The organism is Paenibacillus sp. HGF5 (assembly GCF_000204455.1).
Classification (GTDB): domain Bacteria; phylum Bacillota; class Bacilli; order Paenibacillales; family Paenibacillaceae; genus Paenibacillus_AQ; species Paenibacillus_AQ lautus_A.
Window position 1 is genome coordinate 1 of sequence record NZ_AEXS01000152.1, and the last position, 55,114, is coordinate 55,114.

The 55,114-nt window shown below is 48.0% G+C and carries 72 protein-coding genes and 1 pseudogene (1 of these 73 cut by a window edge); 9 read left to right on the plus strand and 64 right to left on the minus strand.

The features are described from left to right. The 9 genes and pseudogenes from HMPREF9412_RS24360 to HMPREF9412_RS24405 all read right to left on the minus strand — a co-directional run. Positions 1-424 (minus strand): manganese efflux pump MntP (locus HMPREF9412_RS24360; RefSeq protein WP_050802853.1); only part of this gene is annotated, 424 nt, incomplete at its 3' end. A gap of 69 nt (positions 425-493) precedes the next feature. After that, positions 494-1,671 (minus strand): annotated as a pseudogene (locus HMPREF9412_RS24365) (L-threonylcarbamoyladenylate synthase). 574 nt (positions 1,672-2,245) lie between these two features. Continuing rightward, positions 2,246-2,941 carry a stage II sporulation protein R gene (gene spoIIR / locus HMPREF9412_RS24375; protein ID WP_009594552.1) on the minus strand — a complete coding sequence of 232 codons (696 nt, stop codon included), beginning with the start codon at positions 2,939-2,941 and terminating at the stop codon, positions 2,246-2,248. Between the two features lie 243 nt (positions 2,942-3,184). Further along, entirely contained in the window at positions 3,185-4,366 is a 1,182-nt protein-coding gene (locus HMPREF9412_RS24380; protein ID WP_009594539.1) for an FtsW/RodA/SpoVE family cell cycle protein, read from the minus strand. Between the two features lie 312 nt (positions 4,367-4,678). Beyond that, a complete protein-coding gene (locus HMPREF9412_RS24385; RefSeq protein WP_009594521.1) occupies positions 4,679-5,866 on the minus strand; it encodes an FtsW/RodA/SpoVE family cell cycle protein in 1,188 nt (395 codons plus the stop codon). A gap of 137 nt (positions 5,867-6,003) precedes the next feature. Continuing rightward, positions 6,004-6,894 (minus strand): peptide chain release factor N(5)-glutamine methyltransferase, encoded by an 891-nt coding sequence (gene prmC / locus HMPREF9412_RS24390; protein ID WP_009594472.1) that lies wholly within the window; start codon positions 6,892-6,894, stop codon positions 6,004-6,006. Positions 6,895-6,898: 4 nt separating this feature from the next. After that, entirely contained in the window at positions 6,899-7,966 is a 1,068-nt protein-coding gene (gene prfA, locus HMPREF9412_RS24395; RefSeq protein WP_009594489.1) for a peptide chain release factor 1, read from the minus strand. A gap of 224 nt (positions 7,967-8,190) precedes the next feature. After that, positions 8,191-9,291 carry a redox-regulated ATPase YchF gene (gene ychF / locus HMPREF9412_RS24400; RefSeq protein ID WP_009594506.1) on the minus strand — a complete coding sequence of 367 codons (1,101 nt, stop codon included), beginning with the start codon at positions 9,289-9,291 and terminating at the stop codon, positions 8,191-8,193. Between the two features lie 97 nt (positions 9,292-9,388). Continuing rightward, positions 9,389-9,631, minus strand: a complete 243-nt coding sequence (locus HMPREF9412_RS24405; RefSeq protein WP_009594516.1) for a hypothetical protein — start codon at positions 9,629-9,631, stop codon at positions 9,389-9,391. Positions 9,632-9,649: 18 nt separating this feature from the next. Between HMPREF9412_RS24405 and HMPREF9412_RS33725 the strand changes: the two genes are divergently transcribed. Then, positions 9,650-9,973 carry a helix-turn-helix domain-containing protein gene (locus tag HMPREF9412_RS33725; protein ID WP_083829998.1) on the plus strand — a complete coding sequence of 108 codons (324 nt, stop codon included), beginning with the start codon at positions 9,650-9,652 and terminating at the stop codon, positions 9,971-9,973. Positions 9,974-10,195: 222 nt separating this feature from the next. Beyond that, complete coding sequence (locus HMPREF9412_RS24415; protein WP_036673458.1) at positions 10,196-10,393, plus strand: YqaE/Pmp3 family membrane protein; 198 nt, start codon at positions 10,196-10,198, stop codon at positions 10,391-10,393. A gap of 74 nt (positions 10,394-10,467) precedes the next feature. Here HMPREF9412_RS24415 and HMPREF9412_RS24420 read toward each other — a convergent pair whose 3' ends face one another. The 53 genes from HMPREF9412_RS24420 to HMPREF9412_RS24670 form a co-directional block, all read right to left on the minus strand. After that, positions 10,468-10,788, minus strand: a complete 321-nt coding sequence (locus HMPREF9412_RS24420; protein ID WP_036673460.1) for a hypothetical protein — start codon at positions 10,786-10,788, stop codon at positions 10,468-10,470. 148 nt (positions 10,789-10,936) lie between these two features. Beyond that, complete coding sequence (locus tag HMPREF9412_RS24425; protein ID WP_036673463.1) at positions 10,937-11,245, minus strand: holin; 309 nt, start codon at positions 11,243-11,245, stop codon at positions 10,937-10,939. 1 nt (position 11,246) lies between these two features. Continuing rightward, complete coding sequence (locus HMPREF9412_RS24430) at positions 11,247-12,044, minus strand: peptidoglycan recognition protein family protein (protein ID WP_036673466.1); 798 nt, start codon at positions 12,042-12,044, stop codon at positions 11,247-11,249. Continuing rightward, complete coding sequence (locus HMPREF9412_RS24435; RefSeq protein WP_009594467.1) at positions 11,989-12,456, minus strand: phage holin family protein; 468 nt, start codon at positions 12,454-12,456, stop codon at positions 11,989-11,991. Before HMPREF9412_RS24435 ends, HMPREF9412_RS24430 begins: the two co-directional genes overlap by 56 nt. Positions 12,457-12,551: 95 nt before the next feature. Further along, positions 12,552-12,683, minus strand: a complete 132-nt coding sequence (locus tag HMPREF9412_RS33610) for a hypothetical protein (protein ID WP_009594470.1) — start codon at positions 12,681-12,683, stop codon at positions 12,552-12,554. A gap of 47 nt (positions 12,684-12,730) precedes the next feature. Next, entirely contained in the window at positions 12,731-13,168 is a 438-nt protein-coding gene (locus HMPREF9412_RS24440) for a hypothetical protein (protein WP_009594549.1), read from the minus strand. Positions 13,169-13,182: 14 nt separating this feature from the next. Beyond that, positions 13,183-14,871 (minus strand): phage tail-collar fiber domain-containing protein, encoded by a 1,689-nt coding sequence (locus tag HMPREF9412_RS33470; protein WP_009594509.1) that lies wholly within the window; start codon positions 14,869-14,871, stop codon positions 13,183-13,185. A 1-nt stretch (position 14,872) separates the two neighbouring features. Continuing rightward, the gene (locus HMPREF9412_RS24455; RefSeq protein ID WP_009594482.1) at positions 14,873-15,433 is read right to left on the minus strand and encodes a phage tail protein I; all 561 of its coding nucleotides are present in this window, start codon (positions 15,431-15,433) and stop codon (positions 14,873-14,875) included. Continuing rightward, positions 15,426-16,538 carry a baseplate assembly protein gene (locus HMPREF9412_RS24460; protein WP_009594474.1) on the minus strand — a complete coding sequence of 371 codons (1,113 nt, stop codon included), beginning with the start codon at positions 16,536-16,538 and terminating at the stop codon, positions 15,426-15,428. Before HMPREF9412_RS24460 ends, HMPREF9412_RS24455 begins: the two co-directional genes overlap by 8 nt. Beyond that, complete coding sequence (locus HMPREF9412_RS24465; RefSeq protein ID WP_009594497.1) at positions 16,535-16,876, minus strand: lysozyme; 342 nt, start codon at positions 16,874-16,876, stop codon at positions 16,535-16,537. The genes HMPREF9412_RS24460 and HMPREF9412_RS24465 overlap by 4 nt, the downstream gene beginning before the upstream one ends. After that, positions 16,873-17,271, minus strand: a complete 399-nt coding sequence (locus HMPREF9412_RS24470; RefSeq protein ID WP_009594536.1) for a phage tail protein — start codon at positions 17,269-17,271, stop codon at positions 16,873-16,875. Before HMPREF9412_RS24470 ends, HMPREF9412_RS24465 begins: the two co-directional genes overlap by 4 nt. Beyond that, complete coding sequence (locus HMPREF9412_RS24475; protein ID WP_009594461.1) at positions 17,268-17,732, minus strand: phage baseplate assembly protein V; 465 nt, start codon at positions 17,730-17,732, stop codon at positions 17,268-17,270. Before HMPREF9412_RS24475 ends, HMPREF9412_RS24470 begins: the two co-directional genes overlap by 4 nt. A gap of 1 nt (position 17,733) precedes the next feature. Then, positions 17,734-18,765, minus strand: a complete 1,032-nt coding sequence (locus HMPREF9412_RS24480) for a phage late control D family protein (RefSeq protein WP_009594510.1) — start codon at positions 18,763-18,765, stop codon at positions 17,734-17,736. Between the two features lie 7 nt (positions 18,766-18,772). Beyond that, a complete protein-coding gene (locus tag HMPREF9412_RS24485) occupies positions 18,773-18,979 on the minus strand; it encodes a tail protein X (RefSeq protein ID WP_009594499.1) in 207 nt (68 codons plus the stop codon). Beyond that, complete coding sequence (locus tag HMPREF9412_RS31825; protein ID WP_009594542.1) at positions 18,976-21,387, minus strand: phage tail tape measure protein; 2,412 nt, start codon at positions 21,385-21,387, stop codon at positions 18,976-18,978. The genes HMPREF9412_RS24485 and HMPREF9412_RS31825 overlap by 4 nt, the downstream gene beginning before the upstream one ends. 208 nt (positions 21,388-21,595) lie before the next feature. After that, positions 21,596-21,925 carry a phage tail assembly protein gene (locus tag HMPREF9412_RS24495; RefSeq protein ID WP_050802854.1) on the minus strand — a complete coding sequence of 110 codons (330 nt, stop codon included), beginning with the start codon at positions 21,923-21,925 and terminating at the stop codon, positions 21,596-21,598. A 22-nt stretch (positions 21,926-21,947) separates the two neighbouring features. Beyond that, on the minus strand, positions 21,948-22,469 hold the full coding sequence (locus HMPREF9412_RS24500) for a phage major tail tube protein (protein ID WP_009594523.1): 522 nt from the start codon (positions 22,467-22,469) through the stop codon (positions 21,948-21,950). Positions 22,470-22,480: 11 nt separating this feature from the next. Continuing rightward, positions 22,481-23,923 carry a phage tail sheath family protein gene (locus tag HMPREF9412_RS24505; RefSeq protein WP_009594535.1) on the minus strand — a complete coding sequence of 481 codons (1,443 nt, stop codon included), beginning with the start codon at positions 23,921-23,923 and terminating at the stop codon, positions 22,481-22,483. 3 nt (positions 23,924-23,926) lie between these two features. Continuing rightward, positions 23,927-24,271, minus strand: a complete 345-nt coding sequence (locus HMPREF9412_RS24510) for a hypothetical protein (RefSeq protein WP_009594487.1) — start codon at positions 24,269-24,271, stop codon at positions 23,927-23,929. Next, a complete protein-coding gene (locus HMPREF9412_RS24515) occupies positions 24,264-24,737 on the minus strand; it encodes a hypothetical protein (protein WP_009594519.1) in 474 nt (157 codons plus the stop codon). Before HMPREF9412_RS24515 ends, HMPREF9412_RS24510 begins: the two co-directional genes overlap by 8 nt. Next, on the minus strand, positions 24,737-25,288 hold the full coding sequence (locus HMPREF9412_RS24520; protein ID WP_009594500.1) for a phage tail protein: 552 nt from the start codon (positions 25,286-25,288) through the stop codon (positions 24,737-24,739). The genes HMPREF9412_RS24515 and HMPREF9412_RS24520 overlap by 1 nt, the downstream gene beginning before the upstream one ends. Next, positions 25,285-25,590 carry a hypothetical protein gene (locus HMPREF9412_RS24525; protein WP_254664111.1) on the minus strand — a complete coding sequence of 102 codons (306 nt, stop codon included), beginning with the start codon at positions 25,588-25,590 and terminating at the stop codon, positions 25,285-25,287. The genes HMPREF9412_RS24520 and HMPREF9412_RS24525 overlap by 4 nt, the downstream gene beginning before the upstream one ends. Before the next feature lie 17 nt (positions 25,591-25,607). After that, positions 25,608-26,000, minus strand: coding sequence for a hypothetical protein (locus HMPREF9412_RS24530; RefSeq protein ID WP_009594538.1), 393 nt, complete (start codon positions 25,998-26,000; stop codon positions 25,608-25,610). A 17-nt stretch (positions 26,001-26,017) separates the two neighbouring features. After that, entirely contained in the window at positions 26,018-28,042 is a 2,025-nt protein-coding gene (locus tag HMPREF9412_RS24535) for a prohead protease/major capsid protein fusion protein (protein ID WP_009594528.1), read from the minus strand. Further along, positions 27,993-29,498 (minus strand): phage portal protein, encoded by a 1,506-nt coding sequence (locus HMPREF9412_RS24540; RefSeq protein WP_036673470.1) that lies wholly within the window; start codon positions 29,496-29,498, stop codon positions 27,993-27,995. The genes HMPREF9412_RS24535 and HMPREF9412_RS24540 overlap by 50 nt, the downstream gene beginning before the upstream one ends. Then, the gene (locus tag HMPREF9412_RS24545; protein WP_036673472.1) at positions 29,498-29,728 is read right to left on the minus strand and encodes a hypothetical protein; all 231 of its coding nucleotides are present in this window, start codon (positions 29,726-29,728) and stop codon (positions 29,498-29,500) included. The genes HMPREF9412_RS24540 and HMPREF9412_RS24545 overlap by 1 nt, the downstream gene beginning before the upstream one ends. Beyond that, positions 29,719-31,542: a phage terminase large subunit family protein gene (locus HMPREF9412_RS24550; protein WP_036673473.1), complete on the minus strand. Its 1,824-nt coding sequence runs from the start codon at positions 31,540-31,542 to the stop codon at positions 29,719-29,721. The genes HMPREF9412_RS24545 and HMPREF9412_RS24550 overlap by 10 nt, the downstream gene beginning before the upstream one ends. After that, positions 31,526-32,053, minus strand: a complete 528-nt coding sequence (locus HMPREF9412_RS33475; protein ID WP_009594468.1) for a hypothetical protein — start codon at positions 32,051-32,053, stop codon at positions 31,526-31,528. Before HMPREF9412_RS33475 ends, HMPREF9412_RS24550 begins: the two co-directional genes overlap by 17 nt. A gap of 316 nt (positions 32,054-32,369) precedes the next feature. Next, entirely contained in the window at positions 32,370-32,915 is a 546-nt protein-coding gene (locus tag HMPREF9412_RS24560) for a site-specific integrase (protein WP_009594507.1), read from the minus strand. 290 nt (positions 32,916-33,205) lie between these two features. Further along, on the minus strand, positions 33,206-33,475 hold the full coding sequence (locus HMPREF9412_RS24565) for a hypothetical protein (protein ID WP_009594548.1): 270 nt from the start codon (positions 33,473-33,475) through the stop codon (positions 33,206-33,208). 54 nt (positions 33,476-33,529) lie between these two features. Next, positions 33,530-34,027, minus strand: a complete 498-nt coding sequence (locus HMPREF9412_RS24570) for a hypothetical protein (protein ID WP_009594554.1) — start codon at positions 34,025-34,027, stop codon at positions 33,530-33,532. A gap of 434 nt (positions 34,028-34,461) precedes the next feature. Further along, entirely contained in the window at positions 34,462-34,728 is a 267-nt protein-coding gene (locus HMPREF9412_RS24580; RefSeq protein ID WP_050802855.1) for a hypothetical protein, read from the minus strand. A 122-nt stretch (positions 34,729-34,850) separates the two neighbouring features. Continuing rightward, entirely contained in the window at positions 34,851-35,354 is a 504-nt protein-coding gene (locus HMPREF9412_RS24585) for a sigma factor-like helix-turn-helix DNA-binding protein (protein WP_009594541.1), read from the minus strand. A gap of 19 nt (positions 35,355-35,373) precedes the next feature. After that, complete coding sequence (locus HMPREF9412_RS33615) at positions 35,374-35,496, minus strand: hypothetical protein (protein WP_009594513.1); 123 nt, start codon at positions 35,494-35,496, stop codon at positions 35,374-35,376. A 9-nt stretch (positions 35,497-35,505) separates the two neighbouring features. Beyond that, positions 35,506-36,855 (minus strand): replicative DNA helicase, encoded by a 1,350-nt coding sequence (gene dnaB, locus HMPREF9412_RS24590; RefSeq protein ID WP_302622006.1) that lies wholly within the window; start codon positions 36,853-36,855, stop codon positions 35,506-35,508. Continuing rightward, the gene (locus tag HMPREF9412_RS33480; protein WP_009594517.1) at positions 36,839-37,177 is read right to left on the minus strand and encodes a hypothetical protein; all 339 of its coding nucleotides are present in this window, start codon (positions 37,175-37,177) and stop codon (positions 36,839-36,841) included. Before HMPREF9412_RS33480 ends, dnaB begins: the two co-directional genes overlap by 17 nt. After that, positions 37,167-37,916 (minus strand): DnaD domain protein, encoded by a 750-nt coding sequence (locus HMPREF9412_RS31830; RefSeq protein WP_009594525.1) that lies wholly within the window; start codon positions 37,914-37,916, stop codon positions 37,167-37,169. Before HMPREF9412_RS31830 ends, HMPREF9412_RS33480 begins: the two co-directional genes overlap by 11 nt. Position 37,917: 1 nt before the next feature. After that, on the minus strand, positions 37,918-38,241 hold the full coding sequence (locus HMPREF9412_RS24605; protein WP_036643359.1) for a hypothetical protein: 324 nt from the start codon (positions 38,239-38,241) through the stop codon (positions 37,918-37,920). After that, positions 38,234-38,404: a hypothetical protein gene (locus HMPREF9412_RS33020; RefSeq protein ID WP_009594514.1), complete on the minus strand. Its 171-nt coding sequence runs from the start codon at positions 38,402-38,404 to the stop codon at positions 38,234-38,236. Before HMPREF9412_RS33020 ends, HMPREF9412_RS24605 begins: the two co-directional genes overlap by 8 nt. Then, positions 38,392-39,105 (minus strand): hypothetical protein, encoded by a 714-nt coding sequence (locus tag HMPREF9412_RS31835; RefSeq protein WP_009594551.1) that lies wholly within the window; start codon positions 39,103-39,105, stop codon positions 38,392-38,394. Before HMPREF9412_RS31835 ends, HMPREF9412_RS33020 begins: the two co-directional genes overlap by 13 nt. After that, complete coding sequence (locus HMPREF9412_RS33025; RefSeq protein WP_009594481.1) at positions 39,102-39,251, minus strand: hypothetical protein; 150 nt, start codon at positions 39,249-39,251, stop codon at positions 39,102-39,104. The genes HMPREF9412_RS31835 and HMPREF9412_RS33025 overlap by 4 nt, the downstream gene beginning before the upstream one ends. A 13-nt stretch (positions 39,252-39,264) precedes the next feature. Further along, positions 39,265-39,546, minus strand: coding sequence for a hypothetical protein (locus HMPREF9412_RS24615; protein ID WP_009594480.1), 282 nt, complete (start codon positions 39,544-39,546; stop codon positions 39,265-39,267). Between the two features lie 341 nt (positions 39,547-39,887). Then, the gene (locus HMPREF9412_RS31840; protein ID WP_009594515.1) at positions 39,888-40,970 is read right to left on the minus strand and encodes a DUF3102 domain-containing protein; all 1,083 of its coding nucleotides are present in this window, start codon (positions 40,968-40,970) and stop codon (positions 39,888-39,890) included. After that, positions 40,967-42,499, minus strand: coding sequence for a PcfJ domain-containing protein (locus HMPREF9412_RS24625; RefSeq protein WP_009594471.1), 1,533 nt, complete (start codon positions 42,497-42,499; stop codon positions 40,967-40,969). Before HMPREF9412_RS24625 ends, HMPREF9412_RS31840 begins: the two co-directional genes overlap by 4 nt. A 9-nt stretch (positions 42,500-42,508) precedes the next feature. After that, the gene (locus tag HMPREF9412_RS24630) at positions 42,509-42,829 is read right to left on the minus strand and encodes a hypothetical protein (protein WP_009594473.1); all 321 of its coding nucleotides are present in this window, start codon (positions 42,827-42,829) and stop codon (positions 42,509-42,511) included. Between the two features lie 60 nt (positions 42,830-42,889). Further along, positions 42,890-43,597, minus strand: coding sequence for a hypothetical protein (locus HMPREF9412_RS24635; protein WP_009594545.1), 708 nt, complete (start codon positions 43,595-43,597; stop codon positions 42,890-42,892). Between the two features lie 32 nt (positions 43,598-43,629). Continuing rightward, the gene (locus tag HMPREF9412_RS24640) at positions 43,630-44,010 is read right to left on the minus strand and encodes a hypothetical protein (RefSeq protein ID WP_009594540.1); all 381 of its coding nucleotides are present in this window, start codon (positions 44,008-44,010) and stop codon (positions 43,630-43,632) included. A 5-nt stretch (positions 44,011-44,015) separates the two neighbouring features. After that, positions 44,016-44,204, minus strand: coding sequence for a hypothetical protein (locus HMPREF9412_RS24645; RefSeq protein ID WP_009594537.1), 189 nt, complete (start codon positions 44,202-44,204; stop codon positions 44,016-44,018). 438 nt (positions 44,205-44,642) lie between these two features. Continuing rightward, positions 44,643-44,900: a hypothetical protein gene (locus tag HMPREF9412_RS24655; protein WP_009594518.1), complete on the minus strand. Its 258-nt coding sequence runs from the start codon at positions 44,898-44,900 to the stop codon at positions 44,643-44,645. Next, positions 44,897-45,169, minus strand: coding sequence for a hypothetical protein (locus tag HMPREF9412_RS24660; protein ID WP_009594479.1), 273 nt, complete (start codon positions 45,167-45,169; stop codon positions 44,897-44,899). The genes HMPREF9412_RS24655 and HMPREF9412_RS24660 overlap by 4 nt, the downstream gene beginning before the upstream one ends. Positions 45,170-45,181: 12 nt before the next feature. After that, on the minus strand, positions 45,182-45,478 hold the full coding sequence (locus HMPREF9412_RS24665) for a DUF6075 family protein (RefSeq protein ID WP_009594476.1): 297 nt from the start codon (positions 45,476-45,478) through the stop codon (positions 45,182-45,184). Positions 45,479-45,492: 14 nt separating this feature from the next. After that, on the minus strand, positions 45,493-45,651 hold the full coding sequence (locus HMPREF9412_RS33030; protein ID WP_009594465.1) for a hypothetical protein: 159 nt from the start codon (positions 45,649-45,651) through the stop codon (positions 45,493-45,495). A gap of 18 nt (positions 45,652-45,669) precedes the next feature. Beyond that, a complete protein-coding gene (locus tag HMPREF9412_RS24670) occupies positions 45,670-45,921 on the minus strand; it encodes a helix-turn-helix domain-containing protein (protein ID WP_036673494.1) in 252 nt (83 codons plus the stop codon). Positions 45,922-46,071: 150 nt separating this feature from the next. Between HMPREF9412_RS24670 and HMPREF9412_RS31845 the strand changes: the two genes are divergently transcribed. After that, on the plus strand, positions 46,072-46,728 hold the full coding sequence (locus HMPREF9412_RS31845) for a LexA family protein (RefSeq protein ID WP_009594532.1): 657 nt from the start codon (positions 46,072-46,074) through the stop codon (positions 46,726-46,728). Between the two features lie 115 nt (positions 46,729-46,843). After that, entirely contained in the window at positions 46,844-48,301 is a 1,458-nt protein-coding gene (locus HMPREF9412_RS24680) for a recombinase family protein (RefSeq protein WP_009594534.1), read from the plus strand. Between the two features lie 238 nt (positions 48,302-48,539). Here the strand turns inward: HMPREF9412_RS24680 and fni are convergent, their stop codons facing one another. Next, positions 48,540-49,652 (minus strand): type 2 isopentenyl-diphosphate Delta-isomerase, encoded by a 1,113-nt coding sequence (gene fni, locus HMPREF9412_RS24685; protein WP_009594504.1) that lies wholly within the window; start codon positions 49,650-49,652, stop codon positions 48,540-48,542. Positions 49,653-50,066: 414 nt separating this feature from the next. On the opposite strand from fni, the gene HMPREF9412_RS24690 reads away from it, so the two are divergent. Next, complete coding sequence (locus HMPREF9412_RS24690; protein WP_050802857.1) at positions 50,067-51,506, plus strand: phospholipase D family protein; 1,440 nt, start codon at positions 50,067-50,069, stop codon at positions 51,504-51,506. 69 nt (positions 51,507-51,575) lie between these two features. On the opposite strand, the gene cls is transcribed toward HMPREF9412_RS24690, so the two are convergent. Beyond that, a complete protein-coding gene (gene cls, locus HMPREF9412_RS24695; RefSeq protein WP_009594550.1) occupies positions 51,576-53,078 on the minus strand; it encodes a cardiolipin synthase in 1,503 nt (500 codons plus the stop codon). A 200-nt stretch (positions 53,079-53,278) separates the two neighbouring features. Here cls and HMPREF9412_RS24700 point away from each other — a divergent pair, with 200 nt between their 5' ends. The 4 genes from HMPREF9412_RS24700 to HMPREF9412_RS24715 all read left to right on the plus strand — a co-directional run. Continuing rightward, positions 53,279-53,875, plus strand: a complete 597-nt coding sequence (locus HMPREF9412_RS24700; RefSeq protein ID WP_009594503.1) for a TetR/AcrR family transcriptional regulator — start codon at positions 53,279-53,281, stop codon at positions 53,873-53,875. Between the two features lie 97 nt (positions 53,876-53,972). Continuing rightward, the gene (locus HMPREF9412_RS24705) at positions 53,973-54,314 is read left to right on the plus strand and encodes a DMT family transporter (RefSeq protein ID WP_009594491.1); all 342 of its coding nucleotides are present in this window, start codon (positions 53,973-53,975) and stop codon (positions 54,312-54,314) included. Then, positions 54,314-54,628 carry a DMT family transporter gene (locus tag HMPREF9412_RS24710; protein ID WP_009594524.1) on the plus strand — a complete coding sequence of 105 codons (315 nt, stop codon included), beginning with the start codon at positions 54,314-54,316 and terminating at the stop codon, positions 54,626-54,628. Before HMPREF9412_RS24705 ends, HMPREF9412_RS24710 begins: the two co-directional genes overlap by 1 nt. A 152-nt stretch (positions 54,629-54,780) precedes the next feature. After that, positions 54,781-55,114: the start of a TetR/AcrR family transcriptional regulator gene (locus HMPREF9412_RS24715; RefSeq protein ID WP_009594494.1), read on the plus strand. The gene runs 620 nt beyond the window's last position; only the first 334 of its 954 coding nucleotides appear in the window; its start codon is at positions 54,781-54,783; its stop codon lies beyond the right edge, outside the window.

Here is a 55,114-nt window from a genome sequence, read left to right on the forward strand (position 1 = left end):
TCACGATCAGCAGCACATCATCCACGAACATCCCGAGCGAAACGCCTACCGAGAAGGAATCGATGCTGACGCTTAGCGAAAACAACAGCATGCCCAAGAACGCGGTAGGATGAATGCGCTGACCTTCCCCGCCCCGCCAAGCATTATACAGCATATGCCCGCCCAGCAGGAGGAGCAGCCCGCCTGCCGCAAACCCTGTGACGTGCCCCAGCAGCATGCCTACATAGCGGCCGGCAAACAAGCCGGCCAGCGGCATAAGCATGTGAAACAACGCGATCATGAAGCTGATGCCCAGCATATGGCCTAAACGCATGCCGCCTCTCATTCCGACTCCGATACCAAGCGAAAATGCGTCTAGCCCGAGTGCAACCGCCATCAGCAGAATCGCCGCAAGCTGTCCCGATTGGACAGACGCCTCCAACATCCCCATTCCCCCAAGTCCCATGGTCTTGTACACCATATGCGGACAAGGGGGAAATCATGCTAAAACCGTTCAATCGGCATCTTCATGGACGTGGATGATGTGATGTCCCGCGGCCTTCAGCAGCCGGTTCATGACGGCTGCGCCAAGCCCCTGGTCCGGGCACGCTTCGGCCAGGATGAAGGTCGCGCCTTCTTCGTCGAAGCGGCGCAGGCCGGCGTACAGCCGGCGGGCCGCTTCCTCCGGCGCGGCCAGGCTGCCGAGCGAGACGGCAACGTCCGCAGCGTAGTGACCGATGTGCTCGTCGAACGACAGCACGCCGGTCACCTCACCGCGCCGGGCCGCCGCCTCGAGCTCGGCCGCGATGCGTGCCGACACCGTATCGGCACGCGGGCCCTGCACCACGCACATCGCACCCTTCGGTGCGTAGTGCGTGTACTTCATGCCCGGCGAGCGCGGCGCCGGGCTCTCCGCCTCCCCGGCGGCGCGCTGCAGCGCCGGGTCCTGACGCACGCTTGCCGCCACCGCGGCAAGCTGCTCGGCCGTGACGCCGCCCGGGCGGAGCACCGTGACGGCACCGTCTTCGCCGACCTGCACCACCGTCGACTCGACGCCCACCCCGGCCGGGCCGCCGTCGAGCACGCCGTCGATCGCCCCCGCAGATCCTCCAGCACATGGCTTGCCAGCGTCGGGCTTGGCCGGCCGGAACGGTTGGCGCTCGGTGCGGCGAGCGGACAACCGGCGGCGCTGATCAGAGCCAGCGCCACGCGGTGATCCGGCATCCGCACGGCAACCGTATCGAGTCCGGCCGTCACGCGAGGCGATACGGCGCCCGGTTTCACGGGCAGCACCAGCGACAGCGGTCCGGGCCAGAACGACGCCATCAGCGCCCGTTCCGTCTCGTTCACCTGCTGGACCAAGCCGTCAAGCTGAGCCAGCTCCGAGATGTGCACGATCAATGGATTGTCCGACGGCCGACCTTTGGCGGCGAAGATGCGCTCGACCGCCTCCGTATTGCCGGCGTCAGCACCAAGTCCGTACACCGTTTCCGTCGGAAAAGCCACCGTACCGCCCTGTGCAAGCACCTGGCCTGCTTCGTGCAGCGCCTGCTTCGCTTCCTTCTCCGACCCGAGGCCCTCCTTGGAGAGGGAGCTCGAGACATGCCACAGTTTGGTTGGTTTCGATGCAGCATTCCGGGAGCCTTGTTCCCGCTGCAAATTGCGTTCCTTGTCATTCCCGTTCTGTTCCATACCTATCCCAAGCTTTCTGTATATGAAATATATAAACATCCAAACGCGTTTTGCCTATACTCCAAAAGAAAAAGCGCTTCTCGTTCTTCAGTCCCGTGCCGGTTCCCATGGAAACCGGTCGCGCCAAAGAGAAAGCACTCTTCTAGAGGTTGTTCAAAAATTCCGCTTTTGATAAGAAAACCCCTCATCGAAGCCACTTCAAGGATGAGCGACCGCGATGCATAGGTAGGTTTTCTTGCGATATAGAATTTCATCAACTCCGTTGATAACTTATAAATCCTATATCTAAGACGAAGCGAATCAAGAAGCAGCTCGGCTTCGAATCTTGAATTCAGCCGGGCCTAAGCAGATGCTTTCGAAGTTATGTTTCCTCCGGAAACATCTTAGGTGCTCACGTACCCAAAACGTACGCTCCACTCCTCACGTCCCTAGCTTCATCCAACTGAAGCGTTTTGAAAAAACGCACATCGGAAGCATTAGCTTCGGTGCTGAAAATCCACCTTTTTGAACACGTACTTCTTCATCCAAGTTTATCATACCCTGTCCGTATTGGAAATCCATACGCGGGATCATCCTAGAACAAGCTTGCCACCCAATTCCAGAGGCCCAGGAACATATCCCACAGGAAGAAACGGACCTCCGGCTCGCTTTCGCTTGCCTTCTTCGGCGCTTCCTCCGGAGAAGCGTCACCCGCATCGGCGGACACCGTTTGGATCCCCGTCTCTACAGGCTGGGCTGCCGCATCCCCGCTGCCGCCGTCGATGAAGCAAAGCGGCGGGAACAGGACGCACCACCAGTTTTGTCCTTGGCCTTCGCCTAACGTAATCCGCAGCGCATCGTAATCGCCCGCCGGATACACCGTGCCCCCGTACAATTTGGTCGGGAACGGCACGACGCCAAGCTCTACATGGTAATTGTAAGTGATTCCTCTTTTTCTCAGCTCTTCACCCACCAGCTGACGGATTTCCGGAAGATGCTGCCGGGTTAATGCCTTGGCGTCTTCCAGGCTTTGCGGGTTCTCCAGCTGCAGGACCCACAACTGCATTTGCTCAACGACCGCGTCACGAATCTCTCTTTTGACGAGCTGATCGGACGGGTTATCTGAATTCGCGAGAATGCGAAGCCGTATCGATTCTTGAGGGATCGGACCGCCGACAACGGAAGCATCGATCTGCTGTCCCTCCCAAGCCATGATGACCATAAACATGCAGGATAAGAGCACAACCATTTTTTTTACGATAATACGGAGGGTTTCACTATAATTTTTCATCTCGGACAACCGCCTCTCTATGAACGAAACTCTATGATGCTATCAGTATGTCCGCCTGAAAAAGATATAAACGTGGAATCTAGCAAATCGAAAAAAATTCATAGATTGGCGCATCACGACTTTGACAAAAAAAAGATGCCGTCCCCATGGGAACGGCATCTTCTCATACAAATGACGATTCGGTTTTGGTTATATTCATAATAACTGCACCCAGACCGCGGCGAAGTTCCACCCGACCATCATCTAAGCCTGCTGCTTAGCGGCCGCCGGGCGATAAGCATGCGGATCCGGCATATCTTCCTCCACTTCCTGACCATGCAGCTTGACGCTCATGGCGACCCCGAGACTCGCCATACTAATCACAAGGGACGTTCCCCCGTAACTGATAAAGGGCAGCGTAATCCCCGTCAGCGGCATCAAGCCGATAAACATCCCGATATTCTCGAAGATCTGATATAAAAACATGGCCACGATTCCTATGATTAGAAACGGCCCCGCACGCTCCCTGGATTCCAGGGAGATCAGGATCAGCCGATGGATCAGGATGAAATATAACAGAAGCAGGACGGAGGAACCGATAAAACCGAACTCCTCGGCAATCTGTACGAAGATGGAGTCGGAGTACGCATAAGGCACCCGGCCCGACTGGATCGACGACCCCTGCATGTAACCCTCGCCGCTCATCCCGCCGGAGGCGATGGCAAGCTTCGCATTCGTTGTATGATAGCTGGCCTTGGCGGTCGCTTTCTCCGGATACAGCCACGGATCAATCCGTTCCACCCAGTGCGGCTTCAGTATTTTTGATTCCAGCAGTTCATCATGATAATGAATGTAAGCCTGGGCGCCGCCGAAGGCCACTCCTGCCACCAGCACAAGCCCGATCAGCGCGTGGGAGAACTTGACGTTCCCGATCCAGAGCAGCCCCAGCAAAATGATGACATAGCTAAGCGCGTTACCCAGGTCATTCTGAGCCATGACGAGCACGAAAGGCACGAACGCCAACAGTCCGATCGGAACGACGTCCTTCCAGAAGGACAGCAGCGGTTTGTTTTTTCGCACCAATACAAAAGAAAGAAATATGATCAGGATCAGCTTGAACAATTCAGCAGGCTGTATACTTAAACTGCCAATGTAAATCCAGCCTTGGGCGCCGTTAATATCCTTACCGATAAACATCACGAGGACCAGCACGGCTAAACCGCCTAAGTATATATATTTGGCATATTTAATCAATAACCGGTAATCCAGCAGGCTAATTCCGAAAAAAGCCATGAAGCCGACAATGTAAAAAGCAATCATGCGAATATGAGAGCCTTCGAACTTGGTGTCGACGGTCGTGCTGTATATGGACGTAATGCTGATACCCATCATCAAAACCAGTACGAAAACAATAACGTAATCCATCTTCTTGAATTTCTGAAGCATGCTTTGATCCCCCTGTGCCCGGAGACACGAACCCCCGGTTTGCCTATACAGGCATATAACGATTATTCGAAAAGAAAGTTTGCCTTGGCCTTATCGTCGTTGATATTCATCATTCCATAAACCCAAATCTGAAGGTGGCATTACGGTCAAGATTTTCAGGGATCCAGCGATGCAAGCCCCTAATGAATTATTCTAAAAGATTTTCACCGCTAACACAATTCGCGATCCTCTTTCCTGAATACCGGAGAAAAAAACAAAAGAGATGCTGCTTTCGATAGCATCTCTTTTGATTCTAAACTCTAATCACCCGCATTAAGCCTGTTTGGTTGGCGCGGGACGGTATGTTTGCGGATTCGGCATATCCTCCTCCACTTCCTGCCCGTACAGCTTCACGCTCATGGCAACCCCGAGGCACGCCATATTAATGATGAGCGACGTTCCGCCGTAACTGATGAAGGGCAAGGTGATTCCCGTCAAAGGCATCAAGCCGATAAACATGCCGATGTTCTCAAAGATTTGGTACAGCAGCATGGCCACGATGCCAATGATCAGAAACGGACCCGCTTTTTCCCGGCTTTCCAGCGAAATCAGGATCATCCTGTGAATGAGTATGAAATATAACAGCAGCAGCACGGAAGAGCCGATAAAGCCGTATTCCTCCGCAATTTGCACAAAAATCGAATCCGAATACGTATACGGTACGCGCGAAGATTGCACGGAGCTGCCTTCCAAGTACCCCTCTCCGCTCATGCCGCCTGAAGCAATAGCCAGCTTCGCATTGTTCGTATGATAACTTGCCTTCGCGGTAGCTTTCTCGGGCACCAGCCATGGATCGATCCGTTCCATCCAATGACCGCGGCTCTCCATGAGTTTCGATTCTTTAATTTCATCATGAAAGTGGATATAGGCCTGTGCTCCGCCAAAGGCAATGCCTGCTACCAGCAGCAGCCCGATCAGCGCGTGCGAAAATTTCACGTTGCCGATCCATAACAACCCGAGCAGTATGACAATGTAACTGAGTCCGTTCCCCAAGTCATTCTGAACCATGACGATGGCAAACGGAATGAACGTCAGAAAACCAATCGGTACAATATCCCGCCAGAAAGAGAGCCTCGATTTGTCCTTGCGAATAAGGACATAGGTAATAAATATGATCAATACCAGCTTAAATAATTCGGCAGGCTGAATATCCACGATGCCGAGATTGATCCAGCCCGTGGCATTATTTTTGGTTTGACCGATGAAGGAAGGCAGCAAAAGCGTGATTAACCCTCCGATATAGATGTGCAGCGCATATTTATTCCATATTCGATAATCAATCAAACTAAGTCCGAAAAAAGCCGCGAAGCCGAGGATATAAAATACCGCCATTTTAATATGGTGACCCTCGAACCCGGCGGTGTCTAACGTGGCGCTATATATCGACGTGATGCTGACGACCATCAGCATCAGCAGTACAAACACAATGACAAAATCAATCTTCTTCAACTTCTGAAGCATGCTTTCGGTCCCCCTGTGCCCGGAGCCCGTAAACCCCGATGTGCCCATTCAGGCAGAATAACCATCTGGACAAACAAACCCATGTTCATTCTGCAGCCCGTTCTCTATATTTTAAAAGAAATCGGCCCCGAATACAATTAACGGAAAATTCCCAGAACATGCCGGTCAATCCCCGCCAAATCGGGTACCGTGACGATTTCCTCCCAGTGTCCTGCCTTACGCAGCAGCTCTGCTACATCCCCGGCCTGGCCCATGCCCAGCTCAAAAGCGATCAGGCGCGGCGGCGCCGACAGCAAGGACAGCTGCGCCATCATGATCCGGTACGGATTCAATCCGTCCGGCCCGCCATCCAGAGCCGTACGCGGTTCATAGTCCCGGACTTCCGGCTGCAGCTCTTCGATATCCTCCGCCGGAATGTACGGCGGATTGGAGACGAGGATGTCCGGCCCCATGCCGGCGAACGGCTCCAGCAGGTTCCCCTGCCGGAACTCAACCCGGGCGCCCAGCTTCTTCGCGTTCCGCGCGGCAACCTCCAGCGCATCGGACGAAATATCGCTCGCAAACACATCCCATCCCTTTGACTGCAAAGCCAACGTGATGGCGATGGCCCCGCTGCCGGTGCCGATGTCGACAACCTTCAGCCCTCCATCCGGTCGCGGGGTAAGCTCCTGTCCGTACTTCAGCACCGCTTCCACGAGCAGCTCCGTTTCGGGGCGCGGAATAAGAACCGCCGGCGTGACGTCGAACGGCCGGCCGTAAAACTCCTGTTCGCCGATAATGTACTGCGCCGGAACACCCTCCGCTTTGCGAGTGATTGCTTCTTCCAAAGCGAGGCGGCGGCCCTCAGGAAACGGATCCGTGAGCGCCATGTAATATGAGGTTCCCGACAGTCCGAGCACATGCTCCAGCAGCAGCTGCGCATTCCGCTGCGGCTCCATCACCCGCATGCGGTCTAAAAAAGAAGAAGCCTCCACAAAGGCTTCCCTGATGCTGCGCTTCGGCGTCAATTCAAATATCGTCCGCTTCAAAGCGTTATACTCCTTTTTCCATCATTTCAGCCTGCTCCGCCAGGGTCAGCGCCGAAACGATCTCTTCAATCTCCCCGTTCATCACTTGATCCAGCTTGTGAACGGTAAGTCCGATCCGATGATCGGTCACGCGGCTTTGCGGGAAGTTGTACGTCCGGATCCGCTCGCTGCGGTCACCGGTGCCGACTTTGCTCTTGCGCTCCCCGGCGTACTTCGCTTCTTCCTCTTGACGCATCATATCGAAGATACGGGCGCGAAGCACCTGCAGCGCCTTCTCCTTGTTGGAGTTCTGCGATTTGCCGTCCTGGCATGTAGCCACGATGCCGGTCGGAATATGCGTTACGCGCACCGCCGACTTGGTGGTGTTAACGGACTGACCGCCTGCGCCACTGGAGCAGAAGGTGTCCACGCGAATATCCTTGTCATGGATTTCGATGTCCACTTCTTCCGCCTCCGGCATAACCGCCACGGTGGAGGTGGAGGTATGGATGCGGCCGCCGGATTCCGTGGTCGGAATACGCTGTACGCGGTGCGCCCCGCTCTCGAATTTCATTTTGCTGTAAGCGCCGCGGCCGTTGATCATGAAGATCACTTCCTTGAACCCGCCCAGATCGTTGGTGTTGACGTCCATCAGTTCAACTTTCCAGCCCTGGGTATCGGCATAACGGGTATACATCCGGTACAGGTCGGAAGCGAACAGTGCCGCCTCGTCGCCCCCGGCTGCGCCGCGAATCTCGATAATGACGTTTTTATCGTCGTTCGGGTCCTTCGGCAGCAGCAGAATCCGAATTCTTTCGGCCAGCTCTTGCTCGCGCTGGGTGAGCTCCTCGATCTCCATTTTCACCATTTCGCGCATCTCGTCGTCCATCTTTTCGCCCTGCATGGTTTTGGCAGCTTCGAGTTCTTCAATGACGTTTTTATATTCAACATAAGCCTCATAAGCAGGCTGTAAATCGGATTGTTCTTTGGAATAATCCCTGAGCTTCTTGGAGTCATTAGCGACATCGGGATCGCACAACAGCTCGCTCAACTTCTCATAACGGTCCGCAAGGGATTGTAATCGGTCCAACAAAGGAATTCACCTCTCTAAGATATATTCCTGAAGATATGCCATTTCGCACTCCGTTTCGTATGACTCATGAAGTGTAAACGACTTTTTATTTTACCATGAAACGACACGTTTGACTAGCAGGCATTTGACCGAAGAAAGGGTTCTCGCCTTTCCGATCGCTTCAAAAAAACCACGGTCCCATGCACAAAGCGACATGGAGCCATGGCCTTTGAAACCTTCATCGATTACACGTTAAAACGGAAGTGCATAACGTCGCCGTCGTTCACGACGTACTCTTTGCCCTCCAGACGAAGCTGTCCGCGCTCTTTCGCGCCGTTCATCGAGCCAGCGGCAACCAGGTCATCGTATGCGACGACTTCCGCACGAATGAAGCCGCGTTCGAAGTCGGTATGGATGACGCCGGCCGCTTGCGGCGCTTTGGTTCCCTTGCGGATCGTCCAGGCACGCACTTCCTGCACGCCGGCCGTAAAGTAGGTATACAATCCCAAAAGACTGTATGCCGCCTTGATCAGACGGTTCAAACCGGACTCTTCCAGTCCCAGCTCCTCAAGGAACATCGCTTTGTCCTCGCCTTCTAGCTCGGCGATCTCAGCCTCAACCTTCGCGCTGATCGGCACCACGATCGCGTTCTCCGCGGCCGCGAAATCGCGAACCTGCTGCACGTATGGATTGCTGTCGGCTTCCGCAACGCCGTCTTCGCTCAGGTTCGCCGCGTATAATACCGGCTTCAGCGTCAGCAGGTGCAAATCGCGCACGATCAATTTCTCATCGTCGCTCAGCTCCACGCTGCGTGCGGGCTGATCGTTGTATAGGGCTTCTTTCAGGCGTTCCAGCAGCTCCACTTCCTGAGCATACTGCTTGTTGCCGCCCTTCATGTTCTTCTTCGCACGGTCGATCCGCTTCTCGACGCTGTCGAGATCCGCAAGGATCAGCTCCAGATTGATCGTCTGGATGTCGCTGACCGGGTTCACTTTACCGTCAACGTGGGTAATGTTCTCGTCTTCAAAGCAGCGGACTACATGAACGATTGCATCCACTTCCCGAATATGGGCCAGAAACTTGTTCCCAAGACCTTCCCCTTTGCTCGCGCCGCGAACCAGGCCGGCGATGTCGACGAATTCGAAAGCGGTCGGCACCGTCTTGTTCGGCTGAACCAGTTCCGTCAATTTGTCAAGGCGCTCATCCGGCACTTCCACGACGCCGACGTTAGGATCAATCGTACAGAACGGGTAGTTGGCCGACTCGGCGCCCGCTTGCGTAATCGCATTAAACAATGTAGATTTGCCGACGTTCGGCAAACCGACGATACCACAAGAGAGTGGCATATATATCACGACTCCTTATAAACACAGTTGTATTTTAATCTATGCAATTATATATCAAGCTGAAATGATCAACAAGCCATACTGCTGAGCCTGTTGATCATTTCCTATATATTGAGATGCCATCGATTAGCCCTTTTCTATAAGAGACTTCAACAGCATTCCTTATAGCCACCAAAAAGCAATTCTCCAACTCGTACGATTCATTCTCATCCAAATTCACATTTTTCTTTATTATTGTAATAACAGATGAATAAACCTCACCATTCTCATTATGAAGCAATTGATCGTTTATTTCTTCGCACTCAGATTCAATAACAGGTTCCAGCCATTTTACTAACATACCCTTTCCCCCTCTGATATGACTTTTCATGTTGTTTACTGCCGCACTCCTGCATGGTACAATCTACCTCTGACTTACACTAATCACGTCAGAGAAGGTGATAAATTGACTCCCCGGATCGGGAAGAGTCGCCTGCCTGAATGGTTCGCAAGGACTAACAAGAAGCAAGTTGACCTTGCGAAATACCTTAAGGTATCAGAGTCTCATATATCCCAGGTCATTAAAGGTAGTGCAAATCTATCAGTCATTAAAATGAAGATGACCGCTGATTTTTTCGGGTGTTACATGGATGAATTAGTACATTGGGTATACGAAGACTCGGGCGAAAAGGAGCATACATAATGCTCTTCCCATCCGACAAAACTTAAGTCCTAGTTAAGTTTTGTGCAGCACATTAACAACTCCTTCCTGTATAATTCAAATATCGGTTAAATTTTCCTGAACGTCAATCTGTAAAATATGGAATTTACTTGCATTAAATACCTTTTAATATTGACTTATGTAGAAATATTTACCTAGTTCTGTTAGACTAAGTACAAACATTCAATAAAGGAGAAAATCACTATGCGTTATCTTCTTTGCCTCATCCCTCCGCTTGCTATCTTATCCTGTGGTAAGCCTGGACAATTTCTCTTAAACATCATCCTTACCCTGTGCGCTTATGTTCCAGGAGTCATTCATGCAATCCTTGTAGTAAACAATTATAAAGCAGACAAAAGGAACGAGAAGTTGATCCGTGCGATTCAGAATCAACGAAATTAAATCAGCCATGACATTATTGACCTTGCCACGGAGCAAGGTTTTTTCATATTCCCAAGCGTTTGGGAATTTCAATCTTAAAAGAGATTGGAGGGCCTTGCTTCAACAAATGACCAATCACTCCCTCGATACATATACCTATAAGTTGTTCCGTTATGAGCCAAGTATGCTATTTGTCCCTGAGTAGGGTTATCCGGAAAAATAGTTATATTGATTACCTCCCCTTTAGAAGCCTTAGATTTCAGGGCATAAAGGTACCACTTTTCTAGATCAGCGTAACTAGTCGCAAGCCATAATATTTTTTCTTTAGTGCAGTCATCCCAATATCCGCATTCAATCATACCATCTGCTACTGTCTGAGCCAGGATATCCACGTATGGTGAAGATGGAAGAGACATTACAAAAACCTCCTATATAAGAACATTTGTTTGCATTATATCATCCTATAAACAAAAAAAGAACCCCGTCAGCTAAGCCAACGAGGTTCTTTTTACCGATGCTATCGGTTTTGATGTAATTATATTTTGTTTGGAACAATTTGTAAAGTTAAAGAAAATTCGTTTTATTGGTGGAATCGTTATTTTTCGTAGTCCCTTTTCGATCACTGAAAACTAATTCAAAAAAGCCGGTTGCAGATAATCCGGCAAAACCACCAGCCCAAAGGCGTAAAGTCAGGTCGAGATCAGTAAATGGGTAGGCAGCAGCGCCTACTAAAACGCCAATACCTAAGCCAATCCATGGTACAACATTGGAAGGCATATTGATTGTTTTCTTAACAAACTGCACTAAAGCCAATACAATAACGGATAATGTCGTAGCAAAGATCAAAACTGATGTTAATACTTCGTTTTTCATTTTAAACATCCCCTCTCTTAATGATCATCCCGCCGCGCTGAAGGACCGTCAGCAATCGATAAAAGTCATAACTTCCCCCACTTGGCGAGCTGATCAAGCCAGCTGCCATAGCTTCATTAACTGCTGATTCAGCCCATGAAGGAGCCTCCATGAAGTGCAGTTTTTCAAGCTCTGCTATGCGGGCCGATTGTTTTTTGATGGTAGAGCCTTGTTCTTGCAACCCTTTCTTCAGAACGTTTTTACTGTTCTCTAAACTGGCAACTTTCCGTACCAATGCCTCAAATGCAGCTTTTTCAGATGCATTCATGCTATCATCCCTTTCGATTGTTTTACCGTCCACATCATCCCGGAACTTATCCATGTCAATGACGGGGCATGCCTTCCAGCTGTACCCTGGGTATTCGATGTGCCCTTTGATCTGCTGAGCGGAAGGAATGACCTTCCGGAGCTGACGGACCAGTTCAAGCGTCGCCTGGTACTGCTCTGGCGTCGGCTGCTGTGTCCGGAAGTCTCCGACCATGCAAATTCCAAGGGCGTGCTTGTTGCTGTTTCCTACGTGATAGGTGACCTTTTCAGGGTCCCAACACTTGTACACCGTGCCGTCACGCTGGACCACAAAAGGATAGGCGATGCCCGGCCAACCGTTAGTGTTTACGTGATAAGTCGCGAAGGCTTCAGGTGACCCCGTGAAGGTCAGCGAATGATGGATGGCAATCGAACGAATGTCCGTCAGTTTCCGGGTACTATACCGCTTTGTCTTGTGAATCGGGAGTTTCCCCCGAAGATCGACCATTTTCATTACCATCATCCTTCTCCCCACTTATTTCATTAAATTCCTCAATTGCCTTTCTGAATATCTTTGGAACCGGCACACCCATGCGACCCACATTTTCGATTATCGATAACAACTCATTCGCCAAATAAAAAAAGACCACAGCATTTTGAAAATACTGTTGCCCTCCTAAAATGACATCGATGAAATGTGAGATAACAACAAGCCCGAAAATCGCAACCTTACGTGCAATTCCATGATATCCCTTTCTGCTTTTGAGCTCTCCCTTTATCCATGCGGCCGCCCAACCGGTTAACCAATCGAGGACGACAAGCCATAGAAGCAAGTTCATTAACATGTTCCAACCTCCAAACATATACCCGGCCAGTGCCCCCAAAGCTGTGGATATGGTTTTAATTATTGAAGACCATTCCCCCATTCGACCCTTCCTCCTGTCTTTGTCTCTCTATTAAAAAGAGCCCCCGGACCACCCAGGGGCATAAAAAATACGCCTTGCGGCGTTTCTGATGTAAATTATTCTTCGATCAGGAATTCCAGTCCGCTATCAACCAAGATATCGCGTAGACCCGGCTGCAAGCTGGTCGGCACCTCAGTAAACTTGGTTTTGTTCAAGATCACACGCTGAGCAAAAAACATCGCCATCATATCTCCCCCACCTCCTTTCCAGAGTATCCAGTAAAGGAACCGGCGTATCACTGATAAACCTGCATCGCCATTTCTGCGACAACATCTTCAATGAAGTCAGCTCTTTCAGAGAGTGCTGTATTTTGGGCTTTCAGCAAGGTGTTTTCTTGCTTCAAAGCCTCAACCTCTTCCGTTAATGGCTTACGGAATACTGGTGGTTCTTCGGGAGCGTTCGGATCACGGTAGGCGAATTTTAATTGCTTTGTTTCCGGATCAACCCACTGTTCACTAGATTGAGCAAAGTCCTCATCCAACTCGCCATAATTTAATTCAATCACATCAAATGAAGCCTGATCTCTATCCCTTAGTACAGGATAGAGATCAATAATTTCAGCTAGAGGCCGCTCTTTTACATAAGCCTCATCACCTCGTACTGAGGGATGAGATACCAAAATATTTCCTGTATCGATTTCATAAAATATTTTTTGTCCGATTTCCTTGATCATGTGTGCTGGACCTCCTATCTCGCGTAAATGATATAATTCCAGGACCCGGTCCCATAGTGCCATGTGCTGAAAGCTCTTAACGTTAGCGTACCTTGGCTTGGAATATACCAGGTACTTGTATAATCCATATCAGCCGAACTAAACATGAACCTTATAAGGGGGCCATCCGTTTGGAATCCATTCGAGGCATTACGAATCATTCCTAACAATTTAGCATGACCAGTAGCTCCGGTTCCGTCCTGCTGCCAAACAACACAAGCTATGGGTTCAAAACTAACGGGTATGACCATATGAGTTGATGAGGTACCCATATTAATCGTTCCCTGTATGGTTGGCTTACCTTCAATCAGGGTCCCGATAATCCCGCCGATATTCGCCCCGTTACGTATGTTAGATGCGATGAGCTGTGGTTCAGCTGCCGTAACCCAGGATTCACCGTCATAGAAACCCCGTGGAGGTTTTATGAAGAACATATCTCCAGGCCATACCGTTTTTGCAAGTCCTGGCATATGATGGTTTTCCGCACTCCGGTTTGGCATCTGACCAGCTTTTTTAACCCCATCGTCATAACCTGATTGACCAACAAGCAGATACTGAGGGTCTAATACTGCATCCGCCGTATCAACAACGGTGGACTTACCTGGTACACCCAGTACTTTTGCACCTGCCCTGATGTTGTTTGATACAAGGTTAGGATCGTATGCTTGAATTGTCACCTGAGTTCCTGGTGGGTAATAACCACCGTCAATATTAACGTAGGTATCAACATAGGCATCTCCATCTGGGTTCGACCATAACCCTGATTTAAATTGGTTACCTCTTTGCGGCATGGTGCCCGTAATCAAACCGTCTTCCCCTGGAAACGTCTTACCTGCTAACACGTCTGGAGCCGTCGCTGTTCCTACCTCCCCCCCTTCACCCTGTAAGATAAAAGCCGTTCCGTCATAAACCAACGTATAAACGCCGTTCGCTTTGAAGCTGGCAGCATTTCCGCTCGCTTTCAAAACAGACTTTGCACCTAAGCCATCAGGATTGAGAGTAGGCGCTCCAGTGCTTGCAACATTCACCTTAATAACAACCCTTTGGAATGCCTTCAACGTTGTGAGCGCTGGTGATAACGCGGCTGTGTATACTGTGTTTTCATTAACCACGGTACCCGTTGCTTGGCCTGATGGTGTTTCGGCTGCTACAACCTTTTGATCCGTATATTTTTTTGACTCCGAAAGAGCCTCAGCTACATCATCTGGAGTGGCAAAGATCAGTGAACTGTTTATCACAGCCGATACATTCTGCGCCTGACCAAACGTGACGATCATGTCGATTGTCTTTTCGATGATATCCGCTGTTCCAGCAGGGGGAATATATTCTGCACCGCTGCCGGAGTTGCCATAAGCATACAGAATTTCTCCATCGTCTGGATCTTGGGCAAAAATCCCGATCTCCCTAAAATAAAATCCCGTGGTTACATCCTGGTTAGATAGAACCGCCCCGACAATTGCTTGTGCTGGTAGCTGAGTCTTTAACCTGGTGATCGGGAGAGACTTCTTTTCACTAATCAACCGGGTCAGGGAGGGTATTGACTGGCCTGCAAGCTGTCCATCTCCCACACCCATCCTAGTAAATCTAAGCTCCACTCCGGTTTCAGCCTTTGCTTGCAAATTACGGCCTTTGTTTGTCTGAATAAGTCCACCAAAAGCGCCCATTTCACACCATCCTTACTGTCATTTTCTCACCCATCCGGAGGACTCCAGCAAAATAGAGATTCATAGGTTCCGATTGTGACAGAATAACTCGCTCCAGATGAGCGCTTAACCTCTTCACTGATTCGACCGCCCTATAAAATTCCTGGGCCTTCTCCTGTGTCACTTCGGGGTTATTTGTAATGACCTGAAAGTATCCCCGTTCTCCCCCATACTCGAACCATTCCTCCACTTTGCCCTCGCCAAAAAGGATGGCCACCAATTCCTCCACCGCTGCCGGAGTGCCTTTCCGTCTGTGAAATCGAATTGCATTTTTTACGAGCTCTCGTTTTTGACCAATCGGAAGGCTTGTATCATAAAAATCAACATGCAGCTCCCAAGCCAGCTCATCAGCCTCGACATCCGTCAATTCATCTAGCCGGTCATATCGTGAGAGCTTCGATATCGCCGTTGTAATGCTTTTGAGCTCACCATCAAGTGATTTCGCAGCTGCCTTAAGCGCTGGGTCTCTTCGAAGATTCGGGGGCAAGAGATCGAGCATACTAACATTCGAGATCTCAATCATCCGCAAGCCCCCCAAAATCAAAAGTGACTTGAATTTCTCTCGCAACTTGAAGCCTGGTTAAATCAATAAATGAAGGCTCCATAACACTAACGCGCAGTGCTCCAGCGGCCATAACACGCTTTATAAGCTCCGAGGGATTGATGTCCCGCCCGAGCTTGGATTTTTGCCATAGACGATATTCTGTAATAGCATCTTCAACGCTGCGTTGAATCAATGTGGAATCTGCTGCCTTTTCCCTGCTGATCCAATAGGTCAGTTTGATATTGTAATCCACTGGCTCTGGGGGTTGTACAGTCACACGGTCCGTTAATGGCCTTACCTTGCGGTCGCTCACAACAGCAGATACCGCGTCCATGACATCCTGAGTCGGCAGCTCGCCGCCAACCAACAAAGGAATCAATACAACTTCCACTGGTGAAGGGGATTCAACGCCAACATCAATTATGGCCGAACTCGCCGTCTTAGCCCAATACTCGTATGCGCCATCCGGTCCGGCTACGCTGAACGATTCCGGAGCTGTTCGAATACGTTCACGATAGGCGTTATCAGATTCGAGGGCCGCGCCTCCAGAACTTTCGGAAATATTCGTTACACTTTGCACAAAAGGAATAGGGTCGATCAATTCCGTCAATTGTCCCGGTAAAAACCCATTTCCATCTATTCCAGGAATCGAACACTCGGCAGGTACTTTTCCGGATACCTCTCCAGGCTTAATCTCCAGGACGTTAACGGTAATGAAGAACAGCTCCCCTCCACCGCCTTGTGGACCAACTCTCGTTCCTGCTGGTATGATAACCGCCGATGTTAACGGCATAGATAACTGAAACTGAACTGTTGTCCTGGCTGGCTCTGCTTGCAGGCGAGCTGTATCATACATTTCGCCCTTTGCTTCTAACACTTCCCCAGTTGCATATCGTAGAAGACTTTGCTTGGCCGCCTCATTGATCAATACTTTTTGCTGAACAATGATCTCACATAGCGACAAAATAAAAAGGCGTTCCGGATCAGCTGGGTACAGCTGACGGCCAGTTATCGCCTCGTGCATCTTGAATATGTTATCGATGGTTACCTGTGGGTCATCGTCAATGAACTTGATCTCGCTCACCCGGAATCCCCTCCTTCGGCAATTCTAAACTTGATAATGGGCAGCAAACGACCATTCATCTTGTCTTGTTCATTCATGTGAAATTGGATCTCTGTAATTTCAGCCCTGGGCTCTTGTTCCATAATGGCCATCGTGATTACACCGCTCAATCTTGCCTTCAGGATTGGCAATGGCTCATCGACGATTTCATAATCCAAACCGATAGATCGGGCAAACGGCGCTGATCCGTACGGTGTTGTCAGAATCGTCCGGATGTTTTGCGTGAGTTCTTCGGCCAAGGTGGCCGGACGGAAGTTCATTTTCGCTGGCCTTGTCATATCTACGATGTATTCGCTCATTTCACGTATTCCTCCAATGAGATATTCACCGTTGCGGCCAAGATGTTTCCGAGGTGATCAATATTCGACCACGTTTGTTCCAATGACGTAATCACAAATAGCCCAACGCCGACTCCCTTTCCTCCAATGACTAAAGGTAATGCCTTCCCTTTGCGATCCAAGGCTGTCAACCGATCTAATTCTTTACGTGGATTCATACGATATCGCGCATCGAAACGCATCGTGAAGGATACCGTATCCAAGCCAGGCCCAATCCACTGTGATATTGGTTTCTTGCCAAGCACCTCATGCTTTGCCCAACGTGACGAGCTGCTTCGCGTGAATTCGTTGAATGTACGTATCGTTTTTTCTGAGACGACGAAAACGACGTCTCCCAAGTATCCGATTTTGTTCACAGCGCTTCACCTGCCCTTGTGATCGAGTCGGTTGCAATGGATTTCGTCTTGAGCGATTCTGATGTTATGGAGCCCGTCACCGTTAGATCTCCTTCGATCCGAACATTACCGGCAGCTTTAACGTGTAAACTGCCTGAAGCCTGGTCATAGAAGACATAACTTCCATCCTCAAACCAGGTACCAACCTGATCTTTGTTTGAGACAGGAGGCACGTCCTCGTCTGTATAGTAGCTACCCAAGCAAAATCCATTCTGTATGCCGTTCCCAAGGAAAACACATAATGCGCTCTCTGATACTTCCGGCAATCGGTACGCTTTCGCCTTGGTGCTGTAAGGGACAATAACAGGAAGATCGCCCGAAACCAGATTATCTTTGTCCTCAAACACCACCCTAACGGTATGCTTTTTAACATCGACAGAGGAAACCATTCCGATGCGGATTAGATTTTCAATGACGCTCATCTTACCACCCCAATACTGGCCGTATCGTCATATTCGTGACATAGCCTGAACTTCCTATTCCGTGGCTTACATTCACTACTAAATATTTGCCGTCAAACGTACCATAGCCCTCGACCTGGATCGTCACCCCGGCAGCGATACGAATATCGCCAACCACACTCAAACTCGCTTCACCCATTTCGCGGTTCTTCTCGCGAAGCGCATTCCTTGCCTTTCGGAGTGCCTCCGCTTCGCTGTCTACCTGTTCGTTAATTTTCAGAACAGGACCGATTTTGGGAGCGCCTGGCGGCGAATATTTAACCTTAATTGTCTTCTTCGATTTAGCCTTGGAATAACTAATTTCGCAGGCGACATATGATGCATACGACGAGCTCCAATTAAAATCATAGGATAGAATTCGATCTCTCCCACGCTTGAACGTAGCCACCACCGGCAATTTTTCGAATTCAAAATCATCGAAAAGCACGAGTTGCTTGCCCGATATTTTGACGGACAGCCCTTCCGCTTTAGCTTGTTCAAATAAAAAAGCCAGATCGGAAACTTCCGTTTGATCCAGCCTGTCATACGTTGGATTTACAGGGGCGTTATAGCTCAGCTTCAGACCTGCCCGTTTGGCGATCTCCCCCGCAATCGTTTTTAGCGTGGCTTTTTCCCATGCTTTTGTACGCTTCTCCTGCCGAATACTAGAACCAACGCCCAGGCTAACTCCTTTAATGGATACCGTGTCCGGCGCGCCGGTTAATTGAAATGAATCAACCTCAAAATCACCAAGCGGCAGCTTTTTTACCTCCCCTTCTTTTTCCCAATGATGCGTGCGGATTTCAGCCTTTAAACTGTCACCAGGTAAGGGCATCCAATCCGGACTTTGCCAAAGATTGTTTCGATCCTGCAAATTAATCTGAAGGTCATCCAGCTCCCCTGGAGGGGCATCCGTGTACGTGAAATCAAGCAAGTCCTTAGCGACATCTAAGGAAAGATCAAATCCGTTATACGACAAAATAAGCTCGGCACGTCTAGCCTCGATGGTTTTCATCCCTGCTTTATCCCTCCCTTTTCCACGGTGGCAAACTGCTGGATTGCCCAACCGGGTAAGGTGGAATCATCAATGTGATTCCACCTGAAAACACGGTTGTACGCATATACTCCGGATTAGCTTGCATGAGATAGGTGACATGCTCTTCCTCACCATAAACCTTGAAGGAAATGCTGTCCCAGGTATCCCCCTGTATGGTTGTGTACGTCGTCATGCAAAACTCACCCTTTGCTTTTGTTTCGTGTATTTCTTCATACGCTGCTCGAAGTCATCATGCTGAATACGTGTAATCTCTTGGGCCTTCTCCTTCGAGACGTCTCCACTCCAATAGTTTTTAGGCGAATACGTAATGTAGATCGGGCTGGAACCCGCAGCTGCTGAAGGTCCGCCCATAATCTGATTGGCCTTATCCAACAAAGCATGTGAACGCGGTTTGTTGTTCAGCGGAATCGCCATTTCGGGGCCAGCCTCGCCAAATATGGAAGGCTTGGTTGCAATACCGCCTTTGGCGAATCCTTCAAGTTCCGGAATCAAGCCAACGTTAAACCCAAGGGTACCGCCGCCTAGCCAATCCGGAATATCGACGCTGACATTATTGATACCTTCTATTGCTTTGTTCACCAGGCGTATAACCGCATTGATCGGTGCAGCGACCAATGCTTTCAGCCCGGCCCATATTCCGCCAAACGTGTCTACAATACCCGACCACGCAAGCGACCAATCTCCGGTAAATACACCGCTCACAAAATCCAAGATCCCGCCAAGGGTCGTCATTAAGCCATTGAACACACCAGACACTGTATCGATGGCTCCGACAACGACGGCTTTAATCACAGGGAAGGCAAAGTTAAACGCACCAACCAATCCGTCAATGATCGGTTTAACTACCGTAAACACAGCGGAAATCGTTTGGCCGATTTTTCCGGCCACCGAAGTAAAGACCGGCACCATACTAGAAAATGCACGGGAGATAGCTGGAGCCACATCATTAGCAAGGAATCCAAACACCTTGGAAGCTATCGGCCAAAGCTTGGCTCCGATATATTGACCAACGGGTAACAAGGCTCGAACAATTTTCGTACCTGCCTGGTATACCCCGATAGCGACCTTCGCCACAACTGGAGCGAATTGTTGAAAAATCTTTTTCCCGGAATCCATAATGCTCTTGATATGAGGTATGACATTGTCCCAGCCTTTAAGGAATTGATCTTTCAAGGACATGATTTCGGAGAAGACACCTGAAAAGCCTTTGCCAATCGCCGCTGCATCACCATCGGACATTCCAAGCATTTTTGCGTAGTTGAACCCAGCCCCGCCGATATCACCGCTGAATAAGCTCTCGAAGATCGGGCCAATGGTTTTTCCAATACCTCCAAAAACCTTATCGATAGATCCACCGATTTTCCCGAAAAAGCTTTGAATGCCGGGCATCGCTCCTTGAAACCAATTACTAAAATCATTTAGCAACGGAAGCACTTTATCGCCAATTGGCATGATGAACGTCGTCATGAGCTGACGACCGATTCCCCGAAAGGCATATTTCACGGAATCATATTTAATTTCCGTGATTTCGCCCATAGTATCCTTGGTCATGTCAAACTGACTACGGGCGGTACCCATGGCCGCAACCACATCTTTTTCAAGATCCTCGAATTGGGTCCCAAAGAGTCCAACACCCACTGCGTTCTTCTTCACAGGATCTTCAATGGATGAAATAGATTTAACAATCTGTTTGAAAGCCGCTTGCGCCTCTGGGCCGCCTTTTGCAAAGGTTTGGGACATCTTTTCAGCATTTAAACCAAGCGCCTGATACGATTCGACTGAAGTTTTGGACATATCCTTAGATCGGATATTAAACTCTTTTACCGCATCCCCGACCTTATCCAAATTAAAAGCGCCGGACTCAAGTCCAGCGCTGAAGGTATCAAACATTTGATCGGCGGAAAATCCCAGCGATGCAAAGTGCGGTGCGTATTCATTTGAAGAGTCAAGCAGCTCGCCAGATTTATCTAAACCCTTTTGAGCACCTTGAGCCATCAGGTTAAAAGCCTGATCGCTCGTAATCCCGAAGTTTTTAACCATCGTATCTGAGGCTTTGACCGACTCCGGAATATCTTCTCCGAACACATCCCGAAAAACAATCGCATTTCGGGCAGTCATTTCGAGCTCTTTGCCCTCTTCCTTCGTGACTTGTTTCGCCTTACTTAACGCATCGGCCAAGTCATTCCAGTTTTCCCCGATGTTTTGATTGTACAGATTCTTTACCGAACCAGACAGAGCAGCCATCTCTTGTTTGCTTGCTCCTGTCGAGGCTTGAAGTTGGTTCATGCTGTCTTGGTAATCCGTAATCGAACTAGCTAGATCCCCGATAGATCCGGCCGCACCTTGGACAAGTGCAAAAGCACCTGAATACTGTGTAACACGGTAAAGAGCCTTTCCGAAATCACCTGTTACCTTGCCCAGCTTACCAAATATCCCTCGGGCTTCTTTCGCCTCTTGGTTCACCGATTCCAAACCATGCTCTACATCTCTTGTTGCATCTCCGGCGGATTTGAACGTTTTTTTGAACGTCGGGCTAATTTGTCCGCCCAAGGCAAATATCGTTTCATACGTTCTAGCCATCCCTAGCCCCGCCTCCTTGCTTTCACCTTACGGCTGGTATTTGGGCTCGGTTTTTGATTCTTCTTTCGTTTTTCGACGTTCTCACAGGCTGCAAGCCAGCCGTCAAGGTCTTTGAGCGGCTGGCTGAGCCAGAACGTTAAGGTTGAACCTGGAATAAGCGAACACAGGATAATTGCCGTTTCGCGCAATTCCTGAACAATATCTCCGCCTATTCCATTGTGATTAAAAAATTGGATGCCAGTTGAGTCACTTGCGTAAAGTCTTTGGCTTTCAAAGATTGGATCAATTCAGGAGTAACGCCCGCTGCTCTTGCTGCTACCGCAACCTGATAATTAATCGATGCGGCCCGAACCATTGGTACTTCATTCGGGTCCATTCTTTGAGCCAGTTTTGCACAATTCATCAGTTCTGTGCCGCCTAGGCATTCAAAATCCAAGTTTAAGGACTTGATTTCATCGCCTTCAAAGGTGATCGGTCGTATCAATTTATAATCTTTACTACTCGCACCGACTTGTGTTTCTTGTTTTTCATTAGTCATGGGTTTTCTGTTCCTCCTTTTATTAAAGCCCTAGATTCTCGCGAACCTGAGCTAGATAATCGACGCCATCAATGATACAAATGAAATTCGTTTTATCAATTTCAACCACAGTCTCGCCGTTGTAGATAATTTTGATATAGAACGTTTCCAGCTCATTCGAGTTATCCATGGTACCACCAACGGATAAGCTTCCGAGTGGCGTTGTTTTCGGCATGCCTCGGATGGTTACGCGAACTGGGATATGAATATAGTTTTGTGTAGCATCTAACGTTTGGATCGAGCCTCTAAAGTCAATTTGCTGCATTTCCTGCCGGGCCAGTTTGAAGTTGGCACGATCCAGCACGCGCCAATTCAGTGTCGTAACCATGGAACCAAAGTGTCCAATCAGCGGACTTTCGATTTCCCCTGGAATGCCTGCCCCGCTGATCGTCTCCGTCAACGACTCCAAATCTGGAAGGTCCACGTCTACAACTCCCAGGTATTCCGATCCGTTGCGATAACCCGTGAAATTCGTTAATCTATCAGGTATTTGTTTGCCAGCCAAGGGTACCCCTCCTAAATTGCAGACAAGTATTCTGCATCATATTCCACCATGAATTCCAACTCTTGACCTGGAGACGGTGGTGTAAAGTAATTCCGGAATTTCAGTTTGCCGTTCATCGTGGATTCCTTCGGATTGTCTTGTTTGTTAAACTCAATCCGTCCACCCAGGATAAAGCCAGACGACTGCAACCCATTTAGGCGAATGTTCAGCGAATCAACGACCGCCTCCACCAAACGTTTATTTGCTGGATCATCAACATACATCCACTGAGTCAAAATGATGGTGTTATTCCACCAGTCAAACATACGCCTTACCGGGATAAAGGAGCTCTGAGGATCGTTTGCTTCCGGGTATGCCCCGGTACGATTGCCCCACGAACGAAAACCACCAATAAAATTCAAAGCGGTTACGATCCCTTCCGCATTGATCAATTCCGCCTCGTCCGGGCCAAGGGCAACTACTTTACCATCATCGAGTACAATGCCGTCGATCTGAAGCGCCTTATTGGACGGCGACCGATACGGAACACCGTCATTCTCGGCATCAGTTTGACAAATGACACCCGCCAAATGCGTCGATAGCCAATAGGTGCGGCCAGACTTGGTTACTTTAGGCCATGTATTGAACTGAGCTTTGTCCGTGTAGAGATTGTCCTCTTTCCATTTATCAACTTGAGCTGCCGTTAGATTTCCCGGAAGGTCCGTAATTGCTTGGGCGTTGAAATTCCCGTTGATCTTGCGTGACTTTGCAGCCATGACCGCGCCAACCACCGGGTCATGAGAAAAGCCAGGAGCTAAAATCAGACCTGGAACAACTCTTAAGCGAGGAAACACTTGTTTTAATACCTCAAGGCCTGTAACCGCTCCGGTAACGCCGTCCGTTCCGCCGACGATGACTCCTGAATCCACATCTTCAGGTCTCAGCTTGTCATATCCGACATTGACAGAGTTTTCCGCAATCATTGCCCCGCCTGGCTTCGCAGTCAGGATAAGATCTCCGGCTGAATTGAATGAAAGTGTATAATCGGTATCCCGCACATAATCCGTTGGCGTCTGACCCGTGGACGATACTTTAACCGTATTTGTCAAAATCCCCGGAACGTTAATTGTGCCAGTGCCCCTCGTCAATGAAACCGGGGAAGGATTTACACTCTCTTTGTGCACCTCTGGATCAAGTACGTTTACGAAAACGACTGGAGACTGTTTATACAGCTGAAAATGAGAAAAGGCAAATTCGCAAAGCGTATAATTCTCCCAATCCTCCGAGTAACCTAGAGTCTCTTTGTATTGCTCCCAGCTCTCTGCCAGAAAAGGCACATTCACTGGAGGCGATGCCAGCTTTGACAAGTGAATGGGTGCCGTTCCGAACACGACCGGAATAGTCGCTAGTGGCGAAACCGGCGCGAGAATAGATGCCGGTACCTCCGTTACATAAACACCATGACGTTCTGCCATTCGTTAAACACTTCCTTTCTGTGTCTGTGCGGACAATACCGCCTGATAGGCCGCATGTAACGGCGTGCCTACCGTTTCGGTTTGTAACCGCACTTTGGGAAACTCCGGAACGGGAACAAATAAACCTTTGAGCTCAGGAATTCGCTCCATCAGCTTTTGAATGGGGCGGGGAAATCCTGCTCGGAAAGTTGTATATCTCGCCAGCTTCGGAATGGTAGGGCCAACATAGATAACGGCGGTCTCATATTCCCAAGCGTTTGGCGATTTGTCCGATTCCGGGTTTTCTTTCTTCTTCCGTGGCGTTTTATCGACTTTCGGATTTAATATTTCTTCTTGGATTTCATTCATCGTCATCCACCTCCTGTTGAACCGCTGGCAGGGTCCAATTGGTTTCTGCTCCGCCGAAATAATACGGATGCAGGTCTTCATCATCATAAATTTGCCAGTTGTACGGATACTGAATTGCGAACTTCCCGGCAATGATTCGTTTAGCCAACAAATGCGTTTCAATTCGCTGTAAAATATTCAATACCGACTTGTTGCCCTGATAATCCGGATTATCATCATAGATCCCCGTCACGATTACCATTCGGCAGGATGCCGCTACTTCCTCACTCGGGATGCCTCCATCCACGATTCGCACCACCACATAGGGAAAATGCGCCGAATCCTCTTCATCCGTCTTTTCTGGCAGCGATTGAGGATAAACATTTAACGGGACCAGTTCCCCGGCCGCGTTCTCGGTTTCATAACCAGCAAAAAGAACCTTGATCTCTTCGACCAAGGCTTTTTGCAGTAGATAGGGAGTAGCCATCAGTTACCCTCCATGACTCTTTTAATCTCATGATCCAATCGTTTTTCGAAGGTCTCCACGGCCTGTTGATTAATGAATTGACGTACTTCCGGATTGTCTACCATTTGAGGCACCGGAGGGCCGAACAGGCGCTGTATAGGAAGCCTTTTCTTGCTTGTACGCTGGAACACCTTAACGCCGCTGATATTGGCGACAAAGCCCCGTAGAATCGTTCTCAGACTGCCCTGTTTTTTGACGGCCGCTTTAAAGGACCGTGGTTTTTTCGCTGACGGTTCCCGAGCGTTGGTTTTAAATTTCTCAAGCCCGATGCTCCCGCCAGTCGAAACCACCGAAGCCCCTAGATTGTTTCGCGATGCCCGGTTGATCTTGAAGGATTTGTTTACGTCCTGGGCCTTGATGCGGTAGATTTCGCGTGCCTTCTTCGAGGCATTGGATTTCACATTGGTTGCCGTCCGGTTTAGCGCTCTGGATAGGACGACTGGCGCTTGCTTAGGATACTGGCTTAATCGCTTCTCAACCTCTTTCAGCTTATCGGCATCAATCGTAATCATGATCCGACTCGCTTCAGCGTAATGGTGTACATGACCTCATCCTCTTGGACATCCGCGACCCTGAAATTTCGGTCATCTATCCGAATGGAGGAATCCGTCACTGGCCGTTTTTCGAAGTCCGTTTTCAAGGCATAAAAGAGAAGCGAAGCGTGATAAACCCCGTCCGTGGGATTTGAAGCGCTGGATTTTCGGTGCTGCAATTGGTCTTCATCGATGACAATGATCATTTCCCGGCCATTCACGATATGACGCGTACCGAACTCTTCCGGATTCAAGAAGACGTTTTGTGCATCCCGCTCCAATTGCTCCTGAAAGAAACTCATTGGGCATTCGGGTCGGCGTTGGCGACCTGTTCAAAATACCAAGTTTCATATTGCTCAAGACGGTCCTCTGCCTTACTGGCCGGTTCGATCTCCAATGCCTTGAGATGATCTTTTTGATCAGGAGCAGACAATTCCTTGAAGGCTTCAGGAGAAAGAATCGTATTTCCAACAATCGGGAGGTTGCCCAGGTCGTTTGACCCTCCGCCACCATCAAGATTGAAATCGTCTTGCGTCTGTTCCGTGAATTCCGTCTCCGTGTCATTCGCGACATCATCCAGCTTGTTATTCTTTCGCAAAGCCTCGATCATATCGAGGGGGAGCTGGCCTTTCACGCTCTCCCCCGCATCATACAGCCGACCGGCAAAATTTAAAGGTTCTTTCAATTTCATTGTGTATTTCCTCCTTCCTATGGAGCCGTTGGGGTTTCCCCAGGATTTTTGAAGAGTCCGCGACTGTCCAAGATCGTAACACCGTAATCAAAGTAAATCCGGAAATCCATGCCCAAACGATCAAACGGAATATCCGTTTCGAGCGTCGGTTCTTCCTGGCCGCGCAGGTAAGTGACTTCAACGGTGTCTGCAATATTCGGATCAGCGGCCAAATACCAAGCAAACTCGGAGTATTGATCAAGTTCCGCATCCACGATGATATCCATGGAGTTACGGAACACATTCGTAACTCCGCTGTGTTTGCCTTCCGGATCAGCTTCGCTTCGAATGTATTGTGCTGCTGCCGTTTCCTGTTCAGCCGGGACAATCAGATACTTTGGTGCGATGTTCAAAGTTGCCTCGCCACGAATACCTTTTTGCGTGCGCATCTTCTTACGGCCTTCACTCATGGTTGTTGTATTGATAACACCAGCAGTTCCAAGGTTGTTATGTGGAGCGCTGAACAACGTTTCGCCATCGAAAATTACCGGGTTAGACGCAAGCATCTTGTATACGAGTTTGTTGATGCCTCGTTTGGCCGCAATAACATAAGCAGCAGGTACCCGGCTTAAAACGCTCAAGTCGTCATTAATAAAAGCTTCACGCGTAAAGCCCCAACGTTCGGCGTAGGTCAGTACCGCTTTCGTTACTTTCTCATCCTTCATAGCCGAATCATATGGAATGACTCCGTTTTGTGGAGTACGCTGCAATTCACCAGCTTCCGAAATTCGATAGTGTTCAGCTGCTTTAAAGTCGGAGTTCGAACCCTTACCTGTCCAATATTGGAAGGTCGTTGGTGCCTCCTGATATGCCTGAGAAAGTGATTTATTCGCTGCATTGGAGAGAATCGATTGGAATGCTGTATCCGGAGTCAATGCCCGCTTCAACAATTCCTCGTCACCCATCCGATGTGCTCCTTGGATACCTGCACGCTGCAAGCACTCCACCGCCAAATCCCGCATTCGCATGGACCGAAGCTCGGGCGCTCCTGCTGCTGGCTTTACAACCGAACGACCAGCACGCATCAACAGAGCATCGGAAGCAGCAGAGCGGAACTTGTCTTGATCTTCTGCCCCGAATTCAATGCCAGATGGATGCGGTGCGCGGCTTTCACGCTGCTTGGTCAGGATCGCGTCTTTGACCTTTTCCAACGTGCTGCCATCCTGGATAAATGGATTCGCATCCAAACCAAAATCACGGCAAAGTTGCGAGATCTCCGAAACCCTGGAGCGTTCTGCTTCCATAGCCTGGCGTTGCAATGCTTCTGGATCGACTACTGGCGGTTTATTTGCTGGAGCTCCAGCGCGTTCACCGCCTTCAGGTGCCGAACTTCCTCCACCTGCTCCCGCTCCATTATCTGGTGCATGCATCAATCCTTGTGCGGCCAAAGCCAACATTTTTAATCCCTTCATTCCTTCATCCTCGCTTTCATCATTATGACTTCTTCCTACGCCGACCGATGGATCAGCTGGCGTTGGTTCGACACTGATTTCAAAGGGTTGCCACTTCAAAGCCACATAGGCCGGACCTGTAAAACGTCCATTGGCCGATGATTTACCCGCTTTGACCTCTTCCCAACTGCTAACGGAATACCCAACGGAAACGCCTTTAATAATCCCTTTGAGTACCTTCTGGAATACCCGGTCGCTATCTTCATCATCATCGAATTTGACAAGCGCCCGAGCCTTCCGCTGCGAGCTATCTAACCACACCTTCTCAATGCTTCCGATTGGCATCCGTCCATATTTCGCATCCCGACCATGAGAAAACAGCAGTACGCCGACTTCCTCAAGTCGAGTAAGGTCAATCGCTTCCGGATCATGGCTTAATATCTCAGATCCGAAATAACGCTCATATGGTGCTTCGCTCGAAAACGAGAGTTCCACGGTGCGATCCGATTCATTAACCGTGTCCCGTGCAAAGGTTAAGGTGCGCGTTAACGTTGACGGTTCTTTAGTTCTCGTCCTCGTCAAGATCGTCGGCATCTTCTGATTGTCCCTCACCGTCATCCTCCTTCAACAAATCATTTTCATATTTCCGTTCCGCTGCACGCTGTTTTAAAACGTCACGCCAATCCTCTCCACGTTCCGCACAAATTCGTGCAAGCGTGTCCTGGTTGGTTTCCAGCGCTGTCTTGTTGGCGTTAGCCTCTTTCCCTGGATCGATCCAGTTATAACCTGGTGGTATCCAGACATGAGCGAGATAATCTTTTTTGTTGTTGCTGTAATGGGGCAGTTCGAGTTGCCCCGTCAGGTGCATCGCGTCCAAAAATTCAAGATAGATCGGAGTAAGCACCTTTTTAATCAGCATGTTTTGCAATTTCTTGTATAGCTTCCGGTCCTCGATCAGTCCTTGCCGGGCTGAAGAGTAATTGACTTGGGATAAGTCACGCGACACCGCTTCATAACTAAGACCAATTCCGGCTGAAGACAACCGAACCAACGTCGTAATAAACTCTTTCGAGTTGGAGGCTTGTCCCGCTGGTATGACAGCTTGAACTTCATCTCCAGGATTTAATTCGCCGATCATGCCCGGCGTTATGGACATCCCGCTATAATCCTTACGATCCGCATTCGTAAATTGCGAAACCCCGCGCCCCGGACCGCCACCCGATGGCGTTTCTCGTTTGATAAAAACGGAAAGACATGCCAACACCCGCTCCTTAATGGATACGGCCTCGATAAACTGATTTGCATCCTTAATTCGTGGTAAGGCCGTCGCGAGCTGCGACACCTCCCGGATTTGCTTTGGCGAATTTTTTTTGAATAAAAAAATGACGTCCTTCGCCAATACCCGGACCGTTTCTCCAGGCAGCAGCGTTTGGCCGTCTAATTTCTTGAAATGATATGCAACAGGTTTGTTAAACTTGTCTAGCTCGATCCCTTCCACGATTCGATTACCATTCTCTAATGGAACGATCGTATTCAGATCATTTAAATCATCCACTGAACGGAGTTGGATTTTGAAAGGAAATTTATCATCATCTGTGTACACCTTGACGACAATAATTCCGCCATCCACGATATACCGTCGTAATAGAGTTTCTTCGATCTCATCCAAGGATTGCGTTCCCGTGATATCCACATTCTCGGCTTTGCAAAATTCTTCCCAAAGGTCCTCGATGGCATGGTTTATTTGACCATCTTCATTTCCCGGTTTGGTATGCGGAATCTTCGCCTGAAGCATCATTCCACTTCCGACAACATTTCGTTCAAATGCTAACAAGATTGCACCGGCGATATCACTATTTCGTTCAAGGTCTTGCGCTCGATGTCGAACAAGAGTACGTTCTCCCCGAGATAGATTATCATATCCTTCAGTGCCAGGATTCCAGTTACGATTTAAACGCCCTGTACTCCCACTATCAAATGCAGATACCGCCGACCGCCAAGCCATTCGTTTATATGCCCATTGCGGACTGACCGTAGCAATGGACCGTTCTAGCCAATTCAGATTCATCACCTCCCTTCAAAGTAAACTGCTCGGAACATCCCGCCGTTTTCGATATCGGCGATTTCTCTTTCGAGGCGTGTCCGTTCCTCGTATAACAAGCCAAGGTCCGCACGGCGGAATGATTTGCTCCCGATTCGGTATTCTTGGGCCCCTCGCAATACCGCGCTAATGGCTGCGCGTACCTCGGCCAGGTCAATATTCAATTGTTCCAATCTTTCCAGTGGCGTCATAGCCATGAACCTCCACCCCCTACCCAATTGTTATTCGCAGGCTTTGCCGGGACATTTTCACTTCCTGCCGCTTTCTTCTCAGGCGTCTGTTCATACCGCATATACCGGATACCCAAACAATCCGCCGCGAATGCGGCATATACTTCACAGTCGAGGTAGTGATTATCCGCATGAGCTGTTTTCTTGCGCCATACTTCAATTTCCCGCTTTCCATGCTTTTCAGTTACCTTTTCTTCAGCCGTGATTTGCTCCGCGTAATCCTCATCGCAATCGATATAAACATACCAGCCACCGGGACCTTCCTCTTCTCGATTTAACCGACCTGCAATAAAGTCTTTATAGTAACCGCCGTCTACGAGATAAAGAGACAGGCCAAAAACGCCACGTTCCGCCCGGTCAATCTTTGTCAGGGTATACTTTGTTCGCAAAGGCGTGTTTGAACCTTTGATTGCAACAGCCCATTCCGGATTCTGAGCGCAAAAATCATAGGTATCATCGGCGTTGTATCCGGAGTCCACGGCACAAAGATTCACGAAGTATTCGGTCCCGTCCCTGGTGAAATAGGAGATGTTCATTGCATCTTCAATCTCCGCCCACGTTTCAACGACACCATGGCGAATATTGGAGCTCTCCATTTTCTCGCCCCATGCACGGATCGTGTAATAAAACCGGTCCTTCTGCACGTCAACCCCGCCAGTTAACAGAATTGTTCGATCCGGAACAACGCCCTCTTCATAGCCGCTAACCTTACTGAGCACCTTGCTGCTACTCAGTTTGACTTGCGTGTTTTCCCAAGGTTCCGCCAGCCAAGAATTGATAAAGTTCATAAACTCTTCAGGTGTATTTTTTGACGAAACAAATTCATACGCCACATCACCAAAACGAACCCACGGACTATAGATCGCATTCAAATGAAATCCAGTTTTAATCCCTGGAACTGTGGAACCGTCTTCTGCTCGCCACTCGCCGCCGCGAAGCATGGAAGGTTTATGAGCATCCCGAATGATTTGCTCACAATGTACACATTGATAATGGGCTGTTTCCTTGATTTTCTCGCGGTCTAAACTCTTGTTATAAATAATCTGTTTGTACTTAAAGGTCTGGAAATGACCACAATGCGGACAAGGAACGTAATAATGCATACGAACATCCGCCGTCAGCCAAGCTTGCCAAATCGGCCCGCCTTTCAGCGTCGGCGTCGAAGTCTGCATGATTTTTTTGTTGAAAGGGAAAGTCTTGGTCCGTTCCCGCGCCAATGCCCTCGGATCGGCCTCTTTACCGGAGTTTTTCGGGTACTTGTCCACTTCATCCATGAACAAGTATCGAATGGCCCGGCTGGAAAGTGAGGCCGGGCTGTTTGCGCCTGCGATAACGGCATACATCCCGTTGAACTGGAGCTCCAGCAGTTTGCTGTCCTCTTCTTTAAAGCGCTCATTCAGTGCTGGGCTTAGTCTGATCATCGGCTGAAGCCGGTTCTTGGAAGTGAACTCGGCCAAATCGAGCATCGGATAAACGATAAGCGCCGGGCTTGGATCTTGAGCAATGGTATACCCGAACATATTGTTGAGGCTTTCGGTGCCGCCGACCTGGGTCGGTTTCACAAAAATGATTTCCTCAATCCGTGGATCAGTAAATGCATCCATGATGCCGCGAAGGTATGGTGTGCGCTCCGTTCTCCAAGGACCCGGCTCGGCGGATCTCTCATCGAGAATTCGATTGCGATCAGCCCATTCCGAGACCGTCAATTTTTCCGGAGGCCGCAACACGTCAAATCCAGCATGCAACCATTCCGGCCATTGCTCATCAGTCCTTTTTGGCATCGTACACACCTCGGACAGACAGCTGGAGCAATGCGGCGTTCGTGGTATCAGCAATATTCTGCTCGATTAAGCGAACCTGTTCCGGTTCCAGATACGGCGAAATCTCCATTGCAATCTTGCGGCTGAATCCTCCCATGGATCTTCTTAGGGAAATAAAAAAACGCTGGAGCTCACTCACAACGTCTTCGCGTCTAATGTATTCACCTTTGGAGATAGCATTTTTCAAAGTCGCCGCTTCGGCCTGCTGCTCTTTCAGCTGTGCTTCATATTTCAGCTTTTGTTGGGATAGTGTCATACCTTCTTCGTCGTCCGGATTCTTCTTGACGCCCCGGTTATCCGTCACCCATTTGATGGTGTCTTTTAACGAGTACCATCCTCGGGCCTTTTTGGGCATTCCGTTTCGCTCCCATTGTGCAATTGTATTGCGGTGAACATTGAACACTTCGCAAAGCTCGGAAGTCGCGATACATAAGGCTCCGTCGATCATTTTCGCTCTCACTTTTCCACCCATATAACCCCCTCCTTTTTGCACAATGCATAGTGTGCAATTTTTATAAAATTCGGTGGAATGCCGGGCTCACTCGTACCCGCATAGGCACCCACCCCCTGGGAAGGACCCGCGACCCAAAAATCCGCGAGGCCGCGCCACGATTGGGCTCTCAGGCTTCATCACCTTCTATATATGAACTGAATGGCCTCTTCTGCTCTCTAAGTTATTCATATCTTAATAAAGAGCATAACTCATTCAGGTTGATTTCTTCTTACTCTCCCAAGGCTTTCAGCTTCTTTCATGATTTGAGTTCCACACTCATTCAATGAAGGGATCTCTATAAACCAAAGTCATTCATGGCCGCATCCATCATGTCCTGATCCATGCCAATGTATCTCATCGTAATGCTCCTGTCTGAGTGGTTAAGCAAGTTCTGAACCAAGGTGATATCCTTTTTCTTTTGGTACATGTGGTAGCCGAACGTCTTCCTAAGGGTATGGGTGCCGATATCAACGAGGCCAAACTCTTTGGCTGCTGCCTTCATAATCTTATAGGCCATGTCCCTTTTAATCGGTTTATTCTTACCGCCTTGCCTGGAGGGAAAGAGAACATCCTCCGGATTCATATTGGCGATGTACCTTTTTATCTCTCGCTTCAGTACCGGTGGAATCTTCATTATCTTTCGCTTCCCGGTCTTCATCTCTGTCATGACGAGATATTCGCCCATCACATCTTTGACTTTAAACTTCAGCATATCTTGGATACGCAAACCGGTATTAATGCCGAATACGAACAACATGTAATTCCGATGGGATTGTTGCATCAGGAAATCTTTGATCGCTTCAATCGTTTCTTGATCGCGGATCGGTTGGACGAAATTCATATCACCACCTCACAAATTCCCAAACGTTTGGGAAAATAGTTTCTTATGAACACTGGCCTAAGCAGGCCTCACGTTAATATAATCAAGATCATCAACACGATTGACATATTATAAAATGCCTGTCGGTACCTTTTACTCCAATAGTGCTTTAAGGCCGCATATCCATATCCTGTTGCGAATAAAATCAAGCCCACTCTTGTCAATAAGAACAGCCCATCAATCCATTTCATAGGTTGCTCCTTTCACTTAATCCTGAATTGGTTTTACAACAATGATTCCGTTCCCATTCGCTACTCCAGTCCGGCAAATACCTTTTGTAATTCAGCGCCCATCGCTTCCCCCATGGCTTTCCCGGCTTCTTCGACGTTGCTTCTGATTACAGATAGGTTTACCCTTACTTCATCCTCAAGGATGTCACAAGCGTCTAATGATACATTCACTTGGTAATCAGCCTCTTTGGTCTTGCACTTGGAAGCAACCATAGTGGATCCGCCTTGCTTGGCATTAATTAATTCCTTACGAGACACATACAACGAAATATTGACTCCGGTGGTATTCATATTAATTCCTCCCGTAAAAGTATAGAATGATATCAATTTAGATAACCAACTTATTCAGATGCTTTTTAAAACAACCAGTTTCCTTGCAAATGGTAAGACTGCTGCTCTTATTTTTCTTAACTCACTTTCAGGGACAATATCGAGAATGATGGCTTCAGCATTTTTTAAAAATAATGGAGTGCTTAAACGATCATACAAATCTCGATAATCCTTGTATGGGATTCCTGCCCTGCGATAGTTATCTTTATTTCCGCAAACACCAGCTACGATGATAGATGGATTTTCTTTTACGATCTTTTGAATGGCACTAGTTGCCCCTTCACACCGGTTGTAATAAACAACCTGGTACGAATATTCGTCACCCAATGCGGCCATAAGTCTCTGTTCGATGGACGGCGGAGGAGAAAGAAAGCTGGCGATTCTGGCTCTAGACAGTTTTTCCGCGTATTCTTTTGCAAGGGGAATTACCATCTCCGGCGCATCTACAGATAACGTCTTTCCCTTCGCCATTCCTCCGGCTCCAATACCACTCTTGTTCATTGGCTCATTCATAGTCCAACCCTCCTTTTTTGATTAACAGCGGCTCCGTGCTCTGGCCGTAATTGTCCGTAAATAATTCTGGCTCCGATACACCTTCACTGATGGGACCTGTTGAAAGAAATCTCTAAAAAGTTTTTTGCGGTGACGGGCGGGAATAACTTTCATGAGTGCTTTAAAGATGGGGTTTCGTCTTACAAGATCCATGACTTCCGAAAAAAACTCTTTTATCTTTTGTGCAAGCTTTCGGATGATTGTTCGAACTCTCTCAAGGAATAGCTCTGATTGATTGCTCATCTCGCACCATTTCCCTTCCTTCATTTTCTTTGCGTTGGCAAATGACTCGACCGCAGAACTGTTTTGTTCCCGTCCACTCTCCCCAGATGCAGCCTTTGCATAGATCTGGTTGCCTTCGTCTAAATGCAACTAATTTTACTGTTTTCATTTGCTCACCTTTTCGCTTCATCAATCAATTCAGAAGCGTTATCCTGTATGTATTGACTAACCTTTATATATCCTTCTGTATTAGCTTCCTCAGTGAATCCACGGAATCCAACTCTTGCAGGGTATACCCTCGTTATCTGTCCATTGTTATCGACATCAGCCACAATTGACCATCCGAGAGTGTGAAGTATCATATTAATCCACCACAGCAACCCTGATTTCCTGAATTCTTCCCAGGTCTTCTCATTAACCACAATGATCACCTCTTTCAATTAAAAAAGACCGCCCTCCTTTAAGAGAGCGGCAAAAGGTTATGAAGAAAACCGAAAACTATAAGCGATTAATCATTTATAGCTTTCATCTATAGGTGGCTTTCGTAAGACAAAAAAAGAGCCTATCCGATAAGGAATAGGCTTGATTGAAGATCCTCTGAAATTTTTCGTTGTGCTCGTTCAATGTATTCTTCAACTGTCCCTTTCGATATCCTCAAAAAGTCGGCGATTTCTTGAAATGAAAAACATTCACCGTGCGCCATCGTATAGCAATCACGTTCACGTTCAGATAGTCTCGATAAAGCATCTTCAATTTGAAACCTCTCCCAATCACTGAGATTGCTCGGTCCACCTGCCTTAGTGTTCCTTACATATGCCTGCATTCTTAACGGATCAACCAGCTTTTCACGTTGGTATGCTGCCCGGCGTTCGATTCCTCTTTTATTTCCTGGCCGTCGTCCAGTTTCGAGCCATTCAATGGCATATTCACAATCGCTAATCATTCCTGATATTACTTTCTTATCGTCAGAGTCTGCCCGTTTATGAGCTAGTCGATAAGCACGTTCTGCGATCTTCAACGACATTTTGTAATTCTGTACATTTGCAACACCTAGATCAATTGCCAATTCGATCCCTCCTTGACCTCTATTCATCTTCGTCGGCAGGTATCATAGTTCCGCAATCTTCACATTCGTAAATCCCTTGATTCCAGTGTTTAATGCATCCTCCACAAGCCGGACAGATACCTTGTTCTAATAGTTCGTTCATAAGGGCCTCCTATGCGGTTGCATGTTGACGATTATAATTAAGAAACTTGTTGTATTCCTTCTGGAACGCGAGCTCCACCGTACCAACGGGACCGTTCCGTTGTTTCGCGATAATAATCTCAATAATGTTCGGTTTTTCTGTTTCCTGGTTGTAATAGTCATCCCGGTACAGGAAAGATACGATATCTGCATCTTGTTCAATCGATCCTGATTCCCGAAGATCGGATAACATTGGCCGTTTGTCTGCTCGTTGTTCAACTGCTCGGCTTAGCTGGGACAATGCAATGACCGGCACATTTAGTTCTCGGGCGAGCTGCTTCAATTTCCGAGAGATTTCGGACACTTCTTGCTGGCGGTTTTCAGTGCGTCCGTTGCCTGAAATCAGTTGAAGGTAATCAATGACGATCATATCCAGTCCGAATTTCTCTTTGAGCCTCCGACATTTATTGATAATTTCCATTACTGTTAATGAAGAAGAGTCGTCCAAGAATAAATTCGAATTCCCCAAAGTTGCTACGGCCTGGGTAGCCTTTTCCCAATCCTCTGATCTCATATAGCCGGTTCTCATGCGATTGGCGTCTATATGCTGTTCGGAGCTCATCATTCGAAGGGCTAATTGTTCCGCTGACATTTCGAGACTGAAAAATGCAACGTTCTTGCGTGCTATGATCGCAGCGTACTGCGCGATGTTATTGGCGAAGGCTGTTTTCCCAACAGAAGGCCGTGCTGCTATGATAATGAGATCAGAGTTTTGGAAACCGGACGTCATTCGGTCCAAATCCGCATACCCGGACGGTATACCGGTTACTTCATTTCCTGAATTTGCGTACCGATATTCCAGTAAGTCAAAAGCTGACATTGCAACCTCACGTATTGTGCGAAATTCCTTCGGCTTCGCTGCCTTGTCCGATAACACGTTAGCTGCAGCTTGTACCGAAGCAACAGCCTGCTGACCTGTATCGGCTTCCCAAGCAGCAGCGAGTTGCTGTTGCAACTCAATAATTGTTCGGCGCTGTAAGTACCTATCCTTGATGGTATCGGCATAATTGCTAATCTCGGCGGTAGAGGTAGAAGGAACGGCCCGTGAGAGCTTGGACAGATAACTTACGCCTCCGACGTCCTCGATTTGCTTTTTCTCCTGAAGGCGACCGACCACATTCACGAGATCCATTCCCTTGCCTTCACCGTCAAGTTCCAACATGGATTCGTAGATCATACGATGCTCATCTGAGAAGAAGTGTTCCGGAAGGAGAAGGTCCGATATATGCATGAACGCCTGGGGATCAACCATAATCGCGCCTATTGTAGCCTGCTCGGAAACCATACTGTTTGGTAAAAGTGACTTATCCAAGTAATTCACGCACCCTTCTGCGTTGTTCTTCGGTTGGTGGAGTGACACCTTCGCGTAATTGGTTGTAGCTCTTGACGGTTTGTACACCGTTCTGGCGCATCGTTTCGTGGTAACGATCGGCCTCGGTTCGTTTGCTTGCCAATGCCCCAGGATGCGGTGGGTATTTATTGTCTGGGTCGCTCGCATACTCATGGAGGTTTCTGATAGCCGCCTTCAGGGAAACATTCTTCAACGTGGTTTGCCAGTTCTGCATTTTCTTTAGATCCCCGTTGAAGGAAGGATAATAATCCACGATGGTATCAAAAAGCTTACCGATCTCTTCAAGCGTCATGGACGGCAGCTCCTTTCGCTAAATCAGCAAAACTGTGAATCTTGGCTTTTCTGGTCGTTGTAGATGCCGGAGTTCTTTCGTTTCGTTTTCTCTGATCGAATTGACGGTCCAGTGCAACAGCTTGCTCCAATTTGATAGCACCGGAATGAAAATAATCGTCAAGGATACGGATTATCAGATTAAAGTTGTAACCCGTTGACGCCGCGCCAGCCCTTTCAATCGCCCGTATCACAACCGCCTCTTCCATACCGTCTTGGTCAATGTAACTTCCCAGCAGCTTGCTTTGGTGTGGATTACAGTCGAATCCGAAGACTCGGTTGTGTGCCGCATAATACGATTCGTATGAAGATGAAGAAGCAGAAGAAGAATTAAGATCTTTTAATAACGCTGAACCATTTACCGCACGGTTTACCTCATGGTTTACCTCATCTTTTACCGCACGGTTTACCGCATTATTTGAGGTAAAGGGGGTGATTTTATACCTTCCGGCTTTTTGCTTACCTTGTGACTTGTATTCAATTCGGCCCTTTTGCACCAAATAATTACGATGCTTGATCAAGGTGTTTTCTGTGACGCCTACTTTGGCCTGTAATAGGGGATTGGCTACTGTAAACCACTCTGGACAACCACTCTTATTTGCGATGGCCATTAAATGCATCCACAAAGTTTGTGTGGTTGGCTCCAATGGATTTATTTCGAGCCAATCGATGAAGGCGTGTAACTCAGCTGTATAATTCATGTCATTCACCCTGTTTCATGATTTCGTGGGGATAGAGCCTGATCGACTCGTCCCCCGATAGGGCGCTTGTCCGGTCGTATAATGGAATGTATCGATGCTTTTTGTCATCGGTCCCGGTGCCTGCGCTGGCCGAGTAGAGAAACGCTGACGGCTTCTCTCGACCACTTCCAAGGATCGGCATCCCGAAGCGCTCACATCGGGATTTTGAGATTAGAATCGCGAAAGGATACGGTGTATGAGTCCAACGTTTACTTTTCGGGATGTAGTAGGGCAACCCCGAGGCAATGACTTCTTCCTTCGAATACCGGCCTGCATCGTTAGGCATTGGCTTTCCCCTCCTGCTGGATGATGTCATATACTTCATTTGCTTTGACCTTGTATTTTTTGCTATACCATGCGGAAAACTGTAGATCCGAAAGATTGTTATAAATTTTACGAAGCTCTAAGATACTCTTCCGGATCTCATCTTGAGTCGTCATTCTTGGCATGCTGCTTCACCTTCTTTAACAACCAAGTCTGAAATGCCATACATCCAGCCGCTTATATGTTTGAATTGATAACGATCATGTTCATACTGAATATCTGCTAAAACTCCCTTTATTCCGGATGAGAGGATAGAAACTGAATCCCCGACCTTTAGCCAACGACCTTTAAGGGCTTGCTCGATCCGGTCCAGAATCCTCTCAACAGCTCCTTCGAATGGCGTATGGAGATACCCCAACTCATAAGCATTGCCGAGAACACTCCGAGTTTCTTCTAGTACAAATCGAAGTCTTCTGTTTTCTTCGCTCTTTTCTCTCCAGCTACGTTCTGAAGCAGCGAGTTCACCGGCTGTTGAATCAATGAAAGGTTCAATGATTGCTGATACATCGACCTTTTGAAGAAATTCGGCTGAGAAGCTTCCGCTGAACCCTTCCAGAAAAACAGTGTCGTAATCATGTCCCTTGGATCGGAAGGCGTCCGTTCTACATGTCCATATCCGTCCTGAATATTTAGGGAGACTTGCTTCCATGCAGGAATGCATAACGACAGCATCGCCTTTTTTCAGATTTGATCGAACCGAACTTTTACGGTATTCATCCTCTATTTCCTCAACCAACGAAGCAACAATTTCTGCCTCATGGTGCATATACTCAGCTTTCAAACTCTTCAATACCTGTTTCCCTTCATCAATTAGAAGCTTCCTCATCTCACATTTTCCCCTTTCGCCTTCTGGCGCAATTCTTCGGCCAGCTGCAGGAGCTCGCCTGGAGAGCAGTCCGAAGCGCGGATGATATTCCCTTGCTCATCACGCGCTATCCATACTTTTTCAAGCTTCCATTCAGCAGGTTTCATGAGGCTTCTCCCCCTAACATTCGCAATCCACAATGGTTTGGTCAGCCTCTTCAGGCATTTGGCATTTATAGGACGGGCTAAAAACCTCAATGTTCAGACCGTTTTCGCCAAATTCATAAAGACCTAAAACCCATTTCCCTTTATCCGACGTCAAAATTACGATCCTTTCAGCAATCACTTCTATAACCTCGCCTTTAAAATCAATTTGATCACCTTCGCTGTCGATTCCATAAACCCGAACGAATTGATGATGTAGTTCCGAGTTAAAAACCCAGCGTTTCACTGCAATATTCATTCAAGATTCTCCATTCTCAATAGGTTTTTTGAATGTTTCTGAGAATCATTGCTGCTTCTCTGTCATCGAGAATTCGCAACGAATCCGTATGATAAACAGACTGGACACACCGTGGATCGTATTCACATACTCGCCTGCCGTTTCGGTTGATCTTGTACGTAGTTGGTCGAGCGTCATACGCCCAAACCCAAGGGGAATCATTAGATACCTGAGCGATTACTAGTCGTTCCCCTATGCGATCTGGAAACAGTTTGGGCATTGTCTCATGACGAGGATCATTCTTGATGATCTCGCAGACTTGTCCACTCCTGAATTGTTCAAAAAAGAAGAACATTGTAGCATCACAGCTTTGCTTTCATGTCGTCACATAATGCGGCCAATCGCTCCGAGATTGCTTTCTTCTGTTCTTCGTTCTCCAGCAAGGCGACAGCCCCGATGAGTTCTTTAAAATCGCCAACCAATGCATCGAAGTGTAACTTCACTTTAATCGCCGCTGTATTGTTGTTCTTTCGGAGTTGTTCCTGGAGCTCGGCCACCTGCTGGGCAGCTTCCTCTTCGCGCTTGCGGGCTTGCTCAGCCATTTCTTTTTCGCGTTCCTTGACGGCTGCTTCGACCTTCGCGTTCAATTCTTCTTCCTTTGCCTTCATATCTGCCTCAAGTGCGGCTATACGCTGCTGTGATTCGGACAGAGCCTTCTCAGCCTTCCGCAGGTCAACCGCTTTGGCTTTACTCTCTGCTGTACCCTGTGCCGGTGCCTTTGCAGCTGCTTCCTGGGCCTTAATGAGATCATCTTGAAACTTCTTTCGAAGCTCCGTTTCATATTCATAATCCCGTTGCAACTCTTCACGTTGTTGTCTCTCTTCCTCAAGTGCCATTTGCTCGGCTTTGATCCGTTCGCGTTCCTCTTGGAGCAGGCGTTCAAGTTCTTGCTTCTCCTTAATCGCTGCCTGGAGCTCTCGGGCGGACATTTCAGCAGCGTTGTTTTCTTCCACGAAAGCCTCTCGTTCTTCAGTCTTTACGGAAAGCAAGGCCACCGCTTGGGAATAGCTCAAATTCGCAAGCGCTTGGGAATTTAACTCTTTGTATTCCGTCGCCACACGCATAAAGTTGTTGGCCGTAGACTGGCTATAATTAACGTTCTCATTCAACCAATTGGCCCAATCACCATGTTTAACAAGTGCCTTTGCTTCAATCAATTTCTCCCCGATTTCTATCGCGGAACGAATCGCATGTTGACGTGCTTTCTGATCAATGTCGCGGATTTCCGTTGCAATAACATCTGGAGTTCTATTGGCTAAGCTTGTTTCTTCCATATTCACGGTTGCTAATGCTGTTTCAGCAGGAGCAGATTTTGGGTCCTTTTCCTTTGTTTTGGCTGCTGTTTGTGATTTCTTTGTGGTTGTGCTTTTCTTTTCTGTGGTCATACTGCCGCCTCCGTCTCTTTGGCTCTATTTTGAGGTGTTCTTTTTCTTGCCTTAGCTAGCTTTTCAAGCTTGAACCTATCTATAAGTTCCAGCACGTCACCAGTAGGTAAGAAATTATCGTATCCATACGTCTGGACAACTCTGCCGTCTTTAACCTCCATGGTATAGAATGGAGTCTCCGGATCAGCTACCTTACGAATCATTAAGATATTCGTCTTACCGTCTGCATGATCCGACGCATAGTTCCCTACGCAATGACTAAGGGCTTTACCTTCATCAATTATTTCCTTTGCAGATTTAGCAGCTCGAACAATGAATCCGTTATATGAGAATTTCAATTTCTCAAGTATCTCTGATCGCTCTTTTATCTTCCGTTCAGCTTCTATAGATACTTTGATTTCAACTTGTTTGATTGTGTCTTGATGTGCTTTATGCAAATTGGAAGGAAAGACAATATTAGAGCGTTTAAGATCCAATCCAAGATTCTTACAATCTGAAATGTAATCTTTCCACATGGTCAGGACATCAGTGGACCTTCTGAATGACCTTGGATTCTTTTTAATTTGCTTGTCCATGTAAGCCACACACCGTCTGAAATTCTGGAATTTCAACATGGGCTTTAATTCCTCGAAACAGTCCCCAGCTCGCTTAACGAAGCTTTTAATCTCCTTCAGGGAAGGCCGATTGTTGTCTTTTCTGGTTATTTGGTAAAGCCGAAGAGTAAGAGCGTCAATATCATCGTGTTGTCTAATCTCGCGAAGATCCTGCTTGTTCAGCTTTAAAATTTGTTCAACCGATTTTCCCGACCATTTAATAGCTCCATAAGTTTTAGCGCCGTATAACTTGGCGTGTACAAAATACTTATAGCCCATTTTGGTTAGATACTCGATGCACGGATACTTAGAATAGAGACCAAAGAACTTGGTCATATCCTGTTCGTCGTATTCATCCCATGTACTATATTGAAAGGGAGTACCTTCAATCGCCTTCCGTATACTTTCGCGGGAATAGTAACAAGGCGTACCGTTTTTGTAGAGACTGTATTCGGAAGTAATGTTCTTATTTTCATACCAATTTTTTTGGTTGTAATAACCTGTATAGAACATCGAGCTTCTTCCCATTTGGAAAACATAACTGCATGAAGGTCGATATAATGTTTCGACCTTTTTGAAATCACCGCGATAATCTCTTTGTACGTAGAGCCCCATAGCCGTCATAATTGTTGGGTCTAAAATGGATTTTTGATAATAAACCACATATGCCTTATCCACCATGTATTTCCTTCCGACATGGCTCTTTTTCACGGTGCAGGTCGAATTACATTTAGGGCATACAGCTTTACTATTGTGTTTCAATGGAATTTCAGGCTTATGTCTTTGATTGAAATGTGTACAATAGGCGAACTGAATTCTTGCTGAAGTTTGAGTAAACAAATAACGACTCCTGAGCAAAACTTCATTCGTGACGTAATCCATAACGTCTTTACTGATCGGACCAAAATGAGCCTTGTGTTCATTGAATTCGCTCATACAATCCTCCTACAACAAATCGTCAATGGACGATACGTTTAACTCAGGTATCTCAACAGCCTGCTGTTCATTTTGAATTGGTATCCCAAAGTACTTCAGGGCAATATTAAAACCTTCCTCATCTGTCAGTACTCCATCATTTTTCATAGCTTCCGATCTCATCATGCCGATGCTGGCAGATATGGTTTTGCCTTCGGTAAGAATGAAAGCTGCATGTTCAGGATGTTTACGTACATAACTAATCAGGAAAGCCCCCACATGCTGAACGTATTTTTTATCATGCTTTTCTCCGACTTCCTTCTGAAGCTTTTGCAAGGCCTGCTGCAACACGTTGAACCCTCCTTTTAATGGATCGGGAGGGGATTGCCCTCCCGAATGTATAAGTATCAACTAACCGACGATGATAACCTGACCATCTGTAATCAACTGTTCCAACTCTTGATTGAAATACAGCTTGATTCGCTCGATTGCATCGAGCTTCCAAGCGCCGCCATCAGCTTCAAACAAGGCAGCTGAAGGTCCATCTTTCATCCGGAAGACAAAAGCACTTTCCGGCTGCTCGATCTCTACGAAAGTTCGGTACGGTTTCAGCCAAACAGGATTCGGCAGAACAACCGGTTCGACCGTAGCAATGCCAGCCTTGGCTGTCACCTGCTGACTGATGCCGTTATCACCGACGGTTACAACCTTCTCGTCAACCACGTTTCCAACAATCGCTAATACACGATGTTTGAAATCCGTGTCCACGAAGCATGATTGCAGTAAGATGTTAAAGTTCTCGACATCATGAAAACGGCCAAAGTTAATTTCCGGCAATAAGGCGCTAGCCTCAATCAAGGTATTCCGGCTGAGATCACGATTGAATTCCGTAACGACATTAACCTGAGTTGGTGAAATCACATGAACGATGACTGGCAACTTCTTGTCAAAGTCATTTCTCAAGTAATCCACAATGCCTTGCAGGTTGCGAACCTTCAAGGTATCCGTAAGAGCTTCGCTCACTCTTCGCAGTTCACTGTTGGTATAAATCTGATCGCCTATCTTTTCTGTGTTGATCGTCGCCAAGCTCAAAATCTTCTCGATAGCCTCTTTAATCATTGATAATTCCTCCATTATTCATTTTTCAAAGATCAACGGAATCTTCCGTTTACGACTTTTGCAGACGGTGTTTCTCCAACGCCATCCACGATCTCACCAGCGTCATTCATTGCCAGCTGGTCCCGATCTTGTCCGGTACTGAGCTCTTTGATTACTGCTTTGCCTTCTTTGTCGTAATCGAATATGAAGGCTGTTGGTACTCCTTTAGCTGGAGCAAGTGAGGATTTGACTTCAATGTCACTGGAAGCCATCTGCCGAGCTTCATTCGGCTTGATCTTGATGCTAATTGTCACCGTTCGGACTGCATCCGCCTTTGTGTTTGGATCGAGTATGTTTTCGGCGACCTTCTTCAACTCACGATTAATCCGTTCTTGCATGGCTCCACCAGCAAGCTTTGCGATATCCACGTTCATAGTTATCACCTCCTTCCACGGGATGGTGATTTAGGACGCTTGATGATCTCAATAACATCCGACTCAAAAATAGGCTTGGTTTTCCCATCATCCTTTTTTAAGCGCAAGAAGGTACTGGCGAGACCCCAAACATCCGTTACCTCACCTGTTTCTCCGCTGTTCGTCCGAACGATATCGCCCTTTAAAACGATCATTTCCCCTCCCCCCCTTACCTGGGCGAAAAAGATGTGTTACAATAGACCTGAATTATTTTGTAATGCCTGCGATTCCCCGGCTCCTAACCCGGGGGATCGCTTTTTTATGCCTATTTATACACGTGGAGGCCAGTTCCATTTCCCTGGTCCGTAGCCTTGATAGACGTTTTGATTGAAGAACATTCCAGTAGGATTCAACACACACAGATGAACAGTTGAAGCATTGACCACGCCTGTAATGATCGCTGCACGAGGCTCGCTTGTGTATTCTCCGCCCGGTGTGCCATAGCTGTAATAGTGGACAATTCGTCCGATACTAGGTTCCAAGCTATCACTCCTTTCCCTGTTTTTGATGCATCAGCCGCATCTGCCACCGCCGAAAGGAGAAAAGGATAGAAAACCTTGCGACGGTGGCAGACAGGGCCGAAGCTCTGTCCGTTAAATGCAGGCCATATTGGTTTGCATCCGATTTATCTCATTAACTACAACTGCCATTCCTTCCACTGGAAGCTCCCTCAAGAGCATAGAAGCGTTATTCCAAGCTGTGTACGCTTCATCTCGCTTCTGCCATAGTTCAGTAAATTCAGGTGAACCCACTTTGCCGTTTTGAAGCATTTCTTCAAGCTGATCCGTATTGGAGCGAAGCTCGACCGATGCTTTAACGTATGCTTGTCCGAGTTTCGAGGCGTCCGTCATACGATTTCCCCCTTGCTTTTCCGTCGGACAGCATTTAAAATTAACGATAGTTGTTTTAATAAATGTGATTTGAGTGATGTCCACCCTGGCCGGTGGGCATTTTTCGTTTCTTCTTGAGCAAACCAAATCATTTTGTTGAGATATACAACCCCGTCACAATACTTTTCCAGGCTGATCATTCTATCAGGATTCTTAACGATGACCCTCAGATTGTGTTCAGCTGCTTGTCCAGCTGCCTTCGCTTGCTCCACCAATATCTCTCGTTTCAATTTTTATCCCCCCTATGCAAATCGCATCTGAATAGCTTTGAATGCAATTTTTTTGTTGATTGGATCAAGGCGATCCATATCGGATAGATTGACTTTGTGACGTTCGTTATATAGGTGAAGCGCTAGTTTCAACATGAATTTTTCTGAAGGGCTCCACGGTGCGGATATTTTAATGAGTCCAGATGCATTAATAGACAGTTCATCGAAATCGATGTGCGATGTAATGTAACGAATAAGCGTTTTATTTTGAGAAAAAATATACAGTAAGCTTTTCCAATAGCGATCTTGCTTCAGTTCTTGTGGAATCATTTTTTACCTCCTTCTTAAACAACCTTGTAGTTTTGGCCAGTTTGTAAATAAATGATTAGTTCTTTACTTTTGTTTGCAAGCATCGGGAACTGTGTAGGATCGTCCCCGATGACATTTCCGTATCGATCAATAACTTGCTCAGATACAATGTGGAGCTTGCTCTTTTCTTTCACGGTTTGATGTCTCCTTTCTTATGAAGCTTTTCGTTTACGTTTTGCATTTCCTTTTGATGATCCGATAAAAACGGATTCCACGCCACAAAAAACCATGTCTTCAGGAACTGTGTACAACTTGACCAGAGACAAAAAAAGATCCCTTGGTATGGATGTCGAATCACTCTCGTATTTCGCTATAGTCTTAGGTGTTCGATCCACTAAGCGCGCCACTTCATCAAGCGTAAGGCCTCTATTGGTTCTAGCCGCACGAAGTGTAATTTGGTACATTTGATCAACTCCTTTCTGCGCGGTGTGATTTTATGGTAGTACGTTATTAACGGATTGTCAATACGTTTTTAACGTAAAAATTTACTTGAAAAATGTAATCAATTAGTTTATAACGGATATATAGTAAATTTAAATAGGAGGAATTATACCGTGGCAAGAAAGAAGTATACTGAGGTAGAAAGAGATCTAATAAAGGGTATTGCAAAAAATCTTCGGACAATTATTAAAAGAAAAGGATTAACTCAAAAAGAACTCGCTGAAGGTACCGATCTATCCACGAGTGTAATCTCTGACTATCTCAACGAAAAAACTCTTGCTACCCCAGGGAGCATCCAAAAAATAGCAGACTTCCTTAAGGTTAGTAAGTCTGAGATTGACCCCACATTCCAACCTAAGGTTAATATCACTAATAACAATCTAATACCGTTGATCGGGACAATTTGTGCCGGCGACGGTATTCTAGCTGAGCAAAATATTGAGGATTATGTGTTTTATCCCTTCCCAGGTAGAAAACAGCCGGACTATGCTTTGCGTGTTAAAGGTGACAGTATGATCAACGCAGGAATTGAGGACGGGGATATAGTCTACATGAAAAAAGCAAGTTGGGCTGATTATAATGGTCAAATCGTCGCTTCAGTTATTGATGATTCATCCGAGGGAATGTTGAAGCGCATAAAGTGGACTGAGGGATCCGCAACAATGCAGCTGATTCCTGAAAACGACAATTATGAAATTAGAGAGCTGCCTCCTAATGAGTTTTCAATATGTGGAATCTACATGGGTCACTTTAAGCCAGTAGAAGAATAGGAGGATGGGATGGCATCAAAAAAATAAAGAATAGTTTTGCTGTAAACGTAGGAGGGGCAACTGAGCCGATTTCTAGGGAGGATCTCGATGAGAGTATAAAAAAGGAGAGTTTAGAATGGTTGTGCTTGCATATATAAGAGTTAGTACTGATGAACAAGCGGAAAAAGGGAACTCCTTAACAGAGCAGAAAGAAAGAATTGAAGCATACTGCAAAGCAATGGGATGGGAAGAACCAATATTCTTTATTGAAGATGGTTATAGCGCAAAATCAACTAATCGCCCAGAATTGACGATTATGCTAGAGAAAGTTAAGGAATACCAGAACGGAAGAGTCATTACAACTAAATTGGATCGATTATCACGTAAATTGTTTGATATATTAAGCCTGAATAACTATTTTGTAAAGCATAAGTTCCATTACGTTTCGGCAACCGAGGGATTCGATACGTCAACTCCAGCTGGAATGCTTGTATTACAGATGCTTGGGATGGTAGCTGAATTTGAAAGAGAGCGTAACTCCGAACGCGTAAGAGAGAATATGCTTTCGATTGCTAGAAATAATACTAAAAAGATCATTACTCGTCCTTGTTTTGGCTATGATATTGTTGATGGGAAAATGGCTATGAATCTTGATGAAGCTTTGTGCATCAGACGTGCTGCCATGAAACTTTTAACCGGAACCCCAAGTCGAAGTGTTATCGGTGAATGGAATGCTCAAGGTATTACCACGAAAGAAGGCAATGAATGGCAGGATAAAACGTTTAGGGAGTTGTTTCAAAGAGAGACGCTAGTAGGGGATTTTGTCTATAACAAGACAACTCGGCAGGGAGACAAGGTGATTAAAAACGATCCTTCTCTATGGATTCGGGAAAAAAATACCCATGAGGCAATCCTTGACAGAGACACTTTTACAAAACTTCAGGAACTATTCCAAGGTCGAAAAAGTGTTGGGAAACATATGAGCAATGAAACCTACTTACTATCAGGACTCGTTTACTGTAGTCATTGTGGCTCTAAGATGAATGGAAAAATGAACCGCAGCTTTTCGAAGAGACTTAACCGAGAAAATATTCACTACCAGTATCTATGCGATGGTTATTTAAAAAAGGGGAAATGTTTTCATCATTATGTTCAACGGGACGCTATTGAAGAGTTAGTCATTTCACGGATCAAGGAAGTAGCTCAGGCAGCTCCTGGAACTCTCAAATTGGTCATCTCCAAACCGCAAGTCAAACAAGTTGATAAAGAGAGCATTGAAAATAAATTAGCCAAGTTGGATAAAAAGATGCAGAAACAGATAGACGCATACAATGACGATTTAATTACTGCAGAGGATTTAAAGGCCGCTACATTAAGAGTAACGAAGGAAAGGGATGCATTGAAAAAGATTCTTGAAAGTTCAGAGGAAGAACAAGCCTCTAGACAACAAGAGGAATTAAAAAGAAAAGCAAGGAGTGCCACAAAAGCGATTTTATCTGGAGATCGGATAACCGTTAAACAATCTATACGGCAACTTATCGAGAGAATCGAAATAAAGGACGGTAGCCAGGTATCAATAGTTTGGCTCGCTTAATTTCAACATCTCTCACAGTTATTTAGGCAAACCGACGATTCCAGCTTTTAAAGCCATTTATGTGACAACTCCTTATCAGGTTTACTCTTATTTATAAGTATACAAGGCTTGGGTTCCATTCGCCGAAGCCCCTATCACCAGCTAAACAATCTTATTAATTATAGCAGATACCCCATAGACTTCAACACGAATATACTGCCATCGCGAATTCCCGTTCTGCGGTGTTCTGCGCGCCGTTTCAGGCACGAATCAGCCGCTTGGTGGACTTCAGGGCCTCGATATTCCCCGCGCCGATGCCGAACATGGCCGTTCGCAGCTCCAGCTCTACCTGGGCAAGCCGCTGATCGAGCGCTTCAACCGAATCGACCGCCGAGCCCAGGAGTCCGCGGCCGAAGCCTGCCAGATCGGCGCCCAGAGCAAGCGCTTTGGCCGCATCGACGCCGCTTTGCAGCCCGCCGCTTCCGATCAGCGCACAGTCCGGCGCGGCTTCGCGCACCTCCGCGATGCAGTCCGCGGTAGGATTGCCCCACCCGGCAAAAGCCTCGGCCGCGGCGCGGCGAACCGGATCCGGGCTGCGGAATTTCTCGACCTGGCTCCACGAGGTGCCGCCCGCACCGGCCACATCGATGAACGCCGCCCCGACGTCCAGCAAAGTCCGCGCCGTTTCACCGTCGATTCCCCAGCCCACTTCTTTAATCCCGACCGGTATCGAAAGCGTGCGGCACAAATCCTCGATACGCCCCAGCAGACGGCCGAACCGGGTGTTCCCTTCCGGCTGAAACACCTCTTGCAGCCCGTTTAGATGGAGAACCAGCATATCCGCACCCGCGATATCCACCGCCCGCTGACAATCGTCAAGGCCAAAGCCATAGTTCAGCTGCACCGCTCCTAGGTTGGCGATCACCGGCACGCTCGGCGCGCTCTCGCGCACGCGGAATGTCGATGCAAGCTCCTCCTTCTCCACCGCAGCCCGCACGGAGCCGACACCAAGCGCCCAGCCGCGCCGTTCCGCCGCTTCCGCAAGACGCATATTGATCTCTCCGGTGGCCTTGCTTCCACCGGTCATGGAGCTGATCAAAAATGGCGTGCGTACGGAAAAATCAAGAAACGTCGTGTCCAGCTTAATCTCTCCAAAGTCGATCTCCGGCAGTGCGGCGTGACGAAAACGGTAACGTTCAAAGCCGGTGGTTACCCCCACGGAGCCCACTTCTTCGTCCAGACATAATCGAACATGCTCGATCTTCCGCTCGCCGGTGGGCACTTCCGGCATCAGTCTGCCCCCAAATCTTCCTGATCCTCCGCCTGAAACGGTTGCAGGTTTGCCCGCAGTCTGTTCATGTTCTGAGTTCATTCCGTGCCTCCTTATCCGATTCACTCATCCTTAATAAAGCCGTATCTAAAGCATATCATTGACGTCGCAGGTTGTCCCAGCTGCATGATATGTACATCCTTTGACAATTTTAATACCGATGTTCTCACGATCTCACGTATGTTCGAAACCCAGCAACCTTCCCAAATAGCATTCTGCCCCGGCTTCCCGGGATCATCCCCAAACGCGGTGCTTGCCGAATTGCAATAACTGGAGTGCGTCAGGGCAGCACTTTCATGTTAATTAACGTTATACGACCTACGAATAGAAAAGATAGGAGGATGGGTGATCTTGGACTTCCGCCATTTGTTCCTTAACCGCAATTCAACTAAACCACTTGTACCGGGTCCAGGCACGCAGCCCCTGCCAGAAAACCCTCATGCCAAAAGCTCACGAATGCGAAAAACAATATTCATGGGTCTTGTCCTTCTCATGCTATGGCTTATCGGCGTAATGATCTATCAGACTCATAAACCTCTTCCGAATGGAATCTCCTATGAAAGTCCAGTCTACCAGAGCGACGTGAGGATGTGGATCGACCTGACCTATCCCGGACCGGACGGCCAGCCTGTCCACGATCAAGAAATCGGACCGCGCATCGGCCAAATTATCGACGAATCGCGAAAATTCCTGGTGATCGATATGTTTCTGTTCAACGGATATGCCCATAAGGACCAAACATTCCCGAAAGTCAGCGAAGAGCTTGCCCGTCGCCTGGTTACCCATAAGAAGAACCATCCCGATATGGATATATTCTTTATCACCGACGAAGTGAATACCGGGTACGGCTCCTATACGCCGCCGGAGCTCGAGTCCATGAAGGCAGCAGGCATTCATGTGATTGTAACCGATGTCGACCGGCTGCGGGACTCCACGCCCGCTTATTCCGCCGTATGGCGCACGTTCATTCAGTGGTTCGGCCAGTCCGGCAAAGGCACGCTCCCCAATCTGATGGCAACCGAAGCACCCGATATCACCGTTCGCTCCTATCTGAAGCTGCTGAATGTGAAAGCCAATCACCGCAAAGTCGTGATCAGCGAGAACACCGCGCTGGTGACTTCGGCCAACATGCACGACGCCAGCGCCTTCCACTCGAACATCGCCTTCGAAACGAGCGGGGACATCATCGGCGATATGCTTGCGGCGGAGCAAGCCGCCGTTAACCTTACAAGCCCGATCAAGCTGCCGGAATACGAGCCCGGCTCCAAGCCGGCGGTGCAGCCTTCGGGTCAACCCAACGGCGTCGATGTTCGTTATTTGACGGAAGGAAAAATCTATAAATATGTGCTGGAGGGCATTGAGCAGTCGCAGCCCGGGGACACGCTTTGGATGGGGATGTTCTACCTGGCCGACAGTAAAGTCATGGAACGGCTTCTGCAAGCCTCGGACCGAGGCGTTGATATCCGTCTCATTCTGGATCCGAACCAGAACGCCTTCGGCCGGGACAAAATCGGCATCCCCAACCGTCCGGCTGCAGCCGAGCTCATCCAGAAATCCCAAGGAAAAATATCCATTCGCTGGTACAACACCGGCACCGAACAGTACCATACCAAGCTCATGTACATTGCCAAACCGACAGGCAAATCGATTATTACCGGCGGGTCGACCAATTTCACCCAGCGGAATCTGGACGATCTGAATTTGGAGAACAATCTGTGGATCGCTGCCCCTCAGAATCATCCGCTCACCCGGGATTTGGACCGTTACTTTCATCGGATATGGTTCAACGAAGATGCCCAGTTCAGTCTGGACGTCGAAGCTTACTTGGGAAAAACCACATGGATGAAGGACATCCTGTTTAAATTGCAAAAAAGCTTGGGTTTCACTACCTTTTAAAATTCTTACAAAGCTAGATGGAACGAACGGGCTTAGGGATATGGCCGGTCCCGGCTTCTTCCGCTGCGTTTACAACAGGGGGGACATCAGCCGGGCAGCGGATTCAAGCAGCCGTGTCATGATTCTCTTTTTGCGGGTATGATGGCGGTCGTACACGATGGCGGATTCCAGGTCATGCTCGAAATCGGATACCAGCTTGCTTACGCTGTCCGTGTGTACGAGCAATGCATTGACTTCAAAATTAAGATGGAAGCTCCGCATGTCCATATTGGCCGTGCCGATGGTGGCCACCTCGCCGTCGACGATCAGCAGCTTGGAGTGCATGAACCCTTTTTCGTATTCATAGACCCTTACCCCAACATCCAGCAGGGCCGGGAAATAGGAATGGGACGCGAGGAAGGGCAGCCACTTGTCCGGCTTTGACGGAAAAAGAATACGCACGTCAAGACCCGATAAGGCGGCAACCCTAAGCGCGGTAAGAATGTCCTCATCCGGTATAAAATAAGGCGTAGCCAGCCACACCGACTTACGAGCCGACACAATCATGGAGAAAAAAATGTTCTTGAGGGCTCTCCGTTCATTATCCGGACCGCTTGCGATAATCTGTACGGCGCCGCTGCGGTTCTCCAGCAAATCCGGGGAGTAATAGATCGGCTCGTTCGGCTGCTCCCCCGTCATGTACTGCCAATCCTGCAAAAATACAACCTGAAGCGTACGGACAGCTTCCCCCCGGACAAGCATATGGGTGTCGCGCCAGAAACCGAATGCTTTGCTGCGGCTTAAATACTCGTCACCCACATTCAAGCCGCCAACGAACCCGACGCTGCCGTCGATCACGACGATTTTGCGATGATTGCGGTAATTCACGCGGCTCGTGAAGAAGATCGTCTTGGGACTGCCGAACACGGCCACCTGCACGCCCGCATCCCGCATCTCCTGCAGGAAGGAAGGCGGAAGCTGCAGGCTGCCGACGGCGTCTACCATAAATCGCACGGCAATCCCTTGCCTCGCCTTCCGTATCAAAATTTCCTGGATCTGCGTTCCGATCGCATCCGGGCGGTAAATGTAATATTCCATATGAATATGGTGCGCCGCTTGCTCCAGCTCCGCAATCAATGCCGCAAAGGTCTCTTCCCCATCGGTCAGCACCTTCGTGTCGCTTGAGAACGATATCGGCGTGCGCGCAAGCCGGGTGGACAGCTGTAGCAGCTGCTGCACTTCCGGCTTGAAGCAGGAGACGTCTGGGGTGTTCTTGCGCAGGACCTCGCTGGTGTATACCAGGCCGTCCTTCCTCGCTTTTTTATCGTATTTTCTCCGTTTGAAATAGTTCTGTCCGAACAAAAAATAAAAAACGAGCCCGACGATGGGGACAAGCGCCAGCAGCAGGATCCAGGCCATTGTGCTGGAAGGATGGCGATTCTCCATAAAAATCATGAATCCGATGGATACGACGGTCAGCGTAGAGAATATCCCGATAACCGTGCCTGTCATCTTCCCGAAATAATGCATGCCAAAATAATAAAACGCGAACAATAGCGCGGTGATCAGTACAGCCTCTATTCCCTTTCTCATATCGGTTTACCCCTTGTTCTTCATCGTTTCTGTCTTTGTATGCACGATGCTGGTCACACCATATTCTACATGATCTCCCCCAGGAACTAAAGACTGTTCTCCTTGGGCCGGCAAGGGCTCAATGCACCAAAAAAAAGATTGACAATGCTGACGCCATTTGTTAGAAATATAACTAACGATCGTTAGTTAGGGGGAATTTTATGAGTGCCGCCGACATTAAACAGTCTGCTCTTGCCCACTTTGCCAAAAACGGTTACGAAGGGGCATCGCTAAAACATATCGCCGACGATTGCGGTATCAAGAAACCGTCGATATACGCCCATTTTTCGAGTAAGAAGGATTTGTTTCTGCAAGTGCTCCAGGACGTATTCCATCGTCAGGAGGAAATGATGGTAGCCTATTTCCTTGACCATTCCGATTGGCCCCTGGAGCAGCAGCTGCACGGATTTCTTGAGAATCGTCTCCAAGCTTACCAAATGGATGACGAGGTCCAGTTCTTCATGCGGATGGCCTTCTTCCCGCCTAGCACGCTGTATGACGAAGTGATGGCGATGGTGTATCCGCTGCTGGATCAACAGGAGCAGAACCTGTCGAAGCTGCTTGCCGCGGGCTGCCCGGAGCAGGGTCGCATCATCCGTCATCCGCGCAATGCGGCGATAGCCTTTATGACCTTGGTGGACGGAATCCATCTGGAAACCGTATACGGCGGGGAAGAGCGGGCCTTGAGACGCCTTGCAGCTGCTTGGCCTGTGTATTGGTTAGGGGTAACGAAGCAAAGATATAACCACAAGAGTTAAATCCTGATGGAATGACGCATCATAAGCAGGAAGTTAAAGTGGAAAGAATTTGTAATGTAAGGTTACCGTTCTTTTCATAAAAGGAGTGACAAACATAATGAATCGCAACTGGGGTTATGTGCTGCTGGCTGGATTGGTTGAAATCATATGGGTGATGGGGTTGAAGCATTCCGCCAACATCTGGGAATGGCTTGGAACCTTGGCCGCCATCGCAGCGAGCTTCTATCTTATTATCGAGGCGGCCAAACGGCTTCCGGTCGGAACCGTATATGCCGTCTTTACGGGAATCGGTACCGCCGGGACGGTCGCGTCCGAGATGCTGTTCTTCGGAGAGCCGTTCAAACTGGTCAAGGTGCTTCTGATCTGCGTGCTGCTTGCCGGCGTCATCGGCCTTAAGCTTGTTACGGCTGATCACGCCGAACCGGAGGTGAATAAATAATGGCTTGGATTGCGCTTATATTTGCCGGATTATTCGAAATCGGCGGCGTCATCGGCATCAAAGGCGTGTCGGATCGCAAAGGCTGGCGTTATGTACTGATTTTGGCCTTATCCTTCGCCGCCAGCTTCTCCCTCCTCTCCTACGCCATGACCGAGCTGCCCATGGGGACCGCTTATGCGATCTGGACGGGTATCGGAACGGCCGGCGGGGCCTTGACCGGCATGTTTCTGTTCGGGGAGCCCAAGGAATGGCGGAGAGTGCTGTTTATCGCCATGATCCTGTGTTCGGCCGTGGGCCTGAAATTGATCAGCTAATTTTTTTTTAAGAAAAATCGCAAGTTTTCAGAACCTAATGAAAAGGACGACCGTAGTAAAGTTGAAACGGTCGTTCTTTTTCATATATAATATTTCTTGACCTCATGGTCAATCCAAGAACCGATAAGTTCTCAAGCGAGGTGAGCTATTGATTGGCTGATAAAACGGCAGAAAAACGACAGCAAATTCTCATCACTGCGATGCAGCTGTTTTCCGCGAAGGGCTCTTCGGTTACCTCCATGCAGGAAATCGCCGAAGTATGCGGGATGTCGAAAGGCAGCCTCTATCTTCATTTCAAGTCCAAAGAGGAACTGGAAAAGAGCATTTACGAGCATATCGCAGGCCGGATTAAAGACGAGATTCTCCGGGTCGACCACGATCCGCTGCTTGCGCCAAAGGAACAGCTGCGTAAGCAGACGGAAGTGTTACTGATCCATTTTCTGGAGATCCGGGAATTTCTCCTGAAGCAGTTCCATGATCAGATGC

Bases quoted from the DNA above. Each gene is read 5' to 3' on its own strand.
- HMPREF9412_RS24480 (WP_009594510.1), bottom strand. From the start codon at position 18,765: ATGAAAACCATCGAGGCTAGACGTGCCGAGCTTATTTTGTCGTATAAC.
- HMPREF9412_RS33615 (WP_009594513.1), bottom strand. From the start codon at position 35,496: ATGAACGAACTATTAGAACAAGGTATCTGTCCGGCTTGTGGAGGATGC.
- HMPREF9412_RS33725 (WP_083829998.1), top strand. From the start codon at position 9,650: ATGACTTTTCATGTTGTTTACTGCCGCACTCCTGCATGGTACAATCTA.
- HMPREF9412_RS31840 (WP_009594515.1), bottom strand. From the start codon at position 40,970: ATGACCACAGAAAAGAAAAGCACAACCACAAAGAAATCACAAACAGCA.
- HMPREF9412_RS24405 (WP_009594516.1), bottom strand. From the start codon at position 9,631: ATGTTAGTAAAATGGCTGGAACCTGTTATTGAATCTGAGTGCGAAGAA.
- HMPREF9412_RS24420 (WP_036673460.1), bottom strand. From the start codon at position 10,788: ATGTCTCTTCCATCTTCACCATACGTGGATATCCTGGCTCAGACAGTA.
- HMPREF9412_RS24415 (WP_036673458.1), top strand. From the start codon at position 10,196: ATGCGTTATCTTCTTTGCCTCATCCCTCCGCTTGCTATCTTATCCTGT.
- HMPREF9412_RS24505 (WP_009594535.1), bottom strand. From the start codon at position 23,923: ATGGCAGAACGTCATGGTGTTTATGTAACGGAGGTACCGGCATCTATT.
- HMPREF9412_RS24615 (WP_009594480.1), bottom strand. From the start codon at position 39,546: ATGAATATTGCAGTGAAACGCTGGGTTTTTAACTCGGAACTACATCAT.
- HMPREF9412_RS24545 (WP_036673472.1), bottom strand. From the start codon at position 29,728: ATGGCTATGACGCCACTGGAAAGATTGGAACAATTGAATATTGACCTG.
- HMPREF9412_RS31830 (WP_009594525.1), bottom strand. From the start codon at position 37,916: ATGAATTATACAGCTGAGTTACACGCCTTCATCGATTGGCTCGAAATA.
- HMPREF9412_RS33480 (WP_009594517.1), bottom strand. From the start codon at position 37,177: ATGACGCTTGAAGAGATCGGTAAGCTTTTTGATACCATCGTGGATTAT.
- HMPREF9412_RS24465 (WP_009594497.1), bottom strand. From the start codon at position 16,876: ATGAGCGAATACATCGTAGATATGACAAGGCCAGCGAAAATGAACTTC.
- HMPREF9412_RS24655 (WP_009594518.1), bottom strand. From the start codon at position 44,900: ATGACGGACGCCTCGAAACTCGGACAAGCATACGTTAAAGCATCGGTC.
- ychF (WP_009594506.1), bottom strand. From the start codon at position 9,291: ATGCCACTCTCTTGTGGTATCGTCGGTTTGCCGAACGTCGGCAAATCT.
- HMPREF9412_RS24530 (WP_009594538.1), bottom strand. From the start codon at position 26,000: ATGAAATTGAAAGAACCTTTAAATTTTGCCGGTCGGCTGTATGATGCG.
- cls (WP_009594550.1), bottom strand. From the start codon at position 53,078: ATGAGAAAGGGAATAGAGGCTGTACTGATCACCGCGCTATTGTTCGCG.
- HMPREF9412_RS24635 (WP_009594545.1), bottom strand. From the start codon at position 43,597: ATGATTAAAGAGGCTATCGAGAAGATTTTGAGCTTGGCGACGATCAAC.
- HMPREF9412_RS24430 (WP_036673466.1), bottom strand. From the start codon at position 12,044: ATGAAAATGGTCGATCTTCGGGGGAAACTCCCGATTCACAAGACAAAG.
- HMPREF9412_RS31825 (WP_009594542.1), bottom strand. From the start codon at position 21,387: ATGGCTAGAACGTATGAAACGATATTTGCCTTGGGCGGACAAATTAGC.
- HMPREF9412_RS24625 (WP_009594471.1), bottom strand. From the start codon at position 42,499: ATGAGCGAATTCAATGAACACAAGGCTCATTTTGGTCCGATCAGTAAA.
- HMPREF9412_RS33610 (WP_009594470.1), bottom strand. From the start codon at position 12,683: ATGATGGCGATGTTTTTTGCTCAGCGTGTGATCTTGAACAAAACCAAG.
- HMPREF9412_RS24690 (WP_050802857.1), top strand. From the start codon at position 50,067: ATGCGAAAAACAATATTCATGGGTCTTGTCCTTCTCATGCTATGGCTT.
- HMPREF9412_RS24385 (WP_009594521.1), bottom strand. From the start codon at position 5,866: ATGCTTCAGAAGTTGAAGAAGATTGATTTTGTCATTGTGTTTGTACTG.
- HMPREF9412_RS33025 (WP_009594481.1), bottom strand. From the start codon at position 39,251: ATGAAACCTGCTGAATGGAAGCTTGAAAAAGTATGGATAGCGCGTGAT.
- HMPREF9412_RS24520 (WP_009594500.1), bottom strand. From the start codon at position 25,288: ATGATTACGATTGATGCCGATAAGCTGAAAGAGGTTGAGAAGCGATTA.
- HMPREF9412_RS24705 (WP_009594491.1), top strand. From the start codon at position 53,973: ATGAATCGCAACTGGGGTTATGTGCTGCTGGCTGGATTGGTTGAAATC.
- HMPREF9412_RS24670 (WP_036673494.1), bottom strand. From the start codon at position 45,921: ATGTACCAAATTACACTTCGTGCGGCTAGAACCAATAGAGGCCTTACG.
- HMPREF9412_RS24510 (WP_009594487.1), bottom strand. From the start codon at position 24,271: ATGAATGAAATCCAAGAAGAAATATTAAATCCGAAAGTCGATAAAACG.
- HMPREF9412_RS24540 (WP_036673470.1), bottom strand. From the start codon at position 29,498: ATGAATCTGAATTGGCTAGAACGGTCCATTGCTACGGTCAGTCCGCAA.
- fni (WP_009594504.1), bottom strand. From the start codon at position 49,652: ATGAACTCAGAACATGAACAGACTGCGGGCAAACCTGCAACCGTTTCA.
- HMPREF9412_RS24455 (WP_009594482.1), bottom strand. From the start codon at position 15,433: ATGATTGAGATCTCGAATGTTAGTATGCTCGATCTCTTGCCCCCGAAT.
- HMPREF9412_RS24570 (WP_009594554.1), bottom strand. From the start codon at position 34,027: ATGAATGAGCCAATGAACAAGAGTGGTATTGGAGCCGGAGGAATGGCG.
- HMPREF9412_RS33475 (WP_009594468.1), bottom strand. From the start codon at position 32,053: ATGGGTGGAAAAGTGAGAGCGAAAATGATCGACGGAGCCTTATGTATC.
- HMPREF9412_RS33470 (WP_009594509.1), bottom strand. From the start codon at position 14,871: ATGGGCGCTTTTGGTGGACTTATTCAGACAAACAAAGGCCGTAATTTG.
- HMPREF9412_RS24560 (WP_009594507.1), bottom strand. From the start codon at position 32,915: ATGAATTTCGTCCAACCGATCCGCGATCAAGAAACGATTGAAGCGATC.
- HMPREF9412_RS24640 (WP_009594540.1), bottom strand. From the start codon at position 44,010: ATGAACGTGGATATCGCAAAGCTTGCTGGTGGAGCCATGCAAGAACGG.
- HMPREF9412_RS24665 (WP_009594476.1), bottom strand. From the start codon at position 45,478: ATGATTCCACAAGAACTGAAGCAAGATCGCTATTGGAAAAGCTTACTG.
- HMPREF9412_RS24435 (WP_009594467.1), bottom strand. From the start codon at position 12,456: ATGGGGGAATGGTCTTCAATAATTAAAACCATATCCACAGCTTTGGGG.
- spoIIR (WP_009594552.1), bottom strand. From the start codon at position 2,941: ATGAAAAATTATAGTGAAACCCTCCGTATTATCGTAAAAAAAATGGTT.
- HMPREF9412_RS24550 (WP_036673473.1), bottom strand. From the start codon at position 31,542: ATGCCAAAAAGGACTGATGAGCAATGGCCGGAATGGTTGCATGCTGGA.
- HMPREF9412_RS24605 (WP_036643359.1), bottom strand. From the start codon at position 38,241: ATGCCTAACGATGCAGGCCGGTATTCGAAGGAAGAAGTCATTGCCTCG.
- HMPREF9412_RS24475 (WP_009594461.1), bottom strand. From the start codon at position 17,732: ATGAGCGTCATTGAAAATCTAATCCGCATCGGAATGGTTTCCTCTGTC.
- HMPREF9412_RS33020 (WP_009594514.1), bottom strand. From the start codon at position 38,404: ATGCCAAGAATGACGACTCAAGATGAGATCCGGAAGAGTATCTTAGAG.
- HMPREF9412_RS24710 (WP_009594524.1), top strand. From the start codon at position 54,314: ATGGCTTGGATTGCGCTTATATTTGCCGGATTATTCGAAATCGGCGGC.
- HMPREF9412_RS24680 (WP_009594534.1), top strand. From the start codon at position 46,844: ATGGTTGTGCTTGCATATATAAGAGTTAGTACTGATGAACAAGCGGAA.
- HMPREF9412_RS24485 (WP_009594499.1), bottom strand. From the start codon at position 18,979: ATGACGACGTACACAACCATACAGGGGGATACCTGGGACAGCATTTCC.
- HMPREF9412_RS24495 (WP_050802854.1), bottom strand. From the start codon at position 21,925: ATGACTAATGAAAAACAAGAAACACAAGTCGGTGCGAGTAGTAAAGAT.
- HMPREF9412_RS24700 (WP_009594503.1), top strand. From the start codon at position 53,279: ATGAGTGCCGCCGACATTAAACAGTCTGCTCTTGCCCACTTTGCCAAA.
- HMPREF9412_RS24645 (WP_009594537.1), bottom strand. From the start codon at position 44,204: ATGATCGTTTTAAAGGGCGATATCGTTCGGACGAACAGCGGAGAAACA.
- HMPREF9412_RS24425 (WP_036673463.1), bottom strand. From the start codon at position 11,245: ATGAAAAACGAAGTATTAACATCAGTTTTGATCTTTGCTACGACATTA.
- HMPREF9412_RS24565 (WP_009594548.1), bottom strand. From the start codon at position 33,475: ATGAATACCACCGGAGTCAATATTTCGTTGTATGTGTCTCGTAAGGAA.
- HMPREF9412_RS24515 (WP_009594519.1), bottom strand. From the start codon at position 24,737: ATGGCTACTCCCTATCTACTGCAAAAAGCCTTGGTCGAAGAGATCAAG.
- HMPREF9412_RS24380 (WP_009594539.1), bottom strand. From the start codon at position 4,366: ATGCTTCAGAAATTCAAGAAGATGGATTACGTTATTGTTTTCGTACTG.
- HMPREF9412_RS31835 (WP_009594551.1), bottom strand. From the start codon at position 39,105: ATGAGGAAGCTTCTAATTGATGAAGGGAAACAGGTATTGAAGAGTTTG.
- HMPREF9412_RS24440 (WP_009594549.1), bottom strand. From the start codon at position 13,168: ATGATCAAGGAAATCGGACAAAAAATATTTTATGAAATCGATACAGGA.